This is a genomic window from Bradyrhizobium sp. P3_C3 (genome assembly GCF_056402655.1).
The window spans coordinates 1-54,032 of the sequence record NZ_JBFUGY010000007.1; the positions used below are offsets into that span (position 1 = coordinate 1).

60 protein-coding genes and 1 pseudogene (1 of these 61 running past the window's edge) are annotated in these 54,032 nt (G+C 63.1%); 24 read left to right on the plus strand and 37 right to left on the minus strand.

Going from position 1 to position 54,032, the window contains the following annotated elements; translation table 11 throughout:
* The 9 genes from AC1DW2_RS09980 to AC1DW2_RS10020 form a co-directional block, all read right to left on the minus strand.
* Positions 1-662: succinylglutamate desuccinylase/aspartoacylase family protein (locus AC1DW2_RS09980; RefSeq protein WP_477005925.1), on the minus strand; the 662-nt coding region annotated here is incomplete at its 3' end.
* Positions 663-724: 62 nt separating this feature from the next.
* Entirely contained in the window at positions 725-1,069 is a 345-nt protein-coding gene (locus AC1DW2_RS09985) for a RidA family protein (protein ID WP_018645782.1), read from the minus strand.
* 58 nt (positions 1,070-1,127) lie between these two features.
* Positions 1,128-1,925 (minus strand): transporter substrate-binding domain-containing protein, encoded by a 798-nt coding sequence (locus AC1DW2_RS09990; RefSeq protein WP_477005926.1) that lies wholly within the window; start codon positions 1,923-1,925, stop codon positions 1,128-1,130.
* Between the two features lie 31 nt (positions 1,926-1,956).
* The gene (locus AC1DW2_RS09995; RefSeq protein WP_477005927.1) at positions 1,957-2,685 is read right to left on the minus strand and encodes an amino acid ABC transporter ATP-binding protein; all 729 of its coding nucleotides are present in this window, start codon (positions 2,683-2,685) and stop codon (positions 1,957-1,959) included.
* The gene (locus AC1DW2_RS10000; RefSeq protein WP_477005928.1) at positions 2,672-3,322 is read right to left on the minus strand and encodes an amino acid ABC transporter permease; all 651 of its coding nucleotides are present in this window, start codon (positions 3,320-3,322) and stop codon (positions 2,672-2,674) included. The genes AC1DW2_RS09995 and AC1DW2_RS10000 overlap by 14 nt, the downstream gene beginning before the upstream one ends.
* 10 nt (positions 3,323-3,332) lie before the next feature.
* A complete protein-coding gene (locus AC1DW2_RS10005; protein WP_477005929.1) occupies positions 3,333-3,992 on the minus strand; it encodes an amino acid ABC transporter permease in 660 nt (219 codons plus the stop codon).
* A 13-nt stretch (positions 3,993-4,005) separates the two neighbouring features.
* The gene (locus AC1DW2_RS10010) at positions 4,006-5,301 is read right to left on the minus strand and encodes an amino acid deaminase (RefSeq protein ID WP_477005930.1); all 1,296 of its coding nucleotides are present in this window, start codon (positions 5,299-5,301) and stop codon (positions 4,006-4,008) included.
* A 141-nt stretch (positions 5,302-5,442) separates the two neighbouring features.
* Positions 5,443-6,285, minus strand: coding sequence for a metallophosphoesterase family protein (locus AC1DW2_RS10015; protein WP_477005931.1), 843 nt, complete (start codon positions 6,283-6,285; stop codon positions 5,443-5,445).
* 70 nt (positions 6,286-6,355) lie between these two features.
* Positions 6,356-6,970, minus strand: a complete 615-nt coding sequence (locus tag AC1DW2_RS10020; RefSeq protein WP_477005932.1) for an acriflavin resistance protein — start codon at positions 6,968-6,970, stop codon at positions 6,356-6,358.
* Between the two features lie 167 nt (positions 6,971-7,137).
* Between AC1DW2_RS10020 and AC1DW2_RS10025 the strand changes: the two genes are divergently transcribed.
* Together AC1DW2_RS10025 and AC1DW2_RS10030 are read left to right on the plus strand one after the other, a co-directional pair.
* Positions 7,138-7,512: an MAPEG family protein gene (locus tag AC1DW2_RS10025; RefSeq protein WP_166352601.1), complete on the plus strand. Its 375-nt coding sequence runs from the start codon at positions 7,138-7,140 to the stop codon at positions 7,510-7,512.
* A 111-nt stretch (positions 7,513-7,623) separates the two neighbouring features.
* The gene (locus AC1DW2_RS10030; protein WP_166352603.1) at positions 7,624-8,922 is read left to right on the plus strand and encodes an RsmB/NOP family class I SAM-dependent RNA methyltransferase; all 1,299 of its coding nucleotides are present in this window, start codon (positions 7,624-7,626) and stop codon (positions 8,920-8,922) included.
* 214 nt (positions 8,923-9,136) lie between these two features.
* Here the strand turns inward: AC1DW2_RS10030 and AC1DW2_RS10035 are convergent, their stop codons facing one another.
* The 3 genes from AC1DW2_RS10035 to AC1DW2_RS10045 all read right to left on the minus strand — a co-directional run bounded on the left by AC1DW2_RS10035 (position 9,137) and on the right by AC1DW2_RS10045 (position 10,569).
* Complete coding sequence (locus AC1DW2_RS10035) at positions 9,137-9,346, minus strand: cold-shock protein (protein ID WP_008141931.1); 210 nt, start codon at positions 9,344-9,346, stop codon at positions 9,137-9,139.
* A 265-nt stretch (positions 9,347-9,611) separates the two neighbouring features.
* Complete coding sequence (locus AC1DW2_RS10040) at positions 9,612-9,944, minus strand: DHCW motif cupin fold protein (RefSeq protein WP_247312124.1); 333 nt, start codon at positions 9,942-9,944, stop codon at positions 9,612-9,614.
* A 253-nt stretch (positions 9,945-10,197) separates the two neighbouring features.
* Positions 10,198-10,569: a nuclear transport factor 2 family protein gene (locus tag AC1DW2_RS10045; protein ID WP_477005933.1), complete on the minus strand. Its 372-nt coding sequence runs from the start codon at positions 10,567-10,569 to the stop codon at positions 10,198-10,200.
* Between the two features lie 148 nt (positions 10,570-10,717).
* Here AC1DW2_RS10045 and guaA point away from each other — a divergent pair, with 148 nt between their 5' ends.
* Positions 10,718-12,316, plus strand: a complete 1,599-nt coding sequence (guaA, locus tag AC1DW2_RS10050) for a glutamine-hydrolyzing GMP synthase (RefSeq protein WP_477005934.1) — start codon at positions 10,718-10,720, stop codon at positions 12,314-12,316.
* Positions 12,317-12,335: 19 nt separating this feature from the next.
* Here the strand turns inward: guaA and AC1DW2_RS10055 are convergent, their stop codons facing one another.
* Both AC1DW2_RS10055 and AC1DW2_RS10060 read right to left on the minus strand, forming a co-directional pair.
* A complete protein-coding gene (locus tag AC1DW2_RS10055) occupies positions 12,336-12,767 on the minus strand; it encodes a hypothetical protein (RefSeq protein ID WP_166095580.1) in 432 nt (143 codons plus the stop codon).
* On the minus strand, positions 12,760-13,920 hold the full coding sequence (locus AC1DW2_RS10060) for an ImmA/IrrE family metallo-endopeptidase (protein WP_208071851.1): 1,161 nt from the start codon (positions 13,918-13,920) through the stop codon (positions 12,760-12,762). The genes AC1DW2_RS10055 and AC1DW2_RS10060 overlap by 8 nt, the downstream gene beginning before the upstream one ends.
* 30 nt (positions 13,921-13,950) lie before the next feature.
* Here AC1DW2_RS10060 and AC1DW2_RS10065 point away from each other — a divergent pair, with 30 nt between their 5' ends.
* Positions 13,951-14,433 (plus strand): hypothetical protein, encoded by a 483-nt coding sequence (locus AC1DW2_RS10065; protein WP_477005935.1) that lies wholly within the window; start codon positions 13,951-13,953, stop codon positions 14,431-14,433.
* Positions 14,434-14,583: 150 nt separating this feature from the next.
* On the opposite strand, the gene AC1DW2_RS10070 is transcribed toward AC1DW2_RS10065, so the two are convergent.
* The gene (locus AC1DW2_RS10070; RefSeq protein WP_248577121.1) at positions 14,584-15,183 is read right to left on the minus strand and encodes an NADPH-dependent F420 reductase; all 600 of its coding nucleotides are present in this window, start codon (positions 15,181-15,183) and stop codon (positions 14,584-14,586) included.
* A 16-nt stretch (positions 15,184-15,199) separates the two neighbouring features.
* A complete protein-coding gene (locus AC1DW2_RS10075; protein ID WP_477006022.1) occupies positions 15,200-15,934 on the minus strand; it encodes an SDR family NAD(P)-dependent oxidoreductase in 735 nt (244 codons plus the stop codon).
* Between the two features lie 291 nt (positions 15,935-16,225).
* On the opposite strand from AC1DW2_RS10075, the gene AC1DW2_RS10080 reads away from it, so the two are divergent.
* Positions 16,226-17,122: a LysR family transcriptional regulator gene (locus AC1DW2_RS10080; RefSeq protein ID WP_477005936.1), complete on the plus strand. Its 897-nt coding sequence runs from the start codon at positions 16,226-16,228 to the stop codon at positions 17,120-17,122.
* A gap of 169 nt (positions 17,123-17,291) precedes the next feature.
* Here the strand turns inward: AC1DW2_RS10080 and AC1DW2_RS10085 are convergent, their stop codons facing one another.
* On the minus strand, positions 17,292-18,362 hold the full coding sequence (locus tag AC1DW2_RS10085) for a phosphatase PAP2 family protein (RefSeq protein ID WP_477005937.1): 1,071 nt from the start codon (positions 18,360-18,362) through the stop codon (positions 17,292-17,294).
* A 371-nt stretch (positions 18,363-18,733) separates the two neighbouring features.
* On the opposite strand from AC1DW2_RS10085, the pseudogene AC1DW2_RS10090 reads away from it, so the two are divergent.
* Positions 18,734-19,006, plus strand: a pseudogene (locus AC1DW2_RS10090) (MFS transporter); the annotation flags it as partial.
* Positions 19,007-19,055: 49 nt separating this feature from the next.
* Here the strand turns inward: AC1DW2_RS10090 and AC1DW2_RS10095 are convergent.
* The 4 genes from AC1DW2_RS10095 to AC1DW2_RS10110 form a co-directional block, all read right to left on the minus strand.
* Complete coding sequence (locus AC1DW2_RS10095; protein ID WP_477005938.1) at positions 19,056-19,550, minus strand: DUF302 domain-containing protein; 495 nt, start codon at positions 19,548-19,550, stop codon at positions 19,056-19,058.
* 46 nt (positions 19,551-19,596) lie between these two features.
* A complete protein-coding gene (locus AC1DW2_RS10100) occupies positions 19,597-20,484 on the minus strand; it encodes an alpha/beta fold hydrolase (protein WP_477005939.1) in 888 nt (295 codons plus the stop codon).
* Positions 20,485-20,659: 175 nt separating this feature from the next.
* Positions 20,660-21,430: an alpha/beta hydrolase gene (locus tag AC1DW2_RS10105; RefSeq protein WP_071914814.1), complete on the minus strand. Its 771-nt coding sequence runs from the start codon at positions 21,428-21,430 to the stop codon at positions 20,660-20,662.
* 166 nt (positions 21,431-21,596) lie between these two features.
* Positions 21,597-21,722, minus strand: coding sequence for a hypothetical protein (locus AC1DW2_RS10110; protein ID WP_477006029.1), 126 nt, complete (start codon positions 21,720-21,722; stop codon positions 21,597-21,599).
* Between AC1DW2_RS10110 and AC1DW2_RS10115 the strand changes: the two genes are divergently transcribed.
* The 10 genes from AC1DW2_RS10115 (at position 21,666) to AC1DW2_RS10160 (ending at position 32,443) form a co-directional block, all read left to right on the plus strand.
* Complete coding sequence (locus AC1DW2_RS10115) at positions 21,666-22,610, plus strand: cupin domain-containing protein (protein WP_477006023.1); 945 nt, start codon at positions 21,666-21,668, stop codon at positions 22,608-22,610. The two genes, AC1DW2_RS10110 and AC1DW2_RS10115, sit on opposite strands and share 57 nt — an antisense overlap.
* A gap of 259 nt (positions 22,611-22,869) precedes the next feature.
* On the plus strand, positions 22,870-23,166 hold the full coding sequence (locus AC1DW2_RS10120; RefSeq protein ID WP_028150930.1) for a hypothetical protein: 297 nt from the start codon (positions 22,870-22,872) through the stop codon (positions 23,164-23,166).
* A 101-nt stretch (positions 23,167-23,267) separates the two neighbouring features.
* On the plus strand, positions 23,268-25,553 hold the full coding sequence (locus AC1DW2_RS10125; RefSeq protein ID WP_477005940.1) for a hypothetical protein: 2,286 nt from the start codon (positions 23,268-23,270) through the stop codon (positions 25,551-25,553).
* 242 nt (positions 25,554-25,795) lie between these two features.
* Positions 25,796-26,632, plus strand: a complete 837-nt coding sequence (locus tag AC1DW2_RS10130; RefSeq protein ID WP_477005941.1) for an APH(6)-I family aminoglycoside O-phosphotransferase — start codon at positions 25,796-25,798, stop codon at positions 26,630-26,632.
* Positions 26,633-26,888: 256 nt separating this feature from the next.
* Positions 26,889-28,808: a Vps62-related protein gene (locus AC1DW2_RS10135; RefSeq protein WP_354176706.1), complete on the plus strand. Its 1,920-nt coding sequence runs from the start codon at positions 26,889-26,891 to the stop codon at positions 28,806-28,808.
* Between the two features lie 103 nt (positions 28,809-28,911).
* Complete coding sequence (locus AC1DW2_RS10140) at positions 28,912-29,493, plus strand: serine hydrolase (protein WP_477005942.1); 582 nt, start codon at positions 28,912-28,914, stop codon at positions 29,491-29,493.
* A 26-nt stretch (positions 29,494-29,519) separates the two neighbouring features.
* Positions 29,520-30,170 (plus strand): serine hydrolase domain-containing protein, encoded by a 651-nt coding sequence (locus AC1DW2_RS10145; RefSeq protein WP_477005943.1) that lies wholly within the window; start codon positions 29,520-29,522, stop codon positions 30,168-30,170.
* A gap of 200 nt (positions 30,171-30,370) precedes the next feature.
* A complete protein-coding gene (locus AC1DW2_RS10150; RefSeq protein ID WP_477005944.1) occupies positions 30,371-31,249 on the plus strand; it encodes an AraC family transcriptional regulator in 879 nt (292 codons plus the stop codon).
* A gap of 169 nt (positions 31,250-31,418) precedes the next feature.
* Positions 31,419-32,081 (plus strand): SRPBCC family protein, encoded by a 663-nt coding sequence (locus AC1DW2_RS10155; RefSeq protein WP_477005945.1) that lies wholly within the window; start codon positions 31,419-31,421, stop codon positions 32,079-32,081.
* Positions 32,081-32,443 carry an ArsR/SmtB family transcription factor gene (locus AC1DW2_RS10160; RefSeq protein ID WP_135214285.1) on the plus strand — a complete coding sequence of 121 codons (363 nt, stop codon included), beginning with the start codon at positions 32,081-32,083 and terminating at the stop codon, positions 32,441-32,443. The genes AC1DW2_RS10155 and AC1DW2_RS10160 overlap by 1 nt, the downstream gene beginning before the upstream one ends.
* Before the next feature lie 94 nt (positions 32,444-32,537).
* On the opposite strand, the gene AC1DW2_RS10165 is transcribed toward AC1DW2_RS10160, so the two are convergent.
* The gene (locus AC1DW2_RS10165; protein WP_477005946.1) at positions 32,538-32,933 is read right to left on the minus strand and encodes a GFA family protein; all 396 of its coding nucleotides are present in this window, start codon (positions 32,931-32,933) and stop codon (positions 32,538-32,540) included.
* A gap of 195 nt (positions 32,934-33,128) precedes the next feature.
* On the minus strand, positions 33,129-34,100 hold the full coding sequence (locus tag AC1DW2_RS10170; RefSeq protein ID WP_477005947.1) for a LysR family transcriptional regulator: 972 nt from the start codon (positions 34,098-34,100) through the stop codon (positions 33,129-33,131).
* Positions 34,101-34,250: 150 nt separating this feature from the next.
* Here AC1DW2_RS10170 and AC1DW2_RS10175 point away from each other — a divergent pair, with 150 nt between their 5' ends.
* Positions 34,251-34,676: a hypothetical protein gene (locus tag AC1DW2_RS10175; RefSeq protein WP_477005948.1), complete on the plus strand. Its 426-nt coding sequence runs from the start codon at positions 34,251-34,253 to the stop codon at positions 34,674-34,676.
* Positions 34,677-34,835: 159 nt separating this feature from the next.
* A complete protein-coding gene (locus tag AC1DW2_RS10180) occupies positions 34,836-35,354 on the plus strand; it encodes a hypothetical protein (RefSeq protein WP_477005949.1) in 519 nt (172 codons plus the stop codon).
* Positions 35,355-35,501: 147 nt separating this feature from the next.
* Here the strand turns inward: AC1DW2_RS10180 and AC1DW2_RS10185 are convergent, their stop codons facing one another.
* From AC1DW2_RS10185 to AC1DW2_RS10220, 8 genes are all read right to left on the minus strand, one after another.
* Positions 35,502-35,888 (minus strand): hypothetical protein, encoded by a 387-nt coding sequence (locus AC1DW2_RS10185; protein ID WP_477005950.1) that lies wholly within the window; start codon positions 35,886-35,888, stop codon positions 35,502-35,504.
* A gap of 361 nt (positions 35,889-36,249) precedes the next feature.
* Positions 36,250-37,578 carry a H(+)/Cl(-) exchange transporter ClcA gene (gene clcA / locus AC1DW2_RS10190; RefSeq protein WP_477005951.1) on the minus strand — a complete coding sequence of 443 codons (1,329 nt, stop codon included), beginning with the start codon at positions 37,576-37,578 and terminating at the stop codon, positions 36,250-36,252.
* 302 nt (positions 37,579-37,880) lie between these two features.
* A complete protein-coding gene (locus AC1DW2_RS10195; RefSeq protein WP_028157629.1) occupies positions 37,881-38,144 on the minus strand; it encodes a hypothetical protein in 264 nt (87 codons plus the stop codon).
* Between the two features lie 360 nt (positions 38,145-38,504).
* Positions 38,505-40,178, minus strand: coding sequence for an arylsulfatase (locus tag AC1DW2_RS10200; protein WP_063983765.1), 1,674 nt, complete (start codon positions 40,176-40,178; stop codon positions 38,505-38,507).
* A 273-nt stretch (positions 40,179-40,451) separates the two neighbouring features.
* Complete coding sequence (locus AC1DW2_RS10205; RefSeq protein ID WP_477005952.1) at positions 40,452-41,453, minus strand: ABC transporter substrate-binding protein; 1,002 nt, start codon at positions 41,451-41,453, stop codon at positions 40,452-40,454.
* Between the two features lie 397 nt (positions 41,454-41,850).
* Positions 41,851-42,945 (minus strand): transglycosylase SLT domain-containing protein, encoded by a 1,095-nt coding sequence (locus AC1DW2_RS10210; protein WP_477005953.1) that lies wholly within the window; start codon positions 42,943-42,945, stop codon positions 41,851-41,853.
* Between the two features lie 607 nt (positions 42,946-43,552).
* Positions 43,553-45,295, minus strand: a complete 1,743-nt coding sequence (locus AC1DW2_RS10215) for a tetratricopeptide repeat protein (protein WP_477005954.1) — start codon at positions 45,293-45,295, stop codon at positions 43,553-43,555.
* Between the two features lie 450 nt (positions 45,296-45,745).
* Positions 45,746-46,243: a peptide deformylase gene (locus tag AC1DW2_RS10220; protein ID WP_477005955.1), complete on the minus strand. Its 498-nt coding sequence runs from the start codon at positions 46,241-46,243 to the stop codon at positions 45,746-45,748.
* Positions 46,244-46,321: 78 nt separating this feature from the next.
* Between AC1DW2_RS10220 and AC1DW2_RS10225 the strand changes: the two genes are divergently transcribed.
* Together AC1DW2_RS10225 and AC1DW2_RS10230 are read left to right on the plus strand one after the other, a co-directional pair.
* Entirely contained in the window at positions 46,322-46,906 is a 585-nt protein-coding gene (locus AC1DW2_RS10225; RefSeq protein ID WP_247312206.1) for a TetR/AcrR family transcriptional regulator, read from the plus strand.
* A gap of 105 nt (positions 46,907-47,011) precedes the next feature.
* On the plus strand, positions 47,012-47,590 hold the full coding sequence (locus AC1DW2_RS10230) for a DUF308 domain-containing protein (protein WP_477006024.1): 579 nt from the start codon (positions 47,012-47,014) through the stop codon (positions 47,588-47,590).
* Between the two features lie 17 nt (positions 47,591-47,607).
* Here AC1DW2_RS10230 and AC1DW2_RS10235 read toward each other — a convergent pair whose 3' ends face one another.
* On the minus strand, positions 47,608-48,069 hold the full coding sequence (locus tag AC1DW2_RS10235) for a cupin domain-containing protein (protein ID WP_085402799.1): 462 nt from the start codon (positions 48,067-48,069) through the stop codon (positions 47,608-47,610).
* Between the two features lie 323 nt (positions 48,070-48,392).
* Between AC1DW2_RS10235 and AC1DW2_RS10240 the strand changes: the two genes are divergently transcribed.
* On the plus strand, positions 48,393-49,613 hold the full coding sequence (locus AC1DW2_RS10240) for an MFS transporter (protein WP_477005956.1): 1,221 nt from the start codon (positions 48,393-48,395) through the stop codon (positions 49,611-49,613).
* A 6-nt stretch (positions 49,614-49,619) separates the two neighbouring features.
* Here the strand turns inward: AC1DW2_RS10240 and AC1DW2_RS10245 are convergent, their stop codons facing one another.
* The 3 genes from AC1DW2_RS10245 to AC1DW2_RS10255 are packed head-to-tail and all read right to left on the minus strand — an operon-like array spanning position 49,620 to position 51,397.
* Positions 49,620-50,498, minus strand: a complete 879-nt coding sequence (locus tag AC1DW2_RS10245; protein ID WP_439034740.1) for a bifunctional helix-turn-helix transcriptional regulator/GNAT family N-acetyltransferase — start codon at positions 50,496-50,498, stop codon at positions 49,620-49,622.
* 52 nt (positions 50,499-50,550) lie between these two features.
* A complete protein-coding gene (locus AC1DW2_RS10250; protein ID WP_477005957.1) occupies positions 50,551-50,964 on the minus strand; it encodes a cupin domain-containing protein in 414 nt (137 codons plus the stop codon).
* A gap of 31 nt (positions 50,965-50,995) precedes the next feature.
* Positions 50,996-51,397, minus strand: a complete 402-nt coding sequence (locus tag AC1DW2_RS10255) for an Ohr family peroxiredoxin (protein WP_477005958.1) — start codon at positions 51,395-51,397, stop codon at positions 50,996-50,998.
* 148 nt (positions 51,398-51,545) lie between these two features.
* Here AC1DW2_RS10255 and AC1DW2_RS10260 point away from each other — a divergent pair, with 148 nt between their 5' ends.
* Positions 51,546-52,016, plus strand: coding sequence for a MarR family winged helix-turn-helix transcriptional regulator (locus tag AC1DW2_RS10260; protein WP_477005959.1), 471 nt, complete (start codon positions 51,546-51,548; stop codon positions 52,014-52,016).
* Between the two features lie 78 nt (positions 52,017-52,094).
* On the opposite strand, the gene AC1DW2_RS10265 is transcribed toward AC1DW2_RS10260, so the two are convergent.
* The gene (locus AC1DW2_RS10265; protein ID WP_094184234.1) at positions 52,095-52,250 is read right to left on the minus strand and encodes a hypothetical protein; all 156 of its coding nucleotides are present in this window, start codon (positions 52,248-52,250) and stop codon (positions 52,095-52,097) included.
* 100 nt (positions 52,251-52,350) lie between these two features.
* Positions 52,351-52,704 (minus strand): MmcQ/YjbR family DNA-binding protein, encoded by a 354-nt coding sequence (locus AC1DW2_RS10270; RefSeq protein WP_477005960.1) that lies wholly within the window; start codon positions 52,702-52,704, stop codon positions 52,351-52,353.
* 70 nt (positions 52,705-52,774) lie between these two features.
* Between AC1DW2_RS10270 and AC1DW2_RS10275 the strand changes: the two genes are divergently transcribed.
* A complete protein-coding gene (locus tag AC1DW2_RS10275) occupies positions 52,775-53,326 on the plus strand; it encodes a carboxymuconolactone decarboxylase family protein (protein ID WP_477005961.1) in 552 nt (183 codons plus the stop codon).
* Between the two features lie 128 nt (positions 53,327-53,454).
* A protein-coding gene (locus AC1DW2_RS10280) for a PadR family transcriptional regulator (protein WP_477005962.1) crosses the window boundary here: on the plus strand, positions 53,455-54,032 show its 5' portion. The gene runs 49 nt beyond the window's last position; the window shows 578 of its 627 coding nt (coding positions 1-578); the start codon lies at positions 53,455-53,457; its stop codon lies beyond the right edge, outside the window.

Genomic DNA, 54,032 nt, shown 5'->3' on the forward strand with positions numbered 1-54,032 from the left:
GCCATGGTCTGCGGTGTGACGGTGCCGCCGCCGCCGAATTCACCGGAGAGCCCGATCGCGCCGGCGCGCGCAGCCGCGGCCATCGAGGTCGGAGCGGTCGCGCCGTTTTCGGCGACGAAGGCGAAGGGCATCCCCAACCCCTCCATCAGGCGCAGCGCGTGGCCGAACATCTCGGGCGTGCCCTGCCGCTCGATCAGCGCGCAAGGCACATGCGCCATCGAGGTGCCGCCGGAATGGATGTCGAAGACGACTTCGTGCCGCGGAAACAGCTCGTGCTCGAGGAAGTGCGCAAGCCGGAACGTCGGCGTGCCCGCGGCATCGCCGGGGAAGGCGCGGTTGAGGTTGCCCTCGTCGAGCGGCGAGCGGCGGCGCGCCGCCATCACGGCTGGCCAATTGGCGAAGGGCAGGATGGTGATCTCGCCTTTGACGTCCTTTGCATCGAGCCGGCGATACAGCCGCGTCAGCGCGATCTCGCCCTCATATTCGTCGCCGTGATTGCCGGCCATCAAAAGCAGTTTTGGCCCGGCGCCGTTCTTGATCCGGAAGATCGGGATCTTGAGCTGGTAGTAGGGGGAGCGATCGATCGAGAAGGGAATGCCGAGATGGCCCGACCATTTCTGGTCCTTCTCGAAATCGATCTCGTGGAAAAGTCCGGTATGCATGGCTTGCCTCGCGGCCGCGCCGTCGCCGGCGCCGGCCAAAGGTTGAAAGGGTGGCGGTGCCTTTACAGCAAAGCGACAGCGGTCATCTCGACGCGCAGGTCGGGATCGGCGAGGCGGGCTTCGACGCAGGCGCGCGCCGGCGGGTTGGCCGGATCGATCCAGGCATCGTAGACCGAGTTCATGGTGTCGAAGTCGGTGATATGAGGCAGGAAGACGTTGACCGCGATCAGCTTGGAGCGGTCGGAGCCGGCTTCCTTCAGCAACGCGTCGATCTTGGCGAGCACCTGCTGGGTCTGCGACACGATGCCGGCCTTGCGGTCGTCAGCGACCTGGCCGGCGATGTGCACCATGCCGCCGGCGGCGACGGCCTGGCTCATGCGCGAGCCGACGACGTAACGTTTGATCATCTCGAAATTCTCCTCGTGAAGCTTGGCTCCCGCATCGATGCGGGAGCCGTGTGCTAGTTCACAGCGCCGGCAGCGTCTGCTCTTCCTTGAACCACTTCAGTTGCAACGCGCCGAGCTTGCCGTTGAGCTTGTTGAAGAAGATATCGGTGTTGATCCAGTTGAGCAGGTTCTGCTCGCCCTGGCGCACGCCGACATGGGCCGGCGACTGGCGGATCAGGAACTTCAGCTCGACCTCCTTGGTCGGGTTCTGGTCCTGCACCTTCAGCGCGATGGCGCTGTTCTCGGCGAAGGTATCGGCCTGTCCCGCGAGAAACGCGGCGAGCGCGGCCGGCGTGTCCTCGAAGCGCACCAGCTTCACCTTCGGCGCGTTGTCGGTGAGCCAGACGTCGAGCGTCGAACCCTTGGCCACCGCAACGCTGCGGCCGTCGAGATTGTCGGGCCTCTTGCCGGTCGCGGCCGGAATTGCCTTGGCGCCATAGACGCCGAGATTCACCACGGCATAAGGCTGCGAGAACATCACCTGCTGGGCGCGCTCGGGCGTCGCGCCGAGGCCCGCGATCAGGATGTCGATCTTGTCGGAGAGCAGGCTCGGGATGCGCGCTGCGCCCGTCACCGGCACGAGCTCGAGCTTCACGCCCATGTCGGCGGCGATCAGCCGCGCGAGATCGGCGTCGAGACCTGCGATCTCGCCCTTGTCGTCCTTGAAGCCCCACGGCGCGGCATCGGTCAGCAGGCCGACCCGCAGCTTGCCCGCGCCGAGCACGTCCTGGAGCTTGTCGGCCTGCGCGAGGGTGGGGGCAGCGAGCACGGCGAGCGCGGTGGCTGCGAGCGCAAAGAGGGATTTCAGTGGTCTCATGGCTCTCTCCTGATCGGGGATTGGTGGATGGTTATTTGGCGGACGCGATGAAGCTTGCGAGCTCGGGAGTTTCAGGATTGGCGAACAGTTTTGCCGGCGGTCCCTGTTCCCAGACGCGGCCCTGATGCATGAAGACGATGCGGTTGGCGACGTTGCGGGCAAAGCCCATCTCGTGGGTGACGAGGATCATGGTCATGCCCTGCTTCGCCATCGCCTCCATCACCTTCAGGACTTCGCCGACGAGCTCGGGATCGAGCGCGGAGGTCACCTCGTCGAACAGCATGAGGTGAGGGGCCATGGCGAGGCAGCGCGCGATGGCGACGCGCTGCTGCTGGCCGCCGGAGAGCTGCTCCGGCCAGGCGTCGATCTTGTCGGCGAGGCCGACGCGGGTCAGCACATCTTCCGCCAGTGCACGCGCTTTCGCTTTGTCGGTGCGGCCGGTGAGGAGCGGGGCAAGCGTGATGTTGCGCTCGACCTTCAGGTGCGGAAACAGGTTGAAGGCCTGGAACACGATGCCGACGCGCTGACGGAATGCCTTCAGTTCAGGCATCCTGGCGTGGACCTTCTCGCCCTCGACGCGGATCTCGCCGGAATCGACGCTCTCCAGTGCATTGATGCAGCGGAGCAGCGTCGACTTGCCGGAGCCGGAGCGGCCGATGATGGTGACGATCTCGCCTTCCTCGACGTCGAGCGAGACGCCCTTGAGCACCTCGACCTTGCCGAATGTCTTGTGCACGTCGCGGATTTCAACGAGAGCCATCGAGGCGGGCCTCCAGAGAGCGGGACCAGAGCGTGAGCGGCAGGCACAGTACGAAATAGATCGCGGCGACCAGCGCGTAGGTGAGTAGCGGCTGGAACGTCGCCGCGCTCACCACTTGGCCTGCGCGGGCAAGCTCGACGAAGCCGAGGATCGAGGCGAGCGAGGTGCCCTTGATCAGCTGCACCAGGAAGCCGACGGTCGGCGGCAGCGACAGCCGCAGCGCCTGCGGCGCGATGATGTGGCGGAATTGCTGCCAGGCGGAGAGGCCGAGACAGCTGCCTGCCTCCCATTGCGCCTGCTTCACGGCTTCCAGCCCGCCGCGCCAGATCTCGCCGAGGAAGGCGGCGGTGTAGAGCGTGTAGGCGACGGTGACGGCAACGAGGGCCGGCACTTGGATGCCCAGGAACATCGGCATGCCGAAATAGAAGAAGAACAGCAGCCCGAGCAGCGGCACGCTTTGGACGATCTGGATGCACGCCGCCATCGTCCAGCGCAGGCCGGCGAAGCGGCTGATGCGGCCCGTGGCGAACGCCAGCGCCAGCGGCGCACCGAAGGCGAGCGCGAGCACGACGAGCGCAACGGTCCAGCGCAGCGCCGCGAACAGCGAGACGAAATCGATGAGGGTGAAGGATCGCATCGCTGTCCCCTCAGCGCCGCCGCGGCCAGCGGAAGGCCACCGCACCAATGATGGCGAACAGCGCCTTGAACGACATCGCCATCGCGAAATAGACGACGCAGATCACCGCATAGACCTCGAAGCTGCGATAGGTGCGGCTCTCGATGAAGCCCGCGACGTGAAACAGCTCGTCGGCCGCGACCTGCGAAGCGAGCGAGGTGCCGAGCAGCAGCAGGACGAACTGGCTGGTCACGGCCGGATAGGCGTTGCGCAGCGCCGGCGGCAGCAGGATGTGACAGAACACCTGCCAGCCCGACAGGCCAAGGCACTGGCCGGCCTCGATCTGGTTCTTCGGCACGGAATCGAGACCTGCGCGGATGATCTCGACCGAATAGGCCCCGAAATAAAGCGAGAGCGCGACGGCAGCGGCTTCGAACGCCGGCAGCTTCAAGCCGAAGTTCGGCAGCACGAAGAAGACGATGAAGATCTGGATCAACGATGGCGTGTTGCGGAACAGCTCGATGTAGCCGCGCACCAGCCAGCGCAACGGCGTGATGCGCCCCTTCAGCGCGACCGCGCCGGCAACGCCGATCAGAAGCCCGGCCAGCGCCGCGATCACCGTCAGCTCGAGCGTGACGATGGCGCCGTCGATGAGCTGGTTCTGATAGCGCCACAGCGGCAGGAAATTCATCGCGCGAGCCGCCTCAGCCGAACTGGGTGGGGAGGGCGCGCGTTACCACGCCGTCGGCGTCGAGGCCGAGGATCACGCGCCAGCGGTCGAGGCAGGTGCAGGGATGCGAGATGCCGAAGGCGATGATGTCGCCGACCGCAAGCGTGCCATCGGGCGCGACGGACAGGAATGCGTGCTGGTCGTTCAGACGGGTGACCGACAAGGTCTCGGCAAGCCCTTGTTGTTCGACGCCGTCGCGGAAGACGCGTAGCGGCAGCGGCAATCCCTGATCGAAGGAAGCATCGCGCATGCCGAAGCCGGCGATCGCGAGGCCTGCCTCCGGCCGCGACAGCACCTCGGCCCAAAGTTTCAGCGCAGGTTGGAAACCCTCGGCCGCCGAGTGCCGCGCGCCGTCGATGACGAGACCGCCGCGACGGTCGAGTTCGGCGAAGGCGCGCGCGTAAATGCCGTGATCGGCGAAGAACAGCGCGCCTGAGCGCAAGAGGATGCTGGCGTTGCCGTCTGCCTGCGCGCTTGGCGCGAGCGCGCGGGCGACGACGTCGAAATAGGCCGAGCCGCCGGCGCTGATGATCAGCGGCCGGCCCGGAGCAGCATGACGTACCAGCGCGAAGGCCTCGATGGTGCGCTCCATCAGCGCCGCGATCGCGCGCATCGTCTCGTCGGCATCGGGCGTTGCGACCGCGCCTTCGTAAGTGGCGACACCGCCGAGCAGGAGGCCGTCGGCCGCGAGCACGGCTGCGATCGTCGCTTCGACCGCGGCGCGATCGCGCGCGCCGGCGCGGCCCGCACCGAGCTCGACCAGCACGGACAATTCGCGGCCGCCCGCAATCCGGGCCGCTTCAGCCAGTGCGGCGACCGCCGCCGGTGAATCCGCGAAGGCGTGGAATTCGACGTCGGGATAGGCGCCGAGCAACGCGCCGAGCCGCCGGCCGGCCGCGAGGCCGCCGATTTCGTTGGCCAGCAGCAGGCGCCGCTCGCCATGGGCGAGCAACACGGCGGCCTGCTGGATGTTGGCAACCGTCGTGCCCCAGGCGCCGGCCTCGCGCAGCGATCGGACGAGCTCCGGCGACATCGGCGTCTTGGCGTGGGGCGCAACGGCAACGCCGGCGCTCCTGCACCAGCGCAGGAAGAGGTCGCGGTTGGCCGCGAAGGCGGCTTCATCGAGGGTGAGGGCGGGCAGAGCGAGATCGCCGCGGGAGGGCTGCCAATCCTGGTGGGCGATCTCCTCGATCGGCAGGCCATCGACCAGGGGGATGCCTCGCGTGGTCGTTGAAAGACGTTGGCTCTCCCACCGGGACAAGAACTGCATCGTCGCTCCCTCAGCGGCTCCTCGACCGCCAGGGAACGATATGTTGGAATGACAACGTTGTCATTAGTGTATTGTAGCCAATCTCGGCGCGAATTCGATGCAGTGAGGTAATTAGGTAAGGTATTGTGCCCGTGAATTGGGCTAGTGCTCGCCGCCCATCTGGGCGAGCAGCTCCTCGATATCGACATCGACCTGGCCCGCGGCCCTGACGTGACGAACTTCGAAACTGTTCGGCCGGAAGCGGTATTCGACGAGCCCGACTTCCTTGATCGCGATCCGGTCCTGGCGCGCGTCGTTGATCCTGAAGCCGGCCGACGGCGCCCAGACATGGCGGGTGTGGCGGTAGGTGAAGTCGCGCCGCTGGTGCACGTGCCCGCTGGCGATGAGACGCAGGTCCACAGTCGAGAACATCTCGATCAAGCGCCCGCGTGCCGGCTGCGGCACGTAGCGGATCGAGGTCTCCGGCGTCTCGGGGTCGTCGGGCAGGTTGAGAAACATCGGCTTGTGCACGAACAGCGCGATTGGCCTGCCGTTGATGCGCGCCATTTCCCGGGACAACCAGTCGAACTGCTCGGCCTCGAAGGCGAGCCCTGAATTCATCACCAGCGAGTTGAGGCCGATGAAGTGCCAGCCGGCCGCTTCGAATGACCAATGGTCTTCGCCGATGATGTCGCGGAATTGTTGGCGGTGCTTTTCCTCAACCGGCGGCTTTGGCGCAGGCCCGATCGCGGTCGGATTGTCGCCGATGTCGTGATTGCCGGGGAGGTAGCGGCAGGCGACGGGCAGGGCCGCGTGCCGGCTCTTGGCGAATTCGACATCGTCGCGACTTGTCGGCCCGTCGAAGGAGACGTCGCCGGTGTTGACGACGAGGTCGGGTCTATCAGCGTCGATGTGTTCGCTGACGCGATCGAAATTTGCGATCAGGCCGGGGAAGCGCCGGCCGAGATGGGTGTCGGAAATCTGCGTGAGGCGAAATTCGGACATGGGATGAGCATACGCGTTGTCGCACGTCGGAACGATGACGGCACGCGCATGCATCGCCATGAAACAAAGTTTAAAGCACGCGATAGCGGATCGTGTAGGCGTCCTGCGGGGCGCCGCTGCCGGTTGCCGGCGAGGCGATGCGGTCGGCGAGGTGCCAGGGCCCGAACTGCTCGGACCGATGCGGCTCGGCGGGCAGGCGGAGGCGGAATTCGAACGTGCCCTTGCCGGGCAGGTTCACGACCAGCACGCGGTCGGCGGTGCGGTGGTTGAGCGCCACGGCGCCGCGCAGCACGGAGCGGCCATCACCGAGCTCGCGCACGCCGTCGACCAGCGCCAGCGTCTGGTTGCGGTCGGTGTGCAGCTCGATCTGGCTGTCGGGCGCCGCCGTGAGCGTTTCCCTGGGCATCCGGATCTCGAACTCGACCGCCGGCTTGGAGGGGTTGAGACCGAGATAGGCCAGCGCGGCGTGGCGCATGTCGTAGGCGGCAAAGGCGAACAGGGCGAGGGCGGCCAGAGTGGCGAGGCCATGCCTGACGACGTCGCGCCAGCGCCGGTAGCTCAGGCGGAAGTACACCGTCATCGCCAGCGCGACCGCGAGCGCCGCCGCCATGCCTGACAGCGCCGACATCAGGACGCCGAGCCGGCCGTCCGCGGATTCGGTCAAAAGGCTGGAGAGGGGGTTCATGTCAGTCTCTTGGCGCTAGCTCGCCTTGCGGTCCCGGGGACCGAAATCGCTTTAACTATCGGCCTTTGGTCGCGGGACCGGGAACACCGGTTCAACTCGTTGATTGTCAGCGCCAGCAGTCGCGGCTAATGACGGTCCGCGGTGTTCCGCCTGACGGGAAAGTTCCGATGTCCATCCAAATGGTTTTGCTGCCTGTCTTCGTGCAGGTCGGTCTCACCTTCGCACTCCTGATCGGAATGGTACTGGCGCGCCGGCGCTCGCTGGTCTCCGGCGAGACCAAGAGCCGCGACATTGCGCTGGGCGAGCAGTTCGAATTGCCGGTGCTGTTCTACGCGCTGATCGCGCTGGCGCTGCCCTTGCGCCATGCCGATCTCTTCATCGTGCTGATGTCCTGGGTGTTCGTGGTGACGCGCTTTGCCCATGCCGGCGTGTTCGTCTCCTCCAACGATCTCGGCCGGCGCTCCACGATCTGGCTCGCGGGCGTGCTTGTGCTGCTCGCGATGTGGATCTACTTCGCGCTGAAGATGCTGTTGTTGATCTAGGCGCGCGCATGATCCGGACCCGGAGGGCCGCGTTAGCGCAAAGTGGATACCGGTTTTCCGACAAGATCATGCGCAAAGCAAAAATAGCCAATCCTGACCTGAAAGATTCAAATGACTCCCGCTGCCCGGCTGTCCGCAGCCATCGAACTGATCGACACCATCGAGAAGGACCGCGTGCCCGCGGCCAAGGCGCTGAAGGAGTGGGGCACCGCGCACCGCTTCGCCGGCTCCGGCGACCGCGCCGCCATCGCGGGCCTCGTCTGGGACGTGCTGCGCCGCTATGCCTCGAGCGCCTTCCTGATGGATGCCGATACCGCGCGCGCCCGGCTGATCGGCATGCTCCGCCTCGAGCGCAACATGGACGCGGCCACCATGGGCGCGCTGTTCGACGGCAGCCGGTTTGCACCGGCGCCGCTGACCGAGGCCGAGCAGGCCGCGCTGGCCTCGCGTTCCCTCAAGGACGCGCCGGCTGCGATCGCCGGCGATTATCCTGATTGGCTCGACCCGTACTTTGCGAAAGTGTTCGGCGAGGAGCGCGCCGCGGAGGCGGCCGCGATGGCGAGCCGGGCGCCGCTCGATTTGCGCGTCAACACGCTAAAATCCAATCGCGACAAGGTGCTGCGCGGGCTTGCTCATCTTCATGCGGAACCGACGCCATGGTCCGCAAACGGCCTGCGCATCGAGCTTTCGGCCGATGCGCGCAATCCCGGCCTCCAGGCGGAGGAGGATTTCATCAAGGGCGCCGTTGAAGTTCAGGATGAGGGATCGCAGCTTGCGGCCAGCTTCACCGCGGCAAAACCCGGCGAGCAGGTGATCGATCTCTGCGCCGGCGCCGGCGGCAAGACGCTGGCACTCGCAGCCATGATGCAGGGCAAGGGACGGCTGATTGCCACCGACAGCGACAAGCGCCAACTTGCGCCGATCCACGAGCGTCTCTCGCGCGCCGGCGTCCACAATGCCGATGTCCGCACGCCCAAGGGCGAGGCCGATCCGCTGGCCGACATCAGCGGCACCGCCGACCTCGTCGTGATCGATGCGCCCTGCACGGGAACCGGCACCTGGCGCCGCAATCCGGACGCCAAATGGCGCATGCGCCCCGGCGCGCTGGAGATCCGCCTGCGTGACCAGGCCGAGGTGCTGGAGCGCGCCGTGCCGCTGGTCAAGGCCGGCGGGCGCATCGCCTACATCACCTGTTCGGTGCTGGCGGAAGAGAACGGCGAGCAGGTGAGGGCGTTCACCGCCCGCCATCCCGAGTTCGCCGTCGTGCCGCCCGAGCAGACCGCAAGCGTGCTCTGGGACAAGGCGGAGGATTTCGCAAAGGCCGCGCTGCAGTCGGATGAAGGCTGGCTGATGACGCCGCGGCGAACGGGGACGGACGGGTTCTTCGTCTCGGTGCTGAAGAAGACGTAGCTCTCGTAGGGTGGGCAAAGCGAAAGCGTGCCCACCATTCGCAGTGTGAAAGATGGTGGGCACGGCGCGCGAAGAGCGCGCCTTTGCCCACCCTACGGCACCGCGTGTGCCGCGCCGCAGTTCCCCAAAACAAAAACCCCGCGAACCGAAGCTCGCGGGGCTTTCTAACTCGACGTTCTGCCGGTACGTCCGTGGTCAGAACGGTGCGTGGGCGTTAGCCGACGCGGAGATTGTCAGCCGACGACTTGCCGCTGCGGCGGTCGGCGACGATGTCGAACGAGACCTTCTGACCCTCGTTGAGGGAGGAGAGGCCAGCGCGCTCGACGGCGCTGATGTGAACGAACACGTCCTTCTGGCCGTCATCCGGCTGGATGAAACCATAACCCTTTTGGGTGTTGAACCACTTCACGGTGCCCATAGCCATGGGAATTTCCTTTAGTTAGTTAGAGAGGATACGCACGTGGACCGGTACGCGAAATTGCGCCCATGATCCTGTTCAGTCGATGTTTGGGGAAGTCATCTGAAGCGTGCGCGCCCGTCTGCAACGAAGCGAAGCGGCCCAGTCGTTCGGCCAAGTATCGATGATCACAATATAGCGAGAATTTGGGGCTACTTCAAGGCACCACCCGTGGGCCGGCATGTGGCGCGGCTTTGCTATTTTGCGGTGCAAATGAGCCGCCCGACAGCCCTCAATCCACGATGAAAAGCGTCGCCCCCGTGGCCGTCGAGGACCGGTGCGCGGCGTCGCCGAAGTCCGAGACCTGGTAGCTCATCCCTGCGGTGAGCTTGAATTTCCGCCCGTCGCGCAGCTCGCTGTCGAGCTCGCCCTTCAGCACGTAGAGCACGTGGCCGCGGTCGCACCAATGGTCGGCGAGATAGCCCGGCGAATACTCGACCATCCGCACCCGGAGATCGCCGATGTTGAGGGTGCGCCACTTGGCCTGCCCGGTCTCGCCGGGATGCGTGGTGGCCTCGACCTTGCTCCAGTCGGTGACGGTGAAGGGGGAGGCGGGGAGTTTCATCGGTGGTGATCCTGTCTCAGAGCCGGCGGACGCAGTGTTAGCGCACGCGCGTCCGGCAGTCTCCGTCATTGCGGGCGATACTCGGTGTCATCGCCCGACTTGATCGGGCGATCCAGTATTCCAGAGGCCGCGCCGTGATGCGGAAAAGCCGCGGCGTACTGGATTCCCCGCTTGCGCGGGGAATGACAGCGGTGGATGGGGCGGCACCGTCTGCACACGATAAGCGCGTTGCCGACAGCAATGCGCGCAAGCGTCACTGCGCCAAATGGTTCGCCGACCCCTGCAAAATCAGCCCCGCTGCATTCACCCGCAGATACTCGCAGATCTTCTTCCCCCGCTCGTTCTCGTAAAACACCACGACGCTGTCAGGGCTGACGAACAGGTCGATCAGTGTAAAATGCAGCTCCGGCAGCAGGGCGAGCGCCTTGCCCCAATACGCCCGCAACGCGTCCTTGCCGCGCACGGTGCCGCTGGCATCGAACCCCATCGCGGGGATGCGGTCCGAGGTCATCACGGTGTCCTCGGCGTAGAGCGTCAGCACGCGCTCGAGATCGCGCGCGTTCCAGGCCTCGAGCCAGGTCCGGCCGAGCGCGGCAAGCGTCGATGGCTGATGGTGCTGTGGCATGGCGTTCTCCCTGATTGCCCCCTGTTTGGCGTGAGGGTATATTAGGTCAATAATACTTACCTATATCCATTTGTCCATGCCCAAAGAAGAATGTGGGCGCGCGCATCGCGCGGTTGCGGGCAGGGGCACGGTCGCGTATTTGCTGGCCATGACAGCAGCACAGAACGACCGCTCCGCGTCGACGCCCTCGGTGGCCTCGGCGCACGACAAGATTCTCATCGTCGACTTCGGCAGCCAGGTGACGCAGCTGATCGCGCGTCGCGTGCGCGAGGACGGCGTCTATTGCGAGATCGTCCCGTTCAACAAGGCCGAAGAGGCCTTCAAGGAGATGAAGCCGAAAGCGGTGATCCTCTCCGGCGGACCTGAGTCGGTGCATGAGGCCGGCTCGCCCCGCGCCCCGCAGCTGATCTTCGCCTCCGGCGTGCCGGTGCTCGGCATCTGCTACGGCCAGATGACCATGGCGGAGCAACTCGGCGGCACCGTCGAGGGCGGCCATCACCGCGAATTCGGCCGTGCCGATGTCGAGGTCAAGGCGCCGAGCAAGCTGTTCGAGGACGTCTGGTCATCAGGCGGCAAGAATCAGGTCTGGATGAGCCACGGCGATCGCATCACAAAAATGCCGCCGGGCTTCTCCGTGGCCGGCACCTCGCCGAACGCGCCGTTCGCGATCATCCAGGACGAGACGCGCAAATACTACGGCCTGATGTTCCACCCCGAGGTGGTGCACACGCCCGACGGCGCCAAGCTGATCCGCAATTTCGTCCGCAAGATCGCCGGCCTCTCGGGCGACTGGACCATGCGCGCCTTCCGCGAGGAAGAGATCGCAAAGATCCGCGCCCAGGTCGGCAAGGGCAAGGTGCTCTGCGGCCTGTCCGGCGGCGTCGATTCAGCCGTCGCGGCCGTGCTGATCCACGAAGCCATCGGCGACCAGCTCACCTGCGTGTTCGTCGACCACGGCATGCTCCGCCTCGACGAAGCCAAGACCGTGGTCGATTTGTTCCGCCACCACTACAACATCCCGCTCGTGCACGTGGATGCGTCAAAACAGTTCCTGGGCGAGCTCGAAGGCGTCACCGACCCCGAGACCAAGCGCAAGACCATCGGTCGCCTCTTCATCGAGGTGTTCGAGGCGGAGGCCAAGAAGATCGGCGGCGCCGACTTCCTGGCGCAAGGCACGCTCTACCCCGACGTGATCGAGAGCGTCTCCTTCACCGGCGGCCCCTCGGTGACGATCAAGTCGCACCACAATGTCGGCGGTCTGCCCGAGCGCATGAACATGAAGCTCGTCGAGCCCCTGCGCGAGCTGTTCAAGGACGAGGTGCGCAAGCTCGGCCGCGAGCTCGGCCTGCCCGAAATCTTCGTCGGCCGCCACCCGTTCCCGGGCCCCGGCCTCGCCATCCGCTGCCCCGGCGACATCACCAGGGACAAGCTCGACATCCTGCGCAAGGCCGACGCCGTCTACATCGACCAGATCCGCAAGCACGGCCTCTACGACGACATCTGGCAGGCCTTCGCCGTGCTGCTTCCCGTGAAGACGGTGGGCGTCATGGGCGACGGCCGCACCTACGACTACGTCGTGGGCCTGCGCGCCGTCACCTCCACCGACGGCATGACCGCGGACTTCTACCAGTTCGACATGAAGTTTTTGGGCGAGACCGCGACGCGCATCATCAACGAGGTGAAGGGCGTGAACCGGGTGGTGTACGACGTGACGAGCAAGCCGCCTGGGACGATTGAGTGGGAGTAGGGGGCGATCACGAAGTGGGTCAGTCTGGCAGTTCTTGCACCCAAGTCTCGATGTCGACAGCGTCGCAATCCATTCTGGCGTACTGGGCTACTTGATCTGATGACGTGAGTACACGATGTCCGTTGTTCGATGCGATTGATGCGGTGTAGAGCTCGGTGTGATTGTCGTATGCCCCACGCGGAAAGCCGGAGTTCAGCTTTTCTGCGATGCGTGCAGCTCCGACATATGTCGACTTCTTCATTATGATCTTGTTACTGATGTGCGGGGCCAGGATCGCAGCTTCCTCTTCGTATAACTCGTCAAATTCCTGCCAGGCGCAGGCGGGCACCCCGATCGTGCCGCTAGCTAATTTTTCGATGAGAATAGATTGTAGATTCCCAGATGCAGCTGCGATCGCGTGAAGCCCGCTGGTGTCGACAACACAAGAGCACTTCGGCGCCGCCTCATTCATCTTGGAGCTCGCGGAGCTCGGCATCAGAGATCGATTTCGCGTACGCGAAGTAGGGCCGTTGGTACTTTGGCTTGAGTCCGGTCGAGCGGTAGAGATTGACTTCGCTTATGCGACCGTCGCTAAGGAGAGCATCGAACGCGCGGGCGAACTGATAGCCATACTTGGCTAGTTTCACTTTTTCCTGCGCGGGCGGTTGCGGTGGTCCGCCTTTTTTCTCAGAGTAGTCCGGGTTGGCGTTGTGGACGAGACGTTTCCACTTGTCGTAACTGCCGGAGCGGTAGAAGCTTAGCTGCTCAAGGCGTAGTACAGTGGCTTCCTGGCTGATTTTCAGTCTGCGCGAAGCCCAGCGTACGTCATCTTGGTCTGGGTCATTTGCAGGCGAGGAGGTGCCGAGAAGCGGCGCGACATAGCTGCGGGGCACAAGGAAAGCGCCAGCGAAGCGATTGCAAAGGCGCTCTGTCACATTTTCGCGCACGAACGGATCGGAGATACCCGACTTGCCCATGAGAACATGAGCTAGCTCGTGAATGAGGGTGAATAAGCGTCGTCCCCGAGTCTGCTGCATCGTGTTGATGACAACGACGGGATACAGAAAATGTGCGAGACAAAAGCCGCTTCCATCGGCATGCGGGAAGCTGTCATGAAGGACGAAAATGCCCTTTTCTTCGATCCTATTCCGGCAAACGTTGTAGAACTCGCGCGCGTCCTTCGCGTTTGACTGGTCCTCGATCGTGATGTTGAAAAAGCGACGAGCCGCAAGCGCGAACTCGTCAACGTCGTCGTTGTTGGTGGCTGTGAATGCAGGTAGCTGTGGTGCGCCGCGGACGCGCCCTTCGATAACCGTCCTTTGGATGCCCTCGGCAAAGTGGATGGCTTCTATCGTCTCGCGCGACTTGGCCCGGGGCGCCGGATTGGGCGATCGGAAATCTGGTAGCACATCGTGAAACTGAGGCGCTCGCTCCATGAAGAATATAAACGGAGGAAGCGCGAGCTCTTTGGCGATGTCATTTAAGATGCCTTGGCGCGGCTCTGGTTCGCGCTGGAGTTCGGACTCGAGTTGGGTAACACTGAGTCCGAGACGTTTCGAAAGTTGCTCCCGGGTGAGGGAACGGGCTCGCAAAACTTCGCGAAGAATGTTCGGATTGTAGGCCACGAATCGTCCTTGGCAGTGGGGCGCCTGACTATGAAATATGGGGACTTTTCTAGCTTGGTTCAACTAGGAGTTGGGCTGCACGTCGGTACCGCCCTGCTTCAGATGTACGGCGAGCTGGGGGTTGCGCCCTTGGTCCGGACAATTGGCCGTACGCGGAGCCTATTCCTTGCTCCTGACGGAGAACGGCCGCCCAAGGCTCTGGAAGAGGAACTGGACCGGCTCGAAAGCAGGTACGAGATCTTCAAAATTCGGCTCTTCCAAGAATACCGGAAATACGTTCGCATCAATTCGTTCGTTGCAGTGCTTCTGGCAATCGTCTTGGTTGCGATCGCATACAAGGCGCAGGACGATGTCATCGAAGGCTACGAATGGACCACGGTCGTGATGTTCGCGCTCTCACTACTGCCTGCGCCTTCAACCCTCGGCGCGCTTTGGGTGGATGCAAATCGCCAAGTGAAGCCGATGAAGGACGAGGCCGACGATCTCGAAAAGCGCGCTCTAGCAAGTGCGTAAGACGGGTAGAGCGCAGCGAAACCCATAGGATTACGGTGACAGTGCATTTAACTATCGCTCGGCAAAGAAGGCTTGCGAGTTGAATTCACTGTCACCGCAATTCGTTTTGAGATTCTACTTCTCTGGCCAAATCACACGATCGTAGATCGACTACTGCTCCTTTTTGAATAAATCCTGGAAGATGAGCTGGCCCCAGATGCGGTCGCGTGCGTGCACCAGCGCGCCACCCTCGTTGAGCTTTCCCAGCTTGACAGGTGCGAAGCCGAGTTGTTTGGCCAGGGCCGCCACGGGAACGGTCGCGTCCTCGTCGTCACCAGACAAAAAGACGACCCGGTGGCCGCCCTCGACGATCGGATCGGCGGCCAGCTTGGCCGCAACCAGATGATTGAAAGCTTTCACGAGCCTGGCGCCGGTGAACGCCTTCGCGACGAAGGCGGAGGACGGGAGACCGTCCAGCTCCTCAGGCGGAACTAACGCATTCATCGCGTCGATGACCGTCTTGCCTTTCCAGCTCGGCAGGGCCTTCGCAACCTCGCGATGCTCCCCGAAGGGGACCGCCAGGATGATCGTTTCGGCCTCGAGTGCTTCCCGCAGCGACTTGGCGACGACCGTGGGGCCGATCGCCAGAGCCTGCGGCGCCAACGTCTCGGGCGGCCGGCGGCTCGCGACTGTTACCTCGATGTTCTTGCGGGCGAAGGCGTGGGCGAGGGCCTGGCCGACCTTGCCGAATCCTATAATTGCGTAGCTCATCATGCGTCTCCGATTTTCAGATGGCCGAGAAGCCGCCGTCGACAGACAACTCCACTCCATTCACGAAGCTCGAATCGTCTGAGGCAAGAAACAGCGCGACCGCCGCAATTTCCTCAGGACGACCCATCTTTCCCCGCGGGATCAGGGATTCGAACATCCGCTTCGCCTCCTCGGTGAGAACCTGGTCCTGCATCGGTGTGGCGATCGGCCCCGGGCTCAGCACGTTCACCCGGATATTCCTGCCCTTCAGTTCGTTGAGCCACGTGCGTGCGAATGAGCGCAACGCCGCCTTGCTCGCCGCATACACGCCGTAACCAGGAAAACCTTTCACCGATGCAACTGACCCGGTCATGAAGATCGATCCGCCATCGCGCAACAGCGGCAAGGCCTTCTGAACCGTGAACAGCGTGCCGCGCGTATTCAGGCCGAAGGCAGCATCGAAATGCTGCTCGGTGATCTCGCCCAGCGGGACGGCTTCGCCGATGCCGGCGCTTGCGTACAGGACGTCGATCCCGCCCTTGTCCCGCTTGACGGTTTCGAACAGGCGGTCGAGGTCGTCGAGATTGGCCGCGTCGCCGCGCACGCCGGTCACGTTCCGGCCGATCAGGCTGACGGCCTCGTCGAGCGCCTCCTGCCTTCGGCCCGTGATGAAGACATAGGCGCCTTCTTCAACGAACCGCCTGGCGCTCGCCAGCGCCATACCGCTCGATCCACCCGTGACGACTGCAACCTTACCTTCAAGCTTTCCCATGACTTTTCCTTTGAGACTCCGTCTTTGGTCGTTCGGGGAGGCCCCCGACGAGCTCGACATAGGTCCGCCGGCGTCAGGCGTTGAGTGCGGAAGCGCGCACATCGGTGGTGCGAAATCGATCCGGCTGGACGATTGACGCCAGCCGCGACGATCGCTGTCCGCCGTTCGGAATTGGGCCGCGCTTGGCGGCATGGGCTATCATCACCGCCCGTGCTACCCACATGCGAGATGCTGTTCGATGTGTTGGACACGGGCATTGGAACGCGCACCCCTGCGGTGCAGGATTGCACCATGATCGACTGGGACGACGTTCGCTACTTTCTTGCCGTCGCGCGCGGAGGCTCGGTGCGGGCCGCCGCCGAGCGCCTCGGGGTGAACCACTCGACCGTGCTGCGACGCGTCGCCCAGCTGGAGGAACGGCTCGGTGCGCTCATGTTCGAGAAGCTGCCTTCGGGCTACCGCCTGACGGCTGCAGGGGAGGAGGTCCTCGAGCTCGCGGACCAGATGGAGGCGTCGTCGCACCAGCTGGAGACGCGCGTGTTCGGCCGCGACCAGGGCGTGCGAGGGCTTCTGCGGGTGACGCTGGCACCGCCGCTTGCGACACACCTGCTCATGCCTGATTTCGCCGATTTCGCGCGTCTGCATCCGGACATCGAGATGGACATCCTGTCGTTCGGCGAGCTGGCAAATCTGACCAACCGGGAGGCCGACGTCGCGATCCGCGTCGTCTACGACCGCAAAACCCTGCCGCTCAATCTTCACGGCCTGAAGGGGCCGGAGCTGTTCGGCGGCGTCTACATGTCCAGGGATCGACTAGCCGCGTGGCGTGCGGGCGCGCCTGATCCTATCAGGTGGATCGTCATCAGCATTCATGGAATTCCGGATTGGGCCCACGAGGGTGAGGTTCGCACCGCCGAAGTTCCGTTCAGGGTCACAGATGCCGGAGCGCAGATCGTTGCTGTACGGCAAGGGCTCGGGATCACGACACTGCCGTGCTTCGTCGGCGATGCCGACCCCCTGCTGGTGAGGGTGCCGGGCACCGACCTGCACATGTACGGAACGCTCTGGCTTCTCACACAGGGGGAGACACGCAAGACGAAGCGTGTGCGGCTCTTCACGGAGTTCGTATCCCGCAGGCTCGCCGCGTACGCTCCGCTTCTCGCGGGGCTGTCCATATCGGGCGACTGATGTGCGTCAGGCCGCCGGCGACGCTTGCCGCAATCCGGTCGGAAGCCGAGCTGCGAACGCTCCAAGCGACATCGCGGCCTATGCGGAAATTGCCCTGAGCGTGGCCTTGCTGAGAGTTCGACGAGACAATCGCAGTCCGCCCGAGATGATGGCACTGCCAACTTCCAACTCAAGGCGAGAGTGTCTGGCTGCCGTTCGCACAATTGACGAGCTTTTGCGGCCAGTCGGGTGCCGACGCGGCGGATGTCCTCTGGGTCCGCTTGAGCCATTTGAGATAACTCGTCGCCGCCAGGATTGATGCTACGGCGAGCAGAATGCCGCCAACAAGATCGATCAAATAATGTGCGCCGATCACGGGGGTCGCCGCGATCATCAGGATATTGATAGTTGCCGCGATGCCACCCACGGCGCGTACCGGCCACAACGCCCACATGTAGAGCACGGCTGACGCGGCATGGAAGCTCGGGAATGAAACGATACCGGCCAGCTTGAAAAGTCCGAGTTCGCGCAGGCTTCCGTCACGCAAGGCCAGGATGTCCCGCAATTGTCCGGCATAGACCGATGTGTCGATGTTCGGGTACCGAGCCGGTGGCAGCTGCAATCCGTAGTAGGTGCCGATGGCCGGCACGAATACAGAGATGGCGATTGCGACCGCGAGCGCAACACTCATTGCGAGCACAAACAATTGCAGCCGTGCGTACTGCGCCGTGAGGACGAGTACAATGGGAATGCCGAGCAGTGGCCATTTGATCAGCCCATATGCGCGCGACAAGATGATCGCAAGCCATGGGTGGTCGTTGACGTACCGAATGATGGGCTCGGGATCCAAACCAAGTGCGCGATCCACAGAGAGCAGCGCCTGATCCTGGAGAGGATACCCTATTGCTCCCGCGACATAACTAAGCGGTCCTACGATGGCGCAAGTGAGAATGACCTGTCCAATCGTTCCGAGCGAGAAAAAGAGCTTCGGATCGGTGCGATCACCCCTGGTCAGCCGATGATGATAAGAGACAGCGAGCAGTGCCGCCGCGATCGCCAGCGTTGTGCCAAACGCGATCGGTTCGAGACGAAGATTGGTGGACGTCAGCCCTAACGCGAGCAGACTCCCCATAACGGCAATGATCAACCAGTTTGCGTTGAACAGCTGCCAGGCGGCTTGCGGATCCTCGTCGATTTTATGAGAGTTTCTCGGCGGCTCGGCGCTCCCCTTGACCGCCGTCATTCTTGCGTCGGATTTCATTCCCAGCGAACCTTGCAATCAAAACGAACCGTTGGTTCGCATGCGCGTCGTGATCAACCTAAAGTCGATTATAATCAGGAGTTGCGCAAGACGTATCGCACAATCGAAAGAAGTTTCAGGTTAACGGCGGGTGAACTAGAGCCATTATCCTCGTTTGTCGAGCGCCCATCAGGACCCATTCATAAAGCGAACCGACGACGAGGGCGGATTCTAGCGCAAAGCGAACCGGCATTGCTGGTGCGCCGCGCCGGGATTTGCCTTCGCGCGTGCTGTGCGGGCCATCATGACGGGCGCCGCCGCCGGCCTCTCGACCGAACTCGCGATTACGGTGATAGTGCACTCAATGTGCGAGGCTATCCGCTCTTTGCGCGTGGATGGGCGTCGGCCCGCTGGTCGCGGGCGCGGTCGCCGAGATGTTCGGCCTGCGCTGGCAGGCGATGATCCAAGGCCTCGCCTTCATGAGCCACCAGATCGGCAGCTTCCTCGGCGCCTACGGAGGAGGGGTTCTCTACGACGCGCTCGGCTCCTACACCATGGCCTGGCGCACCGGCGTGGCGCTGGGCTTGGCCGGTGGCATCATCCAGGTCGCGTTCGCGCTGATCCGGCCGTCGCAGCCGCCCGCGCCGGTGCTGCGGACGGCGTAGCTGGCGAGCCGGCCATCGCACTTCCATCGGCCGAAGACGTCGAGGGCGTTCAGCTTGCACATTCGCGTAGCAAGGTTGTGATTTTCGTATCAAGATTTCGGGCGACGGAGAGTGCGTCCGAATTGCCATAAGGCAGCAGAATACTCTCCATTTTGTCGTAAGAGACATGCACGCCATCGGAACGCTCATCAATGAGCACCGTGACTGGAGCGTAAGATCCAGCATCGGGCACGTGCTTGACCATTTCTTTCATGATGAGTGGATTGCCGATCACAAGCCGTATGATTTTAGGCGTCTTGGATCCGGCTTCGCGACGCAGAATGTCGCCCAAGTCAAATTCCGCGAAAAGCATAAGGTCCGTTCGGCCGAGGCCGCTTCGTACAACGCGCTCCAAATCCGGGAAGGAATTTGTCGCCCTCGTTTCCTTGAAAAATTCGACCATGTTGGGCTGCCCGACCGCCGACTTGAGCGCCGCCACAATAGTGTCGAATGATTTTAAGCTCGTGAGGCTGAAGCGCTCTACTTCGATTTTAGCGATTGTCATTTTGTCCTCTGTAACAACTCTCATGGATAAAGTGCGCCTGATCCCGTCAGAACGCGCCTTGTGTCATCGCGGGTCGGACATCCAGGAAAGTCCGGACGTGGCTGACGAAGATGTCGTGGTGCTGAAACAGCGCGCCGTGCCCTGAATCGGGATAGAGGACCAACTGAGCGTTACTCAGTCCCTTGAACATTGCGCAAGCGTTGTTCGCAGGCAGCATGGTGTCGTGGCTGCCGCTGACCACAAGAACGGGCTGGCGGATAGCGCGCAGAATGGCGTGCCCGGGATCAGGTGTGGCGCACCAGGTGATCAGCGCCTTGGCCTGTGGATCGGTTACCGCGTTGCCGTTATCGGTGTCCCGATCATCCTTGCGCACCTTGGTCCTCTTCAGGAAGGCCAAGCCGGACGACCGACTGGCGGATGAATTCGTGAAGAACAGCGGCAGGCGGGGGTCCGGCGCATCGGTTTGGGAAAACGCTTCCTGCAGAACCGCCAACAGGTGTTCCTCTCCGCCTTTCGGCGCGGTACCGACGAGTATGAGCTTGCGGACCAGCTGTCCGTGTTCGGCGGCGATCTGCTGAGCGACGCAGCCGCCGAGAGAAAAGCCAAGCAGGTCCACTTCGAGGAGGCCGAGCAAGTCGATGAAATCCACGGCGTCTCGTGCCATCGTCGCGACGTTGTCGGGCGTTTGACCGGTCGACCGGCCGACCCCTGCGTTGTCAAAGGCGATCACGGGGCGATCAGCGGCCAGAGCGTTGACGACGGCGGGATCCCATCCGTCGATGTTTCCCGAGAAGTGCTGCAGAAGAACCAGCGGAGTTCCAGTCGCGGGGCCGAGACGGCGATAGGCAAAGCGGATTCCGTGGCCTTCGATGTAACGGGTTGGCGCCGTTTCGAGTGTGAGGGCGTCCTGGTTCGCGATGTCGAGTTGAGTCATATCGTACTCCGGATGCTTGGCATGAAATGATCGAGCGGGTGACGCACGTAGCGCGGCGACCGAAACCTTCCTCTAGGATGTCGCTGGCGTTTCGCGCCATCGCGGTCCGAGGCGTTCCGCATTCCTCCGAGTGAGCGTGTGCGCTCCCGGCGCGACAGCGCCGGGAGCAGGTTCGTCACTTCGCGAGCGCGGCCTTCTCGATGACCTCAGCGACTTCCTTCGCATGGACCACGAGCGAGGCATGGCTGCCAGCGACTTCCGTCGTCTGAGCCTTCATCCTGGCTGCGAACAACTTCTGGACCTCGGGCGCGATGACTTTGTCCTTCGTGGTGATGACGTAGAACGTCGGCTTGTCGCGCCAGGCCGCAATGCTGACAGGCGCCTCGAACGCAGCGAGGCTCAGCGGAAGCTGCGAGTTGGCCAGGTGCTCGGCGATCTCAGGAGGAAGGTCAGCCGCGACGGCTGACGGAAACAGCTTGGGATCGATATACAGATTGCCCTTCGCGTCGGGATGGATTGCCTTGACGCCTTCGGTCTGCGGGCCGTCTTTGGCCAGCAACGCCAGGGATTGACCGACCTCCGGCGCGAACGCGGAGACGTAGACCAGCGCCGAAACCTTGGGATCGTTGCCGGCTTGCGTGATCACCACGCCGCCCCATGAATGGCCGACCAGAACGGTCTTACCGTCCTGTTTCGCGAGCGCCTGCTTGGTGGCATCGACGTCAGCGGCGAGCGAAGTGAGCGGATTTTCCACGAGCGTGACGTTGTAGCCCTTCTTCGAGAGAATATCGGCAACGGGCTGCCAGCTCGTCTGGTCCACGAAAGCGCCGTGCACGAGCACGATGTTGTGGGCTGCTCCCTTGGGCAGCTCAGCGGAATGGGCGGGGCCGACCCATGCCGTTCCGGCCAGGAGTACGGTGGCGGCTGAGAGAAGGATATTTAGCATTGATCGTTCCTGTTGATATGTCGGACGGAATAGGGTCCGGGGGAATGGACAGGCGTTTCCTGCCTGGTCGCGGTTTCTTCCATCCGCCGTTGGCGAGATGGTTGCCGCACATGACGTCGGCCCGCCGCGACATGACCTAGTTCGCAGGCTTTTCGGACGGTAGGGATCAATCGTCCGGATGTTGTGTCCGACCGTCCACCGGACTAACTTCGGCGGCATGGACATCCTTGCCCAAGTGCTCGATCGCGTTCGTCTCGGTGGGACGCTGCTGTTCCACTTCGAGCTCGGCCATCCCTGGAATCTGGCGCTGCCGGCGCGTCCCTACGCGCTGTTTCACTATCTCAGTCGGGGCTCCGCGACCCTCGCGCTCGAACTCGGACAAGAAATCCAGATGACCGAGGGCGATTTTGTCGTCATCACGCGCGGCGAGCCCCATGTGTTTTATTCGGATCGCCGGGCCAAGCCTTTGCAGATTGTGGACCTCGATCGATCGTCGGCTCGTCTGGGCGTCGTTCGTCACGGCGGCCGTTCCAAGCCGCTCTCGACCATGATCTGCGGCAATTTCACCGTGTCGCGGCCCTCGTTCAGCAGCGTGCTGGAAATGCTTCCGCCCGTGCTTCTGTTGAAGCCGACGGCGGACGGTGGCTGGCTCGAAGCGATCCTGCGCCGCATGGTCAGCGAGTCCGCGCTCGAGCGTCCCGGCCAGCGCGTCGCGCTCTCACGACTGACGGAAGTGCTGTTTGTCGAGGTGCTCCGAAGCTGGATCGCGTCTCTCAGTCCCGGACAAGGCGGCTGGCTCGGGGCCATATCGGACCCGCATATCGGACCGGCGCTCAAGTTGATCCACGAAAACCCGGAGCGGCCCTGGACCCTGAGCGACCTCGGCCATCGCGTGGGGCTCGGCCGCTCGGTATTTTCGGCCCGCTTCACCAAGCTCGTCGGCCAGACGATGCATCGTTATGTGATCGAACGCCGGATGGCGGAAGCGGCGTTCCTGCTCGAAACCAGCGATGAGCCCATCGCACGGATCGCGAGCCAGGTCGGGTACGAGACAGCGGCGGCGTTTTCAAAACTCTTTCATCGACATCATGGCATGTCGCCCGGCCGCTACCGGACCGCTCAGCGCCTTGATGGACATCAAGGTCAACCGCACGGTTCGGAAGTGAACGTCTCCGATTGAACGTGCGTCAGTTGCTCCGCCGCGCTTTCGTCTCGCTCTCATCGCCGGTGCTCAATTGTCGCACCTTCGGTGTGAAGCATCTCACACGCACGCTTGCGTCAATGCTGCGATAGAGTACCTGTTGTGATTGAACGTGGTGAATTTAGTCGATTTGACACACCCGCCATTACATCAGCCTCAAATGAGCTGCACACGCCAGAACGGCATGTTGAAATAGCCTCCAATCGGCCGCTCGGCCGATGAGAGCTATGGAGACACTATGGCTGACAAACACGAACAGAGCATGGTTGGTACGTGGACCAAATCCACGTCGGCTGCGTGTGCGGACAAATACCCCGCCACTCTCACATTCTCGACCGGCACCTACCGCGGCATGCGCGGACCAGGGCAGGGCATGGTGTGGTGGGACGCGGGAATCTACCGTCTCGAAGATTCCAACACACTCGTCGTCGGGACGGCGACTGATGAACTTGTGACCTATCGCATTTCACTCAAGGCCGACCGATTTGAGTTTACGGATTCAGAGGGCTGTGTCGTGACCTATCGGCGCGCGTAGGACTGCGCACGCCACAGCTGACCGAAATAACGCGGCTGTACCCGCGAACGAGCCCGATGCTCACGTCGATCGTCTCACCCTTTCAACGAGGAGAAGACGACATGTGCAATTGCTCAGAGCATGAATCGAGTGGCAGCCTTTCCAAGATGACCGCGGCATCGGTCGAGCCCGCGATGAAGCCGCAAGTCCCCCTGTCGCGCCAGATCAGCTTCAGCGACGAGGAGTCCGGCGATCAGCCGGCCTCGACCGATCTGCAGCCGTTTCCGCCGTTCAGGCTCTGCAGGCTCGACTTCCGCGAAGGCTGCTACCAGATCAACTTCAGGCCGACCGCGGGCTTGGTGACCTTTGAAGGCACGCTGCGCGTCGATCGCTCGGCACCCGACGGCGGCGCCGACCATCTGATCGTCAGCGGCGATCTCTACTCGCGCCGGCCGGTGATCGGTCCGATCCCGCCGGTGGGGCCCGTGGTGCCGGTGGGCGACGCGGACGAAGATGAAGCGGCGGCGGGCTCGGGATTGACGAGCCTGGCCGGTTCGCTCAGTGCGCTCGATGACCCCCTGATTCCGTTTCCGATCCGCCGGCCGCGGATCCCCATCTTCCCCCGCGCGCGCTATCATTCCTATCTCAGGGTGACCAGCGTGTCCGCGCCTGTCGCGGTCCCGCCGCCGAAGAAGTGCGAGCTGACGATCACAGCCGAGCAGTTCAATTACACGCAGCCGCCGGCCGGCCAGTTCAAAGGCACGTTCCCGGCTTCGCCGTCGCGCACCGTGACGATGAAGCTTTCAAAGGTGCCGGCGCCGTTTCCGTTCTCCCTGACCGGCGGCCCGTTCTACCAGGGCCGGCTGTTCGAGGGCGGCGTGGACAAGGGCAGCATCACGCTCGCCTGGGTGTCGAAGTTCTTCCGCCGCGCCACGCTGGAGATCGACACGCTGGTCGGAGCCGTCCGGCCCGCGCCGGTGCCTGACGGTGCCGGTGGCACCGAGTTCTTCGACACGGTCTTTGCGAAGACCGGCTGGCAGCTGTCGGTGGTGCAGGACCAGCTCAACGTTCCGGTGCCATCAGGCGTGGTGGCGACCAATTGCTGGAGCTCAGCGGATCTGCATGCGCTGATGACGACCGTACGCAATCCCGCGACGAATCTGGACACCGAATGGCGCGTGCACATGATCGTGGTGCCCGCCAAGCTCGGCTGCTCGCGCGGCATCATGTACGACCAGATCGGCGTACCTCGCGAAGGCTGCGCCAGCTTCTCCGATGACGGCTATCCCGTCTCGGACTCCTCGAACTTCGGTCTCGCCGCGAACAAGAAGCAACGCGACGTGCCGCGAGCGTTCCTGCGCAGCGCGACCCACGAGCTGACGCATACGCTGAACCAGATCCATCAGGAGCAGGAGACGGCGGCCGACAACTCGATCATGACCACGACGCCGAGTGTCGCGGACGTGCTCGGCGGTCCCGCGACCGGCGCACCCGGCGTGTTCCCGGATCAGATCGCGCTCGCGCACAACACCAACGTCCGTCATCACCTCAACCACATGCCCGATCCGGTCATTCGTCCGGGCGGATGGCCGTTCGCAAGCTGGTTCCCGACCGGTGCGCCGCAAGCCGCCGACCGGCACGACTTCGAACCTTCCGAGCTGGCGCTGACGGTCACGGCCACGACCGACCGCGTCGCGCTCGGCCAGCCGCTGGATCTGACCTGGACCATGACGAACACCAGCGGCGTGTCGCTGCGCGCGCCGAACGACGTCAGCACCGAGGCCCTGTTCGCATCGATCACCGTCACCGACGGCGAGGGGCACGAGCGTCCGGTCAGGCCGTTCGTGATCCTGTGCGAGCACGCGAAGCTGGGCGAGCTTGAGGCCGGCAAGAGCATCACGGCGTCAGCCAAGGTGTTCTGGAGCACGGCGGGCTTCGCCTTCGAGAAGCCGGGCCGCTATCGCGTCGACGTCGCCGTGTCATGGTCGGCGCAGGGCGTGATGGTTGGCGTGCAGTCGGGCATCGACGTGTTCGTCGACTATCCGACCAGCGCGAGCGACAACCATTCGGCCAATCTCGTGCTGCATCCCGAGGTCGGCAAATGGGTGGCGCTCGGCGGCGATGCCTATCACCTCGGTGAAGCGTGCCGGCGATTGCAGGCGCTCAGCCAGACCGCAGGGCCGTCAGGTGCGCGCGCTGCAACGGCTGCGGCCGGCGACGATACGACCGCGCCGCGCGCGATCGACGGTTTTGCCGACATGCTGCCCGATCGCGCCAAGCTCGCCAGGTTGCGTCCCGAACTGTCCGCCGAGACCGGCGGCCGTACGCCACGCGGACCGGCGCGAGCAGCCGCCCCAGGCCGCAAACGCGCGGCGAAGGCAAAGGGGCGCGCTGGGCGAAAGCGGTAACGGTTTCGCCCAGAGCCTGGTGAAGACCATCGGTGTCATGGACGAGCGCACCTGCGACTGTGTCGTCGCAGGTGCGCCGTCACCTTCACCGACGGCGACGCGAAAGCGCGACTCTTTGGCCACGGGAAAGGAAAACGAAAACGTGGAAAGGGTATCGCTGCAACGAAACGGTGGCGGCCGGCCGCATGATTGATCAAGTCTCGGCAGACAGAGCGCCGGACATGATCTCAGGTGATGACCCCATGGACTCGCATCCCCATATTCCAGCGCCAGTCGCAACGTGGCTTGAACGATGGCGTCTGGTTCCGGACGGGGCACTGCTGGCCACCCATTCCAGCTGGGTCCTGCCGGTCCGATACGAGGGCCGGCCCGCAATGCTCAAGGTTGCCCGTATTCCCGATGAGGGGGCGGGCTATCGCCTTCTCACCTGGTGGGACGGTCAGGGCGCAGCCAGGGTCTTTGCCTCGACTGCGGACGCGCTGCTGATGGAACGGGCCTCGGGAGCCGGTGATCTCGCGCAGATGGCTTGGTCGGGCCGGGACGAGGAGGCATGCCGGATCCTCTGCGACACGGCGGCGCGGCTGCACGCGACGCGGTCTGGCCCGCTTCCCGACCTGCACCCGCTGGAAGACTGGTTTCAGCCGCTCTTCCAGCTCGCCCCGGACCACGCGGCACTCGAGCCCGCCGCCGACATCGCCCGCCAACTCCTGGCCGCGCCACGCGCCATCGGTCCGCTGCACGGCGACCTGCACCACGAGAATGTGCTCGACTTCGGTGAGCGGGGATGGCTGGCGATCGACCCGCATGGGCTCGTCGGCGAACGAACATTCGACTATGCCAACATCTTCACGAACCCCGACCTCAGCGATCCCGGCCGTCCGCTTGCGACCCTGCCGGGTCGACTGGAGGCCCGGCTGGATATCGTGGTCGCCGTGACGGGACTTCAGCCCGAGCGGCTGCTTCGCTGGATCGTTGCGTGGACGGGGTTGTCGGCAGCCTGGTTCATTGGCGACGGCGACGAGCAGGGCGCCGCCATCGACCTGACCATCAATACAATAGCTCGCCGCCTGCTCGACTAGCCTCGGCGCGCGAGTGCTCGCTCATGACGCGCACCCGCGCGAGCGGCCGCGCCAGGACGCAAACTTCACAGACGAATGACAGCAGTGTGAAATTCTCCATCGCTGCCGCGCTGTTTCATCTGCGCTCAGTTTCAGCATGATGTGATCTCGCTTTAAGCGTGTATTGTTGTAGGCTATCGCGCAGGGGCTGGCTCGCGTCCAATATCGGTTGTTCGAAGCTCCCGACCGTCGATCTACGACCAGCAGGGAGCAAATCATGGCCTGGCCTACGCTTGCCGAACTCGTCTCGAACTTCGCGCCGATCCTTCATCTCGACAAGGACGAGGTCAATCTGCCCTCGTCGACCGACTGGTACATCGGCCAGGTCGGCTATCAGGCCGCCGGCGGCATCTATTCCGGTCCCGGTCAGTGGAATTGGGGGACGGCCGAGCAGAGCAGCCCCGACGACTATCTGGTCGCGCCGCAGGCGATATGGGCCTCGCTGATGAAGGGCTATATCCCCACCGCCACCAGCTATGTTCACGTCCTGCCGGTCGACGACCGCACCGACATGGTCGATCTCCAGTACTGGCTGTTCTATCCCTACAACGGGCAGGAGACCTTCGAGGTCACCGGTTGGACCGGCAGTACCGGTCAGGCGCTGATGCCGCTCTCGATCCATTGGGGCGACTGGGAATGCGTCACGGTGCGCGTCAATATCGACCAGCAGGTCCTCGGCGTATTCTTCTCGCAGCATTCGGGCGGACAATGGTGCTCGCCGAACGACGGCTTCCTGTCGCTCAGCGGTACGCACCCGAACGTCTATGTCGCGAGCGGGTCGCATGCCAACTATCCGGCCGCGAGCAACAGCACCTATGAGATCGGCGGCGTCGACGTGTGGGACGTGCGCTTCGCGGTGGCCGACTACGCGCGCGGCGGCGGTCCGACCGTCAATCTGTCCGCGCCCAATCCGCCGGTCGTGATCCAGAACGATGCGCAGGCGATCCTTCCCACGCCCGTCACCTCGCCACCCTGGCTCGCCTTCAGGGGACGCTGGGGACAGCCGATCGAGCCCACGCTGACCGACGCGGAGATAGGCTCATTGGTCGCCGCCGCCGCCAGCGGCATGCAACTGAACGTGCTGGTCGAGGACGCCGTGCAGTACGTGGCAGGCTCGACCACGCTGCAGGCCTGGCTTTCGGAAGTGATCCTGCCGATCGCGAAGGGCGACCTGACCGGCCCAACGGGACCATCGCAGAAGGGCTCCTGGGCCGTCACGCCGACCTTCCTGCCGTTCGGCACCGACGCGCCGATCGCTTCGAGCGTCAGTCTCGTTCCGGTGGCGCTCGCGACGATGCCGGGATCGCAAATCCTCTGCATCGGAATGGGGAGTCCCTTGCCCCCGGCGATGCGTGCGTGGAGCCTCAATCAGGGTAAATGGTCCAGTGCGAAGTCGCCTACCATGAGCCCGTTCGGCGGACTGGCCGCCTGCGCGACGCCCTCGGGCGGACTGGCGCTGCTCGGTCTGGGCAAGACCAGCCTTCTCGCCTTCATCTCGTCCTCTGGGGCGTCCGGAGGGCCGTGGAGCGCAGCGGGGCTCTGGCCCGCACCGCCGGCCACGACCGGGGCCAGCATCGGCCAGCTCAACGGCGTCTGGTATATTGCCTGGGGCGGCGCCGACGGCAGCATCCAGTATCTCAGCACGACCGACTGGGTGCATTTCGGGTCTCCGCAAAGCGTGATGATTCCCAGCGTCGACGGCCCGGTGCCTGCGACGATCGCGGGCGGTGGGCTGGTGGCGCCTGCGGTGGAGAGCTGCGGGGGCGCGCTGGTGATCGTGGCGCCGATCGCCGGTCTCGAAAAGGGGATGCCGACGGTGCTCGGCGCCTATGTGTCGTCCGACGGTTCGAACTGGACCGGCCCCAATCTGCTGCCGAGCATGTCGCTCTGTTCGAACACCAGCGGCGCGCTCGCCGCAGGGCCGAACGGGACGCTCTATTGCTTCTATGCCGACAACAACAAGAAGGTGCGTTACTCGGTCACCAGCGACGGCGCGGACTGGAGCGATTCAGGCACGATCGCTGGCGCGTTCACCCAGCGGACGCCTAGCGTGGTGCCTTGGCAGGGCGGCTTTCTTGTCGTGCATCCCGGCAAGTCGTCACCAACGGTGTACTGGAACAGCGCGACCTTCGAGTAAAGCGCGGCGGGATCACTGCACGGCCCCCCGGCGCAAACGCGGGATGTAGACGGCGCTGTCCCATGATACGCCGACTACATCGTCGCCTCCGGAGCCCGCCTTCATGCCCGCTGCAACCGCCCCCAACCAACAGCCCGCGACCGCAACCGAGACCGACCCCGAAGCGCTCGGCTGGATGCGCGGCTTCCCGCCAGCGCCCGAGCGCACGATCACCTTCCAGAACGGCTCCTTCCGCAGCTTTCCCGAACTGCGCTGGGCCTGGAGCAACGTCCGCCAGTTGGTGCCGACGGTGAATGTCTGGCGCGGAGCAGGGCCTGCGTCGGTGCTGCCGCGTGAGGACCACGACATCGGCGCGGTCGCCTCGACCACCATGGACGGGCGCCCGATGACGTTCGCAAAGATGCTGGAGGAGACCTACACCGACGGCATCGCGGTGCTGCATCGGGGCAGGCTGATCTATGAGCGCTATTCTGGCGTGTTGAAGCCGCACAAGCCGCATATCGCGATGTCGGTGACGAAATCCTTCACGGGCGTGCTCGCCGGCATTCTGGTCACCGAGGGCAAGATCGATCCGCAGGCGCTCGTGCCGGATTATGTGCCGGAGCTGAAGGCCAGCGCGTTCGGCGATGCGCGCGTGCACGAGGTCATGGATATGACCACGGGGCTCGAATACACCGAAGTCTAACCGACAAGAACTCCCACGTGTGGGGCTTGCGGCGTGCCAACGGCATGGCGCCGATTCCGCCTGACTATGACGGTGCGACCAATATCTTCGATTTCCTTGCCGCGCAGAAGAAGCAGGGCGAGCACGGCAAGGCCTTTGCCTACAAGACCGTCAACACCGATGTGCTCGCCTGGATCTGCCGGCGCGTCAGCGGCATGACGTTGTCCGACCTTCTCTCCGAACGCGTCTGGACGCCAATGGGCGCGGAGGAGGACGCGCATTATCACGTCGATCGCATCGGCACCGAGAGCGGTGGTGGCGGCCTCTCGACCACGTTGCGCGATCTCGCCCGCTTCGGCGAGACCATGCGCAATCATGGCAGCTTCAACGGCCGCCAGATCGTCCCGTCACAGGTGGTCGAGGATATCGCGCGCGGCGGCGATCCCGAGAAGTTCAAGCCGGCCGGCTACACCACGCTGCCCGGCGCGTCCTATCGCAACCAATGGTGGGTCACGCACAACGCCCACGGCGCCTATATGGCGCGGGGCGTTCACGGCCAGGGCATCTACGTCGATCCCAAGGCCGAGATGGTGATCGCGCGCTACGCATCGCACCCCGTCGCGGGCAACGCCGCCAACGACCCCGTGACGCTGCCGGCCTATATGGCGCTGGCGAAGGAACTGATGGCCGGCGGGTAGGGCGTGGCGGGGGCTGATGGCGTAGATTAGCCGAAGGCGTAATCCACCACCTTTCATCGAGCCGCGTTGAAGATGGCGGATTACGCTTCGCTAATCCGCCCTACGGGGCCGACGAATTCGCGACAACTTCCAAACCGCAAGATCGGTCGAGCAAATGATCGCCGTCAGCGGCTATCTGGAGCCGCCACGGAGGAGGGACGATGAAGGCGGCGCTGCAAAACTATCAGGACCGGATGCGGCGGGTGCTGGACCATATCGACCGGCATCTCGACAGCGATCTGGACCTGGAAACGCTGAGCAGCGTTGCGGCCTTCTCGAAATTTCATTTCCACCGGCAGTTTACGGCGACCTTCGGGTTGTCAGTGCATCGCTATGTCCAGCTGGCCCGTATGAAGCGCGCTTCCTACATGCTGGCCTACAGTGACGCCCTTGGTGTCACTGACATCGCGATGGACGCCGGTTACGATGCACCGGACGCCTTTGCCCGCGCCTTTCGGCAACGGTTCGGGCAATCGCCGTCGTCGTTCCGCAACTCTCCCGACTGGGAGCCGTGGCTTGTGGCCTTCGGGCCTCTCGACAAAGCGAGGAGCAAGCTCATGAAGACCTTTACCACTGACGACGTGACGATACGCGATGTGCCCTCCACGAGGGTGGCGATCATGGAGCATCGGGGCGACCCGGCGACGCTCGGCGACACCATCCGGCGGTTCATCGCGTGGCGAAAGAAAGCCGGCCTGCACCCCAGGACAAGTCCGACCTTCAATGTCTGGCGGTCCGAACGCCGTCCTTCCTCGCCCGCCACTTACAGCACGGACCTCTGTGTCGGGACCGACCAGCCGATCGAGGCGAACGGCGAAGAGATCAAGGCCGGCGAGATCCCCGGCGGACGCTGCGCGGTGCTGCGTGTCGTCGGCTACACCGACAATCTGGAACCCGCCGCGCTCTACCTTTATCGCGACTGGCTTCCGGCCAGCGGCGAGGAAGCACGCGACTTCCCGATCTATTGCCAGCGGCTGAGTTTCTTCCCGGAGGTGCCGGAGCATGAGACGGTTGCGGACGTGTTCCTGCCGCTGAAATAGCGCCCTCCGACGGCGGACGAACTGGCATCAATCAATATCGCGCGCTCCACGCGTCGTACGGTCTGCCCGAAGCGCCAGGCACAGAGGCACGGTCTCATTAATATAAGAGTTGACTTATATTAGTGAAGGCCGATACTCGCCCTTGCGCGAAACGATACGGAGGGATGCAATGGAAATCGACGTCGCCAGGGTCTTGGGGCTTGTCACGCGTTCGGTGAAGAATTTCGAGAAGGATGGAAAAGCAGCCAGCACGGTGACGCTGACGCGGCTTTACGAGACCAGCGTCGACGATCTCTGGGACGCCGTGACCAGCCGGCAACGCATTCCGCGCTGGTTCCTGCCGGTCGAGGGAGACCTCCAGCTGGGCGGAAGGTACCAGCTGAAGGGGAACGCGGGCGGCGCCATCACGGCATGTATGCCGCCGACGCATTTTGCAGCGACGTGGGAATTCGGCGGCGGGATGAGCTGGATCGACGTCAAGCTGGCAGCAGAACGAGATCAGGCGCGTCTGACGCTGGAGCACACCGCAATCATCGAGGACCATTGGAATCAGTTCGGTCCAGGTGCGGTGGGTATCGGTTGGGATCTCGCCATCGCGGGATTGGAGCGATATGTTGCGACCGGCGCATCGGTCGACCACGAGACGGCCGAGGCTTGGATGGGCTCTCCTGCCGGCAAGGAATTCATGACGACAAGCGGTGAATATTGGTGCGCGGCGCATGTCGCGAGCGGGGTCGATCCTGATACGGCGAAGCAGCGCTCCGACCGCACCATCGCCTTCTATCGCGGCGAGATGCCGCCTGACGTCGCACATCCGGGCACAGGAAGCTGATGCACGTCTTCGAGGTCCTCGCCGATCCCGTGCGCCGTCGTATCCTCGAGCTGCTCGCCCCGGGGGAGATGGCGTCCGGTGAGGTCGTTGAAGCGATCGGGGCCGAGTTCGGGATCACGCAGGCGGCCGTGTCGCAGCATCTCAAGGTGCTGCGCGAGAGCGGCTTTGCGACGGTTCGGGCGGAGGCGCAAAGACGACTCTATTCGGTCGACGGCGCGGGGCTTCGGTCGGTGGATGCCTGGATCGGTCAGTTCAGGAATTTCTGGGAGCCGAAGCTGGACGCGCTGGCGACGGAGATCGCGCGCGGCAAACGGGAGCGCCGTCACGCGCCGATGACCAAACGGAGCGGGAAGAGGGCGTGAGCTCCATTGGTAGGATGGGTAGAGCGCAGCGAATCCCATCAATACCGCGCGTTGAACCCGATGGGTTTCGCTGCGCTCTACCCATTCCACACGCTCATCTTCCCAGCGCCATCGCGATGCGCGAGGCCAGAAGCTTGACCATGAGACCGGGCGGATAGCTTCGATAGCTCGGCACATCGTCCGCCGAGTTGCAGCAGGTCGCGATAACCCTGTTGGTCGGCGAAATGTCCTTGAGCTTATGAGACTTCAGGAGCTCGGCTCCCTTGGAGCATGCGAAGGAGCATGCGAAGCGGTCCTTGCGATAAAGCACATAGGCCGTCCCGCCGCCGGGATCGCGGACGGCAGGCGCATTCGGCAGAGCCTCAAGCTGCGCCGCACCCTTCTGGCAGTCGTCGCAATAGCAGGCGGCGCTGACAATCGGCTTGCCGAGCGCTTTGACTTCGACGCTGCCGCAGGCGCACGACGCGATCATGACGGGGGAGTGGGTCATCTGCCTGCAATCACCATGGGGTTGTTCTCGCCGTTGCGGAACTCTGGCGTTACGCGGAAGCCGGTACGCGCAGGTTCCTCGCATCATACGGCAAAGCACGCAAGCGAAAGCGGTGACACCGCTTTGCTGCGGTGTCTCCCTCACCCCCGCGACATCTTCTCGAACTGCTCGATCAACCGTTCCGCGCTTTCGATATCAGCGCGTTTTCGTCCCGCGCGTTCGCTTGTCATCAACGTGAACGCGCGTTTTGCCGGCGGCGACCGGGCGGCCCTTCACGTGATCGATGAAGGCTCTCAGTTTCGGCATCGTTTGATGGCGGCTCGGATAGTAGAGAAACACGCCCGGCGCCATTGGCGCGAAAGACTTCAGGACCTGTACGAGCTTTCCCGTCTTCACCAGGCTGGTGGCGATCGGCGCGGGCACTTGCGCAAGTCCCATGCCTTCCACGGCGGCGCCAAGCATGGTGGGAAAGTCGTGGGCAATCAGCGGCCCCGAGACGATCGCTTCGACTGTCTTGTTGCCATCGACAAGAGACCAGGGCGCGATCGATCCGTTGCTGCGGCGAATGCGCAGGCATGCGTGCTGACGCAGGTCGTCGATACGCTCGGGCCGCCCGTGCCGGCGTAGATAGTCGGGGCTGCCGACGACCATGAACGGGAAAGGGGGCGTCAGCCGCACCGCGACCATGTCGGTGGCGATGAACTGGCCCATCCGGACGCCGGCATCAAACCCCTTGGCCGCGAGGTCGACCAGTTCCTCGCCGGCGGCGATCTCCACTTCGACCTCGGGATAGGCCTGGCAGAAGGATGCGATCAGCGGCTCCAGCAGGATCGGTACCACCGCGCGCGGCACGGTGAGGCGCAACAGTCCAGTCGGTCGCTGCCCAAGATCGCGCGCAACCTCGCTTGCGGCGACGAGCTCCTCGAAAGCGGGCTTTGCGCGCGAGAGGAACCGCGCGCCGGCCTCGGTCAGGCCGACACTGCGTGTCGTGCGAATGAACAAAGCTGCGCCGACACGCGCCTCGAGCGCACGGACCGCCTGGCTGATGGCCGATGGCGTGACGCCGAGCTCCGCGGCTGCCCGGCGGAAACTGCGGTACTGAGCGACACGCAGGAACGCTTCCACGCCATCGAGCGCGCCTTGTCTGACTGTGAAGTTCTGCTTCATAGCCCATCAACATTATCCCGAATAGTCGCTCGCGCCAATCGATCGTATGTCTCGCTCGCAGATCGGAAGCATCGCTGATGGCGGACATCTGCGACGTCAGCGCGATCTCAGAGAACAACGGAGACCGTCGTGCTCCGGGAAACGAAACCGATGAAAGTCATCCGTAAATTTGTCGTCATGCTCACCCTAACCCTGATGGGAGCGACTTCCATGACCGATCCATCCGTTGCCCAAACACAAACCATCTCACAAGCCATGTCGCCCACAACCACCGGGGTGATGGTCATCCTGACCGTGAAGGCGGGCGTCACGCGCGAGCAGGTCATGGCCGTCATGCCCGCTGAAATCCAGCAGACGGTGCAGCTCTATCTCAATGGGAAAATTCGCGAGTGGTATTCGCGTGGCGATGGGCGCGGAGCGGTCTTCCTCGTCGATGCCGGGGATGTCGCCGGGGCGCAGGCGATCATGGAGGATCTCCCATTGGCCAGGCAAGATCTGATGGACCACGAGTATATCGCAATCGGTCCGCTTTTGCCGCTCCGCTTGCTCATGGCCAATCCCGAGCGTCGGCAATAAGGGCGAGACTCGGGGAGGGCGGCCGATGACCACCGTGCTGCTCCCGCTGCGATCGTCCCGCCGCTTCGGGCTTGGCATGGCCTGCTTTGGCCCGTCCCATTCACGGCAGTATGGACCTAGTTGCTCTACGCGCTAGTCGCGATCTGATTGGAGGCCAAAATGACGACAGAATCGCTGTTCCAGATACATCTTGTCCTCGGTTATGTCGCGTGGCTGCTCTGCTTCGGCACGTATGTCTGGCCCTGGCTCAGGTCGATGGACGGGCGCGACGCGCACCGTGCCATCGCCACTCTGCACAGCTTCCGCTTCTTCGGGCTCGTCTTCATCCTTCCTGGCGTCGTGAGTCCGGACTTGCCGGCTGGATTCGCGGTGTTCGCCGCCTGGGGCGACTTCGCGACCGGGGTGCTGGCCATGCTGGCGCTTCTCACGGTGAGGATACGCACGCTCTTCTGGCTGTTCGTCGTCGCCTTCAATCTCGCGGGCACGGTCGATCTCGTCGTCGACTACTATGACGCCATCCAGGCCGGCCTTCCCGCGCATGCGGAGTGGCTTGGCTCAACCTACGCGATCCCGATCATCTACGTGCCGCTGCTGATGATCACGCACGTCTCCGCATTCTATTTTCTGGCACGCCCTCGGCTCAGCGCCGATGCCGCGGCACTGGCCGGCGCGGGCTGAAACGAACCGCTAAAGTAGTAGTACCCTCCGACAGAGGCCTCGCCCTCCCTACCAATCGGCGGCTGCCTCGAACAGCCGTTGGCGCATGAAGGCAACGCGCGGCCGTTTGCGTTCCGGTCGGCGTATGAACCGTGAGGATTGAGGCGATCAGGTCACGCAACGGCCGGGCTGCAGAAGCCTTGCGACTTCCGTGAGTGCGCTGACCACAGGCTCGCAGGCAAGTGTCGGCTTACGGCTCTGATTTCGCAGCAGCGTCGGCGGCTTGGTGGTGCGGGCCTGCGAAGACGGAATACGTAGCAAGACCGAGGTATCGGCGAGATCGTTCAAGCGCAGCGAAACCGTTTTCGTCGGAACTGCGAAAGGCTTGCGGCCGGTAAGATGATCTGCCTTGCCGGCACGATTGACGATGTGGCTTGACTGTTCGGAGACCGCCTGCCAGCGGTTTACGAGGTCGTGACCCGAAGCGTACTGCACTGCACCGAGCGTCAACGCGGTCGCGACAGCGCCTAGAAGAGCTTTGCGAATCTGTGACATGGCTTCGCTCCTCGCCCCACGGCGATTGTCGTTCCCTACGCAGCGCCCCCTCGGCCCATCGCTTCCTGTGGTCGCTTTCTAATGGCCGGCGGTTTCACCATTCCTTCGTGAACGCCGGAAAATGGTTTCATCCCGGCAGGTTTTGTTTCGTCGCATTGAAGGAGGTCTTGGTTCCCGCCTGCGCACAGCGGTTACGTCCGCGTTGGGTCACAAGCCGACATCTGAGCAAAGACCACAAAGCGTCCGCCAGGGGCCCACAAGCGGAAATGAAACGCTGCTCAAGAATAGAATTTCCGATGGGGAAGTCGAACGCCCAAAACGTTGCAACGCATCGGCGTCGTTGGGGTGGGTGACACCGATCTCATCTCTGTCTGATTTTCCGCTCCAAGCGCAGCGTATGCTCACGCAGGGAATCGTAAATCGGCGCATTACCCAACAGCGTGGGCAGCAGCATCGCCATGAAGCAAGCTCCCAGCATCGGCAGCAGCATCGTCACGTTACCGGTCATTTCAGCGACGAGAACGATGCCGGTCACCGGCGCGCGCACAACGCCGGTGAAGAGAGCGGCCATGCCCACCAAAGCAAATGCTTCCGGCTGGATAGAGAGCGCCGGGAATGCAAGACGGCAAGCCGCCCCGAACAGCAACCCAGACTGGGCTCCCAGCACGAGCAAGGGTGCGAACAGGCCGCCGGGCGTGCCGGCAGCGTATGAGAGAGCGCCGAGCCCGAATCGGATCAGGAATGCGCCCCCCAGGATCCCGACACTCTCGTGGCCGATCAGCGCCCGCTGCGTGATCTGATCTCCGCCACCGACCAGTTCGGGCGCGAACCAGGCCAACATGCCGACGCTTGCGCCGATCAATCCGGCGCGTAGCTCGATCGGTAGCCCTCCAAATCGGTCGCGAACTGCGATGGTCGCGAGCAGGGTGCGATTGTATGCGACGGCCAGCAGGCCTGCGATGCCACCCAAAGTAAGGAACAGCGGGGCGGACTCAGCGCTGGGATAGCTCAGCGGCCCGATGTGAAAGTCGGGCGCGTCACCGAGAAGCAGCCTTGCGACCGGGATCGCCGTCGCCAGTGCTGCAAGGGCGGCGATGGCAACACGGTGTTCGAACCTCTGCACCAGTTCCTCCAGCACGAACACGAGCCCGGCAATCGGCGCATTGAAGGCCGTTGCAAGGCCGGCGCCGGCGCCGGCCGCCAGAAGCACTCGCGAGTCCGCCCAACACAACCGGCAGACGCGCGCAGCGAAAACCGCGATACCGGCGCCCATCTGGACGGTCGGCCCCTCACGGCCCAGCGCCAGCCCGGAGCCGATCGCCAGTATTCCGCCGAAGAATTTCACTGGCACCAGGCCAAACGGAGCCGGCGGGATCTCTTCGCGCAGAACAGCTTCGACATGCGGAATGCCGCTGCCCGAAGCGTGTGGCGAGAATTGCCGCACCATCCACGCGGCAACCAGGGTCGCGACACCGCACGCGCCGACGACAGTCAAGAACCCCCAGATTGCGTGGCCATGGGCCCAGGCGATCATCGCATCGCGCAGACGATCGGCATGCGCGAGCAAAAGCCGGAAGATCGCCCCAACACATCCAGTCGCCGCTCCTACGATGAGAGCCATCGCCGCGAGCCCCAACAGGCTGCGACGTTCGTCTGCGACTTGCCGGTCGTCGTCAGGGTTATGGTCCACGGCTGGTCGATGATCCCGAGGCCTTTGCAAGGGATAATCTTTGCCAAAATCACTGGCGAATGTCCCGGAAAAGAATGCTTCCAACTTGACCGAACAACTGCCCCTCCGACCGATATGCTAGGGACCTCACCGCACGTCCCAACGATAAGGTGCGCCGAACCAAGGCCCCGCTTTGGGTCACAGGCTGACTTCGACAACCTGCTTGACCTGGTTCTCTTATCTCCTGAAAGCAGACATTGCAGCCCTCTGAGCAGAGGTTAGCCACGGGCCAAAAACAGACAACTGAAACAGCCGCGACCTGATCAGCCGCAGATGCGCACGCGGCGCTCGCGCCAGCCATGCCCGTCCCAGAAGCGCTGGGTTATCCAGTGGCAGGGCGGGATCGGCTCTCCAACCGGGGCATCGACATAGCCCGACCAGTACGGATAGCCGCCGGGTCCGGGATAAGTGCGCGGATACGGATTGCCGCCGGGGCCGTAATCATAGCGCGGACCAGCATAAGCGGGCGAGGCTGCTGAAACGACCAAAGTCGCGACGGCAGCGAGAGCCAACAACGTCTTCCTCATGGTGATACCTTTCCAACGCTGCGAAGGCTGCAAGACGATCGCCGAGCAATGCAGCGTCAGCGTCGACAAGCTGAAATGTCAAGGAGAGTGATCTCAGCAAGGCTATTGTCTGGCGACCTCCTCGGATGTCGCCTTCGGGTCAAAATGCGAAGAACACAGAGTGAGCAAGGTCAGTCCGCTCTACCCCGCCAAGCGGACCTCAATGAAAGGTGTCGTCACTTCGCTGATGGGCCAGAAGGCGACGTTGGCTCCCGCCGGGCAAGCACTCGATGCGCGACGGCGAGCCGCTCGTGAAAGCCGACCCGCCGTATGCCGCTTGATGCAGCCCGTCAGCCAATGGCTTCACGGGACGTCGCGATATTACCCACCGCTCCCCTTGATATTCGGCAGGTTTTTCATGTCGAGCATCGGGACCGGGTTTTCCGGGCGCTGCAGATCCGGTCTCCAATCGTTCGAGGCTCCGCCCGGCTTACGCTTGATGCTTGGATAGTCGGCAATCGATTTGTTGAATTCCATCACGACCGGGAAGATTAGTGCCAAGACCCAGCCGTTGTCCTGTCCGGTGTACTTGCCCGGCGACTGCAATGGCATACGTGCCGACATCGCGCCGTTGAAAACCATGTCGTATTTCTCGAATGGGTCCATGGTCAGATTGTAGACCGAGCCAATCGCGCCGAGATTTTGCTCCGGACCGAGCCAAGTGTCCTTGGCCGTCCAGAGATACTTCCACGCGATGCTGAGATCGGGGTTGGTTGGATCACCGCCGACATCCGCCCGCGCTCCCATGAAGCTTTCGCCGTCGATGTAAATCCACGACCTTCGTGCCGAGTGCTTCGCGCGGCCGAGGATGTACTCGCTGTTGTCGATGCTGTCGAAGTAGATTGGCCTGCCATTATCGTCGGTCCATGCGCCGTGCGGCGGCGGGCTCAGCCCGACCATCTTGGCGAGCGTTGCCCAGCAGTCGATATGGGACATCATTTCATGGTAATTTGCACCGGCGGGAATGTGTTCGGGCCACCACATTAACCCGGGTACGCGCCAGCCTCCTTCAAATGCTGAACCCTTTTCGCCACGGAAAGGCGTTGTGCCAGCATCGGGATAAGCATCCTGCCATGCCCCGTTGTCTGCCGTCACGATCACAATCGTATTCGGCGCTTCGGCACGGATCGCATCCATGACCCGGCCGATGTCGTCATCGAGTTCTATCACCGAGTCCGAGTAATCGCCCAACCGCGACTTCCCGGCGAATTTTGATGATGCGTTGGTCGGGTTGTGCATCTTCATGAAATTGACGTCCATGAAGAATGGCTTGGCGTCCTTGGCGTGCTTCTTGATGTAATCGATTGCGTAATCAGCCTGCCGGACGTCAAAATTGGCGAGGTAATCGTACGTAATGTACTCGCCTCTCTTCGCCGGTTGTCCAGCAACTCCCTCCCACTCGTACATGTTTACGACATCAAAATAGGCTTTCGCGATCTCTGGGTTGTACGAGGGAAACCATGGATGAAACCACTTGGACGTATCGGCATAGGTGTAGACGCCCGGATAGTATGCGGCGAACGCCTTCATCTCGTCGAACCCGTGCTCGATCGGGTAGGACTCCGGCTTATCACCGAGATGCCACTTGCCAGAAAAGTAGGTGGAGTAGCCGTTCTTTTGAAAAAATTCGGCTATGGTCGGCGTCTCCTTTTTGAGCGCATTCTCATCGCCCGGAGCGACCACGATGGAGAGCGCCGAACGGATCGGAATACGTCCGGTTATAAACGAGGCGCGGCCTGCCGTGCAGCTTGCTTGCCCGTACCAGTTCGTGAACGTCGCGCCTTCCTTAGCGATCCGGTCGATGTTTGGTGTTGGATGGCCGAGCGCAGCGCCACCCCCGCTATAGGCGCCGAAATCGTTCCATCCAGTGTCATCCGTCATTAGCATGACGACATTTGGCCGCTTCTGCTGCTGTGCGGTCGCTTGAGGTACCGCAACCAACATCGCGCCGAACAGTGCGAACATGCCGTGCGCAACACTCTTTCGGATACTCATGACTGCTTCCTCCGATTTCAAAGGTCGGTCACTTGTGCCAAACGAATGGATATGTCGCAGTCGTGCTTTTAGCTCTGCGCCACAGCGTGTTCAACGTGCGATTGTTTGATTTAGATCAAGACACCGATTGTGACGGGTCTATGCCGCTTGCTAGGCGTCGCTCCACGATGTCCGCTGCGGGTCAAAAGCGACGGTTTGGCGATGTCCGCGCTACTTCCGCTTTACCCCCGAAAACCATGTCTCAAAGGGGCCAATCGCAGACATTCTGCCTGCTCACTCGAACACTTCGTCGGCGGTCAGGAGAGAGTCTCGACCAGCCGCCAAACCAAGCGCCTTGGCCGCTTTAAGGTTTACAACCAGCTCGAACTTGGTTGGCTGCTGTATCGGCAACTCGGCCGGCGTTGCGCCTTTGAGTATTCTGTCCAGATAGATAGCGGTCGCGCGTGACAGGTCAGGCAGGTTGACCCCGTAAGAGACAAGGCCACCGAGCTCCACGCCCTCTCTGGCGGCGTAGATCGTCGGGAGGCGGTTCTTCTCGGCAAAGGGTACAATCCGAGAGTACTGGCTGTACAGCATCGGACTAGGAAACACGACGAGACCATCCGCTCGCGCTTTGGCCAACTCCGCAAACGCTCTTTCGAGATCGGCGGGGCTATCTGCCGGCACAAGTTGAAGGCTTGCTCCGAGAGATCGGGCGGCGCTCTCAATCTCGTTCAGCATCCCCTTCATTGTGCGCTCACCGTATGCACGAGGGTGCCACAAAACGACAACGTGAGAGAGACCGGGAACGATCTCCTTAAGCAGTTGAAGCCGTTTGGACACCAACTCCGGGCCGAGAAATGCCGTCCCGGTGACATTGCCGCCCGGCCGCGCCAGGCTGGAAGCGAGTTCGTCGTCGACGGGATCTGCCATGCCTATGCCGACAATCGGAATGGTGGAAGTCGCTTTCTTGGCTGCGCGGACGGCCGGGGTAGCCAAAGCAACAATTGCGTCAACGCGGTGCGTCACGAATTCCTGCGCGTACTCGTTGAGCTTGTCCTCATCGCCGTCTGCGAATTTACGGTAAAACGCGACATTCTTTCCTTCAGTATAGCCGAGCACACGCAATGCCGGCACAAACGCATCGAGAGTCTTTAGACTTGCGTCGGACTTGTCACCGCGGCCGAGTGAAAGCACACCGATCTGATGAAGCTTGGTCGATTGCTGAGCATGACCTGCGAACGGCCACGTTGCAGCCATACCCCCAACAACCGTGATGAACTTGCGCCGTTTCATGCGGCCCTCAGCCAAGCCGAACTATCGTACAGACAAAAGGTGGCGCCTTGGAAGTGTAATCAGGCCGGTGAAAGTCTGCTTTGGGTCAAAATGCGAAGAACTCAGAGTGAGCAAATCCAGTCCGCTTCACCCCACTAAGCGGACCTCAACGAGGAGTGTCGTCACTTCGCTGATGGGTCATCAGCCGACGTGATTGCCTGCGAATAATCCAGGAGTCCGGGCCGCGGAGCGGCACTGGTCGAGGTATTGGGTCAATCCGGCCGCGGGAGCCGAACAACCACCCAGTCTCTAAGCGGAACGCAAACTTACCTGGCGCCGGAAACTAGATTGCCGACACAGCTTCTCGACGAAACGAGTGTCGACCCAGAGGTGTGCGTGTGGGCAGTCGCAAGCTGTTCTATCTCGAGCGTTCGGCCGCCGCAGTTAGCACAGGATAGCGGGCATAGAGCGTGTCGACGCGGTCCCGCCACATCGCCACGAACGCACCCGAGGTGAGATCATCGACCGACTTCCATTCGCGTTTGACCGCAGGCAGCGTATTGCCCCAGATAGCGCGCTTGCACCATCGCTCGCCCTTCGCCGAGCCCTCCCGGGTTGCGCACATCGACTTCCAGGCAATCCGCTGCGGACGGCCGATGTGTTGGGCGGCTCCTTCCCAACCCTGCTGGTGGATCAGGTAGAGGTCGGAAAGGGTCGGCTTTTTCTGCGTCATGATTTCGAATAGCGCAGCCTCGCTGAGAAACTTGTAGGCGGCACCTACAGCGTTGTCGCGAGGATTGAGGATGTCGCCCGATCCGTATTTGCTGAACTCATACTTGCTCAGCTGGAACAGGCCGACATAGGAGCCGGTGCGTTGCCTGGGATTGAAATCGGATTCGATTTTGGCGACCGCCTTCATGAAGTTGACATCGACACCGAACGCTTCGGCTGCACGTTCGATCTCCTGGACGGGCGTTCCGAGCGGAACGTCGCTCAACGCCGACAAGGCGATCTTTGCGGGTTTTTCCGGCGGCGGAATTTCCGAGTAGACGTAGTATTTGAGATACGACGGTTTGCCTTCGCCCGGATTGGGCGAAGCAACGGGCGGACGGTCCTGCTGTAGCGTTGCCGAGTTCTCGGGCGACGCTGCCTCAAGGCTGGCGACCTGCAACATTGGCTCTTGCGAAGTGGTTACATCGGACGGCGGCACCGAGTCCGGCGCCGCGGCGCTGAATCCCGCCGCAACGATCGCATTAGCCGATAATCCTGTATCGAATTTCGTCTCGATGGCCGGGGCCGGAAACGCGGCGCCAGCATTTGTCAGAACCGTCGTCACATTCAGCGGGATGCCGCTGAATGCATCGGCCACTCTTGCATTCGGCGTTGCGATGCTTGGGCGCGGTACCGCGATCTGACCAATCGCGACAAGCGAAGTCGCTGTCAGCGCGCCGGCAATACAGCTTGTTTGCCAAATCTTCAATGTCGCCAGCCGCGCGGCCGCGGTCCCCCCCATTCACGTCCCCGACTTGGCACGCAGATTAAGGAGGTGAGGGGATGACAATGGGGCGCACCTGTGGCGCAGGTGCGGCTGGTCTCGGTCGCGTCGCCAAGATTGCCTAAATTGAAAGTTGCGGTCGTGATGCGCCTCCCGCCGAGGAACAGGACGGGCGCCATATCGCGCAACCATCGCTAAACAAGGCATCTTCGTGCGTTAGCGCATCGAGACCGGCGCCCGCGCGCACGCCGCTCCCAAGCATCTCGAGGCCGCGACGTCGCAAGACCCGAGGACGGTCCGCTGGGATGGACAATCGCGATCCGCTTTATGACCGCTAGCGTCGGTCTCAGCGGAGCTGGTCTAGCCAAGCTCAGGTCTGCCGTGACCGTTGTCTCCGCTCGGGCCGGAGCGTTGCAGCTCACCACAGCGCCTGCCGCATTCTTGCGCAACAGTAAACTAGTGCGCCAATGTCTCAGTTGGGTCAATCGCGTCGCTTGGCCCGTAGCTCGACGACTTCCGGTCTACTCCCCGCTCCGGACATGTCGCAAACTGAAGCGATGGGCCATAACCGGACTCATGCGTCGCAGCAGAGTGCCGCTATTCAATCGCCTCATGGGATGGAGAGCTAATCGGGCAACCCCGCTTTCCGAAGACCCTCAATAAACAGCTTTGCGTTTGATAGTCCGGCCCGGGCGATAAGCGCCGATATTGTAAAGGCGGGATCGATCTCAAGCACACGCGCCGCCGCGTCGTGCGCCTCAGCGTCACGTCCGAGATGGGCGAAGGCGGACGCGAGCCATTGGTAAGTTGCCAAATAAAGGTTCTGACGAAGGGCCTTCTTCAATACGACGATGGCTTCGTCAAAGCGGCGAAGCTCGATAAGGGCCTGCCCAATGCCAGTAAGCGTCATGTATAGTAGCGGGTCTACTGGGCTCATGCGAACGGCACGTTCAAAGCTCCAGATCGCTTCCTCCGGCAGCCCCGCAATTCTATAGACATGGCCTCTGCAGCTCCATGTGAGCCATGAATTTGGGTTGAGCCCGACCGCCCGGTCAGCCATTTCGATCTCGGCTTCACGATCGCCGACCATGAACGCCGAGATTACGGCAGCCCTTGCTAACGTGTCCGGATCGCCATCGTCGATGCTCAATGCCAAACGAGCAAGCCGAACCGCTTGCTTGCGGTCGAACTGAGGATCGTTGGCATAGCCCAAAAGGACGTTGAGCATGTGGCAGACACCTGCCAGAGCCGCGACAGCGCCGAACCGAGGGTCGAGCTCCAAGGCGCGGTGGAACAGTCGGATTGCCTCGGCCAACCCTTCGCGGGTCCTTAGGTAGAACTGCGGCATGGCACGGAGATAAAAATCATACGCAGTGAGGTTCTCTGGCCGCCGCCGCGTCGCCAATTCAATTTCTGTTTGAAGCATCTTTGGCTCAATGGCCGAGACAACGGCGAGCGTTACTTCGTCCTGAAGAGCAAAAACGTCGGTCAGGTCACGCTCAAACCTGTCCACCCAGATGTGCGCGCCTGTAACCGCATCGATCAACTGCCCTGTGATGCGAACTTTCCCCGACGCCTTCCGCACAGACCCCTCGAGGACATAGCGCACGCCGAGCCTTCGCCCGACTTCCTTGATATCGACCGCTCGACCCTTGAAGGTGAAGCTCGAATTGCGCGCGATCACGAACAGCGACTTGAAGCGCGACAGCGCGGTGATGATCTCCTCGACCATTCCGTCCGCAAAGTATTCCTGTTCGGGATCGCCGCTCATGTTCTCGAACGGCAGTACGGCGATGGAAGGCTTGTCCGGGTGTGGCGGGGCCGCACTCAGCCCCTCTGTCAGCGCCCCTGGCGCTCCGGCGCGGACAGCGTAGGCGCGGACCGGCTTGGAGATGTTCTTGAGCTGCTGCTCGCCACGATCCTCGAAGCCAGCGTCTAGCTTGCCCTCGACTTCGTTGTAGACCTTGTCGGAAATCAGGATACCGCCCGGATCGGCGATCCCCTCCAGCCGAACAGCAATGTTGATCCCGTCGCCGTAGAGGTCGTCGTCCTGTCCAACGATCACGTCACCAAGGTTGAGCCCTATGCGTAGCTTGAATGGACCGCTACCCTCGGCGAGATGATCCTGTATCTCAACCGCGCATCTCATGGCGGCCAGGGGACTGGCGAACTCGGCGAGTGCGCCATCACCCGTTGTCTTGATTAGACGGCCTTCGTGGCGGGAGAGGCTCGGCTCGATCAGTTCTCGCTTGAGCCGCTCGAACTCGGCATAGGTAGCTTCCTCAGCGCGTTGCATCAACGCAGAGTAACCGACCACGTCGGCAGCCAAAATCGCCGCTAATCGCCTTTGAACCCGCTGCTCCGTCACAGCGCTCTCCGAACGGCCAGCCAAAAATTCGTCGCTGGGGCCAGGAGGAGCCTAGCACTTTGTTGCGGACCTGTGAGCGGTAATCGCGGGAGGGCCCTGTTGCCCCGAGGCGGCATTTGCTGTTGCACGGCGGCAGTAAGCGTGCGGCAACTCGGAAGGTCCGAGTTGGGGCACGACCGGTAAGGCTTGGATCGAGCACGTGAGTTCTGCTTCGCATCCGAAAGCGGACATCTCGCCTCAATGAGTACACGCCCTCTGGAAGTACAACGCCAATCGGCTTGAATTTCGTGCAAACCTGGAGCTGCAGTGGCGGGAGTTCTCTCTGAAATCTCGCTCTGTATGCCGAGACCCAGTGCCGACCTCTACCGAAATCCATGAACATCTCAGAGCTGCAACACGCATCGACACAACCAGGTCTGTCGGCGAGCCTGCACTGGTTGTGCGACGCGCTCAATCCCGCGACATCTTCTCGAACTTCTTCACCAGCCGTTCCCGCTTCAGCCGCGACAGCCGCTGGATCCAGAACATGCCGTCGAGCTGGTCGATCTCGTGCTGGTGACAAACGGCGCGTAAGCCATCCGACTCCTCGCTGTGCATGTTGCCGTCGAGATCCCAGTAGCTGATCCGCACCCCCGCGTGGCGCTGGACCTCGTCGTTGACGCCGGGCATCGAGACGCTGCCTTCCTTGTGCAGGATCATCTCGGGCGAAGCCCACTCGATCTCCGGATTGACGTAGGTTTGCGGGCCCACCTTGGCGCCGAGCTCGAGCACGACGACGCGCAAGGGCACGCCGATATGCGGCGCCGTGATGCCGATGCCGGGCGCGGCGCGCATGGTGTCGAGCAGGTCGGCTGCAAGCTCGCGCAACGCGCCGTCGAATGAGGTGACGGGATGGGCCGGCGTCGCGAGCCGGCGATCGGGATAGCGGAGGAGGGGACGAATGGTCATGCAGGCTCCCTACCACTCACGGATGGTTGAAGCATCCCGTTCTTGACTGCCTACCAACTGGAAGGTAGTTCATCCGCCATGACCAACGTTTCCTCGACGGCCGACGACATCCTGGCCTGCGCGCGCACCCTGATCATCGCGGGCGGCTATAACGGCTTCAGCTATGCCGACGTGGCCGAAATCGTCGGTATCCGCAAGCCGAGCATCCACCACCATTTCGCCAGCAAGGTCGATCTGGTCCGAACCCTCGTGTCGCGCTATCGCGCGGAAGCCGAGGCGGGACTGTCCGCGCTCGAACGCAATGTCGCGGACCCCCGCGACCAGCTCAAAAGCTATGTCGGGTATTGGGAGGCGTGCATCAATGATGCGACGGCGCCCTTCTGTGTGTGTGCGTTGCTTGCTTGCGAGCTTCCGATCCTGCCGGAGGAGGTGGCGCTGGAAGTCCGCGCGCATTTCCGTTCGCTGGCGTCGTGGCTGACCTCGGTGATGGAGCGCGGCAAGCGGAAGGGGCAGCTGCATCTCTCCAGCGCAGCGAAGATCGAGGCTGAAGGCTTCATGGCGACCGTTCACGGCGCGATGCTGTCGGCGCGTGCCTATGGCGATCCAAAGATGTTCGGTGTGATCACCGGGCCGCTGCTGGATCGGTTATCCGCCAGGCACTGAAGCATATCGACGAGACGACAACGACACGCCCGCAGGTGAGCTTGCGGGCGAGGGTGACTTGTTGTGCGGGAAAACTACCAACTAGTAGGTAAAGGAGAGAGTGCAGTGACGCATCATCAATTGGATCTCGTTCGGGCCGACCGCGAGCAATGGCTGAAGGTCTACTACTTCATCCGGGCGGCGTTCTCCGTCGCGTGGGTCGTTGCTGCCTTTGCCGTCGGGTCGTCATCTACGGCGATCGCAGGAGCCTTGCTCGTGCTCTATCCGGCATGGGATGCGGCGGCGAACTTGGTCGACGCGTTGCGCAGTGGCGGGCTCACTCAAAATCGCACGCAGGCGCTGAACGTTCTGGTCAGCCTGGTGACCACTGTCGCGGTCCTCGTCGCCTTGCAGATGAGCATGAACGGGGTGCTCGGCGTCTTCGGGGCCTGGGCGATCCTGTCCGGATTGCTCCAGCTGGGGACCGCGATTCGCCGCTGGAGAAGTTTTGGCGCGCAGTGGGCCATGGTGCTCAGCGGCGGTCAGTCGGCTCTGGCCGGCGGCTTCTTCATCTTTCAGGCCACGACGCCGATGTCTCCGACGATCGCGAATGTCGCGGGCTACGCTGCAGTCGGCGCGATCTACTTCCTGGTCTCGGCGGTATGGCTGACCGTGACCGAGTGGCGGCGTGGCGCAGCCATGTGAGGCGTCGCTGTTGCCGTTCATTCGTGCGGATAGGGCGTGCCGTCCTTGTGCAGGAACCGGCCGCTGGAAGCCGGGCTCATCATGTCAACGTCGGAGCAGGTGATGAGGTCATCGGGCGAACGCGAGCCGACTTCGAGGTAGACGGCCGTCGCATCGGACCGGTTGATCATGTGATGGCCGTTGCCGCTTCCCTTCGGGAAAGCGGCGCAGTCGCCGGCGCTCAGCACGGTTTCGCCCTCGTCCTCGACAAGCGTCAGCTCGCCTTCGAGCACATAGACGAACTCGTCCTCATGCGAATGCCAGTGCCGCTGGCTCGACCAGCTGCCCGGCGGCAGACGCATCAGGTTGACGCCGAAATCCTTAAGCTTTCCGGCATTGCCCAGCCGTTGGCGGATGCGCTCGGCGCAGGGCGCGTCGAGCGGCGCGGGATAACCGGAGCCTTTCCGGCCCGGCACGGTGGCGATATCAATCTTCGGCATGCAAGCATTCCCTCCGAAGTCGGAGCGTTGACCGCGCACCGGATCGGTGGCGTGCGCCAGATCGGCGGCGTCCGGAGTGTGATGAGATCGCGTTGGCGGGATGATGACATTGTGCCGGTGTTTTGCCCGACGTGTCAAACGCGCCCCTCACGTTGCGGGTCGTTGGTAAGTCCTTGATCCGGCAGCGGCCGGCTACTGTGCATGGGGTTGTTTTCGGGATTTCTGTTTGGCGGCGCCAAAAAAATCTGGTGTCCTCGATGCTGTTGTCGGCAGGCGCAGTTCCCATTCGTCTTCCACCCAGACAGACCTGACGGGAGACCCAAATGAACGCTTCCTCCTATCGCTGGGTGATCGTCGCCGCCGGCGGCTTGCTCGGCTGCGTCGCGATCGGCGGCATGTTTTCGCTGCCGGTGTTCCTCCAGCCGATCGCCAAGGACACCGGCTGGTCGGTGACCGGCATTTCCAGCGCGATGACAATCGGCTTCCTGGCGATGGCCTTCACCAGCATGGCCTGGGGCACGGCAACCGACCGGTTCGGGCCGCTGCCGGTGGTGCTGACGGGATCGATAGTGCTGTCGCTCAGCCTGTTCGCGGCAAGCCATGCGACCTCGCTGCTGGCGTTCCAGGTCATGTTCGGCCTTCTGGTCGGTGCCTCCTGCGCGGCGATCTTCGCGCCGATGATGGCGACCGTCACCGGCTGGTTCGACACCCATCGCAGCCTGGCGGTGTCGCTGGTGTCGGCCGGAATGGGCATGGCGCCGATGACGATGGCGCCGCTCGCTGCCTGGCTCGTCTCCGGCCACGACTGGCGCACCTCGATGCAGATCGTGGCGCTGGTGGTCGGCGCCATCATGATCCCGGTCTCGTTCCTGGTACGACGCCCGCCCGCGCTCGCGCATGCCGTGGCCGCGCCTGCGGGCGAGAGCGCGCCGCAGGGGGAGATGTCGCTGGGCGAGGCGTTGCGCTCGCCGCAATTCATGATCCTGCTCGCCACCAACTTCTTCTGCTGCGCCACCCATTCGGGCCCGATCATCCACACCGTCAGCTATGCCGTGAGCTGCGGCATCCCGCTGATCGCGGCGGTGACGATCTACAGCATCGAGGGTTTTGCCGGCATGGGCGGCCGTATCGCCTTCGGGCTGCTCGGCGATCGTTTCGGCGCCAAGCGCGTGCTGGTGACGGGGCTGCTGTTGCAGGCGTTCGGTGCGCTCGCCTATGTCTTCGCGCAGCAGCTCGCGACGTTCTACGCGGTCGGAGCCGTCTTCGGCTTCATCTATGCCGGCACGATGCCGCTCTATGCCGTGCTGGTGCGCGAAAACTTTCCGCTGCGCATGATGGGCACGGTGATCGGCGGCACAGCGATGGCCGGCAGCCTCGGCATGGCGACCGGCCCGCTCGCCGGCGGCCTGATCTACGACGCGTTCTCCAGCTACGCCTGGCTCTATATCGCCTCCTGGGCAATGGGCCTCGGCGCCTTCCTGATGGCGATGAATTTCAGGCCATTCGCGAAGCCGCAAGGCGAGGCCGCGGTGGCGGCGGCGTGACGAGGTCTATGACTGGATCTGCTTTTCGAAAAAGAGATCCGGGTAGGGATCATCGTTGAAGCGGGGGATCTCGCGCCAGCCCGTGGTGCGGTAGAGCTGGCCGGCTTCGGCGAGCGCGCTGTTGGTGTCGAGCCGCAGCAGCGTGACGCCGAGGTCGCGTGCGGCATTCTCGGCCGCGTCCATCAGGCGCCGGCCGAGCCGCAGTCCGCGCGCTGCAGGGGCAACCCAGAGACGCTTGATCTCGGCATAGCCGTGATCCGTTCCCTTCAGTCCGACGCAGCCGATCGGGAGCGTGTCGGACATCGCCACGATGAAGGTGCCGCGCGGCCGGCGCATGTCCTTGGCGTCAGGATCGCGCGACAGCGAGACGTCAAAACCCTGCTTGAAGCGGCGGCCGAGCTCGGAATAGTACTCGCGCAGGCAATAACGTGCTTCTTCGCTCCGCGGATCCATCTCCTCCAGCGCGACGCGCTCGCGCGTCAATGCGGAGGCGATCAGGTCCATCGCCGCCAGCAGTGCCTCGCGCTGCGAATGTTGCACCAGGAAGCCTTCGGCCTGCGTATTGGACAGCGCCTCGTAGGCTGCGAACTCGCGCCGTCCCGCACGCGTCAACGTCGCGACACGGCGGCGCGCATCGTCCTCATGCGTCGTGGTCTCGACCAGCCCTTCGTCCTCGAGGCTGCGGAGCAGCCGGCTCATCAATCCGGAATCGAGCCCGAGATAGTCGCGAATCTCCGCCACGTCCGAGCGCCCATGTCCGATCGCATTGAGCACGCGCGCCGCCCCGAGCGGCCGGCCGCGCCCGAGGAACGAGGTGTCGAGCGCACCGACGGCGGAGGTCACGGCGCGATTGAAGCGGCGGACGCGGGAGACGGGATCGAGCATGATACCTGACTTTAGTCAGATATTGTGTGCGGGTCAATCGAGACGACCGCTCTCACTTCACCAGCGTCAGCAGCGGCTTGTCCTTGGCGACGATATAGGTTGCAAGCTCGCTTGCGGTGTCCGGGCCGACGTTCTTCGCCGCATGAACCGCTCCCGCTGGAATGAACAGCACGTCGCCTGCCTTCAGCGTCACCGGGGGCTTACCCTCGACGTCGTATTCGATGGCGCCTGTCAGCACATAGATAATCTCCTCGCCTGGATGCGTGTGCCGGCCGAACGCAACTCCGGGCGCGAGGTCGACGCGGACCTGGACCGCCTCGCGGCCGGGCGCGCTGAGATCATGGCGCTGGAGGTCGGTGCGCGTGATGCCGGCCGACTGGGCTGCCGCCGGCAGGGTGAGAAGGTTCGTGGCGAGCACGGCAGCGCTCGCAAGCACGCGCAGGGTTCGTAATGGATAGGGGCTCATGGTCGGCTCCTGATGTTCGCTTGATGGCGGGTCAGACGAGGGTGGTGGTCACCTCGATGTTGCCGTGGACGGCCTTGGAGTAGGGGCAGATGCCGTGCGCCGCCTCGATCAACTCCTGGGCGACCGAGCGATCGACGCCGGGAACGCTGACGTCGAGACGGGCCCGCAGAAAGAAGGCGCCATTGGCGTTGCTCAGGTCGATCGTTGTGTCGACCGACGGCTCGCTCGGCAGCTTGACCTTGCGCTGGGCGGCGGCGAGGCCGAGCGCGCCGAGGTAGCAGGCCGACCAGGCGGCGGCGAACAGGTTTTCGGCGGCCGGGTGCGGCTGGGCCAGCTTGATATCGAGAGAGCCGTCGTTCGCGTGCGCGGCGCCGTCGGGGCCGGAGGTGACGCGGGTCTTGCCGGTGAAGAGAAGCTTTGCAGCGGTGGTCATGGCGGATCCTTGCGGGTTCGATTTAAATCGTATCCGATCGAATCGGATGCGATCTGAAATAAACCCGTCGCCCTGTCCGGTCAAGCTCTTCCGATTTAATCGGATACGATTTATATTGACGCGGAGATCACGAATTGCGGAGGTTCACGTGTCCCGTCCCGCCAAAGCCGCCGGCAAAGGTCGAAAACTGTCGAATTTCCTGTGCTTTGCCGTCTATTCGGCCAATCTGGCCTTCGGCCGCGCCTACAAGCCCCTGCTGGACAAGGTCGGGCTGACCTACACCCAGTACATCGCCATGGTGGCGCTGTTGGACGAGGATGAGCAGACCGTCAGCGCGCTCGGCGAAAAGCTGTTCCTGGAATCCAACACGCTGACGCCGATCCTGAAGAAGCTCGAGCAGATCGGTTACATCAAGCGCCACCGCGATCCCGCCGACGAGCGGCAGGTGCGGGTAAGCCTGACGCCGGGCGGCCGAAAACTGATCGAACAGGATCTCGGCGAGTCCGTGATCGAGGCGACCGGTCTCGGCGACGATTTTCCGGTGGTGCAGAAGACGGTGAGCCGGCTGCGCGACAATCTGCTGCGCGCGACCCAGGCGGCCGAAGAGAAGAAACGCTGAGCGGGCAGCGCCTTCCCGCCGGGAAAGTCGGAGGCGGCGTCCGCCTCCGATACAAGCACGAAGGAAAAGCGCGCGGCTCTAGTTGCAGACCGTGCGCGGAATCATCCAAGTCGCAAAAGTCTGCCAGAACCCGTCTTCGCGACGACGCTGGTAAGCGACGAAGTCGGCGTCATCATCATCATGCACGAGTTCATAGCGATAAGTGTTGGCTGCAGTGGTGTTGGGCTTGCTCATGGAGCACTCCATCTCGAATGGGCTTTGCTTCGAGCTAGGTGCGGTGCAGCAAAAGTCCAATGGGAGTACGTTGATCAGCGCATCACGTTGTGGAGAGTGCTCAGTCCAGCCCGAGCGCCTTGCGCGATTTGCGCGTGAGCTTTGCGACGATCAGGGCATGGGCCTGCGCCAGATAGGCGGTGAGTTCCGCATCGGGAAGTGCGTTGTTGCTGGTGAGCTGCACCCATTTGGCGCGCGCCAGATAAGGCGCCGGTCGTGCCACGCCATGCTCGATCAGCATCGCATAGGCCATGTCCGAGACCTTGAACATGTAGCCGCCGGAGCCCGCGGCAAAGCCGCCGCCGAGCGCGAACATCTTGCCGCCGACCTTGAACACGGAGGTGCCTTCCCACTGCACCACCTTGGTGGCCGCGGGCAGGCGCAGGCAGCGGGCTTCGAAAGTCTTGGGTGTCATGCGCTCGCAATTGAGACGAAAGCCCTGCCGTTATGGCAACATTACGTCTTCCAACCAGGGATGAATTGCCATGTCGCGCGTTTCGATCAAGACCAGGGACGATCTGCCGGAGACGCTGAGGCCGTTGTGGGACAAGATGACGACCTACGGCGCGTTCGAGAACCAGGCCGGTGTCATGGCCCACCGCCTGCCGATCTTCAAGCATATGTGGTCGCTGCTGGTCGATCTTGCTGAAGAAGGCAATGTCTCGAAGCGTCATCTGGAACTCGCACTGGTCACGGTCTCGCTGCTGAACAAATGCGACTATTGCGTCTCGCACCACGCACCAAAGCTGGCGGTGCAGGGTGTGTCTGAGGAGGGCGCCGCGCGCCTCGTCGATTACAAGGACCATCCCGAGCTCGATGAGCTCGACAAGCTCGTCGTCGAATATTCCATCGCCGTCACAAACAACTGGAACAAGACCCGCGACGAGATATTCGCTCGCCTGCGCGCGCATTTCTCGGAAGCAGAGATCGTCGAGCTGACCTGGCGCATCGCGCTCTGCGGTGCCTTCAACCGCTTCAACGACATCCTTCAGCTCGAGGTCGAGCAGGGCGTTCCCCACAGCGAAGCCGCGGAGTAATCGGCGCCCGGCGGTGCTGGTCCCCCGAGCCGGGACCGGCGCCAAGGTGCCCGATCACAGACTTGTGGGTTGTGGACTGTCTATCGCAAACTATATCGTAAGATATGTTTTACAAAAGGACGTACGATATGCACCACGGACGAGACCACAAAGACTTCCATTTTGGGCATTTCGCCCATTTCGTCATGGGCCGGCACGGCGGCGGACGGCGCTTCGGCCGCGGCGGGCATGGCTTCTTCGGGCGCGGCCCGGGGGGCGATTTCCCCGGCGCAAGGCGGCTGTCCTCGCAGGACCTCCAACTCGTGATCCTGGCGTTGCTCGCCGAAAAGCCGGCTCATGGATACGAGCTGATCAAGATTATCGAGGAGCGGTCCGACGGCTTCTACACGCCGAGCCCGGGCGTGATTTATCCGGCGCTGACCTATCTGGAAGAGGTCGGCCACAGCAGCGTCGAGCAGGATGGCGGTCGAAAGCTCTACAGCATCACGCCGCAGGGCGAGGCGCATCTCGCCGAGAACCGCGCGACTGCGGACGCGATCCTGCAAGCGCTGTCGCGGATCGGGCGCCGCATGGACGAGGTGCGCGAGGCCTTTGCCGGCGTCAGCGATCTCGATGCCGACGCCTCCGACGAATTGCACCATGCCCGCCACAACCTCAAGCGCGCGCTGCGTTCCAGGCTTGGCAGCGACCCCGCCGAGGCGCGCCG

What these genes read in the sequence shown, in the direction of transcription:
- AC1DW2_RS09985 (WP_018645782.1), bottom strand. Translation starts at nt 1,069, where the DNA reads ATGATCAAACGTTACGTCGTCGGCTCGCGCATGAGCCAGGCCGTCGCC.
- AC1DW2_RS09990 (WP_477005926.1), bottom strand. Translation starts at nt 1,925, where the DNA reads ATGAGACCACTGAAATCCCTCTTTGCGCTCGCAGCCACCGCGCTCGCC.
- AC1DW2_RS09995 (WP_477005927.1), bottom strand. Translation starts at nt 2,685, where the DNA reads ATGGCTCTCGTTGAAATCCGCGACGTGCACAAGACATTCGGCAAGGTC.
- AC1DW2_RS10000 (WP_477005928.1), bottom strand. Translation starts at nt 3,322, where the DNA reads ATGCGATCCTTCACCCTCATCGATTTCGTCTCGCTGTTCGCGGCGCTG.
- AC1DW2_RS10005 (WP_477005929.1), bottom strand. Translation starts at nt 3,992, where the DNA reads ATGAATTTCCTGCCGCTGTGGCGCTATCAGAACCAGCTCATCGACGGC.
- AC1DW2_RS10010 (WP_477005930.1), bottom strand. Translation starts at nt 5,301, where the DNA reads ATGCAGTTCTTGTCCCGGTGGGAGAGCCAACGTCTTTCAACGACCACG.
- AC1DW2_RS10015 (WP_477005931.1), bottom strand. Translation starts at nt 6,285, where the DNA reads ATGTCCGAATTTCGCCTCACGCAGATTTCCGACACCCATCTCGGCCGG.
- AC1DW2_RS10020 (WP_477005932.1), bottom strand. Translation starts at nt 6,970, where the DNA reads ATGAACCCCCTCTCCAGCCTTTTGACCGAATCCGCGGACGGCCGGCTC.
- AC1DW2_RS10025 (WP_166352601.1), top strand. Translation starts at nt 7,138, where the DNA reads ATGTCCATCCAAATGGTTTTGCTGCCTGTCTTCGTGCAGGTCGGTCTC.
- AC1DW2_RS10030 (WP_166352603.1), top strand. Translation starts at nt 7,624, where the DNA reads ATGACTCCCGCTGCCCGGCTGTCCGCAGCCATCGAACTGATCGACACC.
- AC1DW2_RS10035 (WP_008141931.1), bottom strand. Translation starts at nt 9,346, where the DNA reads ATGGCTATGGGCACCGTGAAGTGGTTCAACACCCAAAAGGGTTATGGT.
- AC1DW2_RS10040 (WP_247312124.1), bottom strand. Translation starts at nt 9,944, where the DNA reads ATGAAACTCCCCGCCTCCCCCTTCACCGTCACCGACTGGAGCAAGGTC.
- AC1DW2_RS10045 (WP_477005933.1), bottom strand. Translation starts at nt 10,569, where the DNA reads ATGCCACAGCACCATCAGCCATCGACGCTTGCCGCGCTCGGCCGGACC.
- guaA (WP_477005934.1), top strand. Translation starts at nt 10,718, where the DNA reads ATGACAGCAGCACAGAACGACCGCTCCGCGTCGACGCCCTCGGTGGCC.
- AC1DW2_RS10055 (WP_166095580.1), bottom strand. Translation starts at nt 12,767, where the DNA reads ATGAATGAGGCGGCGCCGAAGTGCTCTTGTGTTGTCGACACCAGCGGG.
- AC1DW2_RS10065 (WP_477005935.1), top strand. Translation starts at nt 13,951, where the DNA reads ATGAAATATGGGGACTTTTCTAGCTTGGTTCAACTAGGAGTTGGGCTG.
- AC1DW2_RS10070 (WP_248577121.1), bottom strand. Translation starts at nt 15,183, where the DNA reads ATGAGCTACGCAATTATAGGATTCGGCAAGGTCGGCCAGGCCCTCGCC.
- AC1DW2_RS10075 (WP_477006022.1), bottom strand. Translation starts at nt 15,934, where the DNA reads ATGGGAAAGCTTGAAGGTAAGGTTGCAGTCGTCACGGGTGGATCGAGC.
- AC1DW2_RS10080 (WP_477005936.1), top strand. Translation starts at nt 16,226, where the DNA reads ATGATCGACTGGGACGACGTTCGCTACTTTCTTGCCGTCGCGCGCGGA.
- AC1DW2_RS10085 (WP_477005937.1), bottom strand. Translation starts at nt 18,362, where the DNA reads ATGAAATCCGACGCAAGAATGACGGCGGTCAAGGGGAGCGCCGAGCCG.
- AC1DW2_RS10095 (WP_477005938.1), bottom strand. Translation starts at nt 19,550, where the DNA reads ATGACAATCGCTAAAATCGAAGTAGAGCGCTTCAGCCTCACGAGCTTA.
- AC1DW2_RS10100 (WP_477005939.1), bottom strand. Translation starts at nt 20,484, where the DNA reads ATGACTCAACTCGACATCGCGAACCAGGACGCCCTCACACTCGAAACG.
- AC1DW2_RS10105 (WP_071914814.1), bottom strand. Translation starts at nt 21,430, where the DNA reads ATGCTAAATATCCTTCTCTCAGCCGCCACCGTACTCCTGGCCGGAACG.
- AC1DW2_RS10110 (WP_477006029.1), bottom strand. Translation starts at nt 21,722, where the DNA reads ATGGCCGAGCTCGAAGTGGAACAGCAGCGTCCCACCGAGACGAACGCG.
- AC1DW2_RS10120 (WP_028150930.1), top strand. Translation starts at nt 22,870, where the DNA reads ATGGCTGACAAACACGAACAGAGCATGGTTGGTACGTGGACCAAATCC.
- AC1DW2_RS10125 (WP_477005940.1), top strand. Translation starts at nt 23,268, where the DNA reads ATGTGCAATTGCTCAGAGCATGAATCGAGTGGCAGCCTTTCCAAGATG.
- AC1DW2_RS10130 (WP_477005941.1), top strand. Translation starts at nt 25,796, where the DNA reads ATGGACTCGCATCCCCATATTCCAGCGCCAGTCGCAACGTGGCTTGAA.
- AC1DW2_RS10135 (WP_354176706.1), top strand. Translation starts at nt 26,889, where the DNA reads ATGGCCTGGCCTACGCTTGCCGAACTCGTCTCGAACTTCGCGCCGATC.
- AC1DW2_RS10140 (WP_477005942.1), top strand. Translation starts at nt 28,912, where the DNA reads ATGCCCGCTGCAACCGCCCCCAACCAACAGCCCGCGACCGCAACCGAG.
- AC1DW2_RS10150 (WP_477005944.1), top strand. Translation starts at nt 30,371, where the DNA reads ATGAAGGCGGCGCTGCAAAACTATCAGGACCGGATGCGGCGGGTGCTG.
- AC1DW2_RS10155 (WP_477005945.1), top strand. Translation starts at nt 31,419, where the DNA reads ATGGAAATCGACGTCGCCAGGGTCTTGGGGCTTGTCACGCGTTCGGTG.
- AC1DW2_RS10160 (WP_135214285.1), top strand. Translation starts at nt 32,081, where the DNA reads ATGCACGTCTTCGAGGTCCTCGCCGATCCCGTGCGCCGTCGTATCCTC.
- AC1DW2_RS10165 (WP_477005946.1), bottom strand. Translation starts at nt 32,933, where the DNA reads ATGACCCACTCCCCCGTCATGATCGCGTCGTGCGCCTGCGGCAGCGTC.
- AC1DW2_RS10170 (WP_477005947.1), bottom strand. Translation starts at nt 34,100, where the DNA reads ATGAAGCAGAACTTCACAGTCAGACAAGGCGCGCTCGATGGCGTGGAA.
- AC1DW2_RS10175 (WP_477005948.1), top strand. Translation starts at nt 34,251, where the DNA reads ATGAAAGTCATCCGTAAATTTGTCGTCATGCTCACCCTAACCCTGATG.
- AC1DW2_RS10180 (WP_477005949.1), top strand. Translation starts at nt 34,836, where the DNA reads ATGACGACAGAATCGCTGTTCCAGATACATCTTGTCCTCGGTTATGTC.
- AC1DW2_RS10185 (WP_477005950.1), bottom strand. Translation starts at nt 35,888, where the DNA reads ATGTCACAGATTCGCAAAGCTCTTCTAGGCGCTGTCGCGACCGCGTTG.
- AC1DW2_RS10195 (WP_028157629.1), bottom strand. Translation starts at nt 38,144, where the DNA reads ATGAGGAAGACGTTGTTGGCTCTCGCTGCCGTCGCGACTTTGGTCGTT.
- AC1DW2_RS10200 (WP_063983765.1), bottom strand. Translation starts at nt 40,178, where the DNA reads ATGAGTATCCGAAAGAGTGTTGCGCACGGCATGTTCGCACTGTTCGGC.
- AC1DW2_RS10205 (WP_477005952.1), bottom strand. Translation starts at nt 41,453, where the DNA reads ATGAAACGGCGCAAGTTCATCACGGTTGTTGGGGGTATGGCTGCAACG.
- AC1DW2_RS10210 (WP_477005953.1), bottom strand. Translation starts at nt 42,945, where the DNA reads ATGGGGGGGACCGCGGCCGCGCGGCTGGCGACATTGAAGATTTGGCAA.
- AC1DW2_RS10220 (WP_477005955.1), bottom strand. Translation starts at nt 46,243, where the DNA reads ATGACCATTCGTCCCCTCCTCCGCTATCCCGATCGCCGGCTCGCGACG.
- AC1DW2_RS10225 (WP_247312206.1), top strand. Translation starts at nt 46,322, where the DNA reads ATGACCAACGTTTCCTCGACGGCCGACGACATCCTGGCCTGCGCGCGC.
- AC1DW2_RS10235 (WP_085402799.1), bottom strand. Translation starts at nt 48,069, where the DNA reads ATGCCGAAGATTGATATCGCCACCGTGCCGGGCCGGAAAGGCTCCGGT.
- AC1DW2_RS10240 (WP_477005956.1), top strand. Translation starts at nt 48,393, where the DNA reads ATGAACGCTTCCTCCTATCGCTGGGTGATCGTCGCCGCCGGCGGCTTG.
- AC1DW2_RS10245 (WP_439034740.1), bottom strand. Translation starts at nt 50,498, where the DNA reads ATGCTCGATCCCGTCTCCCGCGTCCGCCGCTTCAATCGCGCCGTGACC.
- AC1DW2_RS10250 (WP_477005957.1), bottom strand. Translation starts at nt 50,964, where the DNA reads ATGAGCCCCTATCCATTACGAACCCTGCGCGTGCTTGCGAGCGCTGCC.
- AC1DW2_RS10255 (WP_477005958.1), bottom strand. Translation starts at nt 51,397, where the DNA reads ATGACCACCGCTGCAAAGCTTCTCTTCACCGGCAAGACCCGCGTCACC.
- AC1DW2_RS10265 (WP_094184234.1), bottom strand. Translation starts at nt 52,250, where the DNA reads ATGAGCAAGCCCAACACCACTGCAGCCAACACTTATCGCTATGAACTC.
- AC1DW2_RS10270 (WP_477005960.1), bottom strand. Translation starts at nt 52,704, where the DNA reads ATGACACCCAAGACTTTCGAAGCCCGCTGCCTGCGCCTGCCCGCGGCC.
- AC1DW2_RS10275 (WP_477005961.1), top strand. Translation starts at nt 52,775, where the DNA reads ATGTCGCGCGTTTCGATCAAGACCAGGGACGATCTGCCGGAGACGCTG.